Source organism: Enterococcus hirae ATCC 9790, from assembly GCF_000271405.2.
Lineage (GTDB): Bacteria > Bacillota > Bacilli > Lactobacillales > Enterococcaceae > Enterococcus_B > Enterococcus_B hirae.
Window position 1 is genome coordinate 1,415,857 of record NC_018081.1, and the last position, 57,671, is coordinate 1,473,527.

Consider the following 57,671-nt stretch of genomic DNA (forward strand, 5'->3'; position numbering starts at 1 on the left):
ATGTGATGTGTAATAAAGAAATCAAATTTAAAGCATTTTTAGATTATGCGATGGATCTAGGTGCTGAATACGTAGCGACTGGGCATTATGCGCAAGTAGTGCGTGACGAAAATGGCGTAGCACATATGCTTCGTGGTGTAGATAACAACAAAGATCAAACTTATTTCTTAAGCCAATTGTCACAAGAACAATTAGCGAAAACAATGTTCCCACTAGGTGGTATGGAAAAAACACAAGTACGTGAAATTGCGGAACGTGCAGGTTTAGCAACTGCTAAAAAGAAAGATTCCACTGGGATTTGTTTTATAGGCGAAAAGAATTTTAAACAATTTTTAAGTAATTATTTACCAGCTAAAAAAGGAAATATGGTGACACTTGATGGAGAAGTCAAAGGTCAACATGCTGGATTGATGTATTACACGATCGGTCAAAGACAAGGCCTAGGGATTGGTGGTGGCGGTGCATCACAAGAACCTTGGTTTGTAGTCGGAAAAGATCTTGCAACGAATACGTTATATGTAGGACAAGGATTTCATCATCCTGCCTTATATGCAACAAGCCTTGATGCGAGCGAAATCCATTTTACAACGAATGAACCAATGCCAAAGGAATTTAAATGTACAGCTAAATTCCGCTACCGCCAACAAGATGTGCCGGTAACGGTTCGGTTATTAGAAGGCGATCGTGCCGAAGTGATTTTTGATGAACCTGTACGGGCGATCACACCAGGTCAAGCTGTCGTCTTTTATGATGGAATGGAGTGCCTTGGTGGTGGCTTGATTGATCATGCCTACAATAAAGAAAAAGTCTTGCAATATGTGTAAATCTTGCTTGCGAACAGCTCTTTGAACAACTTTCTTTTGTTAGAAGAACAAGAAAAGAGTTAAGACAAGTTTAGTTCTGAGAAATAAGCCGAAGAATCCGAAAATAGTTTCGCCTATTTTTGGTATTCCTCGGTTTTTTTTGCTAGAGTGTCTTCTGAAATATCAGTAAGGGGTTTTTGAAGCAAAGAGTTTTCAGATTTTTGTCTAATAATTTTTTCTGAAGAAAACAGTGTCAGGCGACTTTTTCAACAGGCGGTTCTATCTATTTGAAAGCGTTATTTTTAAAAAGAGAGTATAATAAAATCGGAAACCGACCGTTTATCTCATTTACATGGCATCTAGGAGCGACGAGTGTTTCTTGGTTTGTTTGAGTATCGATGAATAGAAAGTAGTGAATCAAAAATATTGAAGAAAGCAAAAGGAGCGAAAAAGATGGAAATCACACATTTTGGACTGGAAGAATGGTTGAATAAGTGGGAAAAAGAAGCAGTATATGACCTTGCACAAAGTTCCATCGAAGCACTGACGTTAGAAGAACTGATTGGGTTAGACGGAACGACAGTTACTGATTTTTTTCAATCTTTGAGTAAAACGTCGTTGGATTATGGGTGGAGCGAGGGGACGGCAACTTTCAAAAAAGAAGTCGCTTCTTTGTATCAATCGCTTTCTTCAGAAAACATTATTCAAACCAATGGGGCGACTGGGGCGAACCTTTTGGCGCTGTATGGATTGATTGAACCAGGAGATCATGTGGTCTCCATGTTGCCAACCTATCAGCAATTGTATGACTTACCCAAATCTTTAGGTGCAACTGTTGATTTCGTACCACTCACAGAAGAAGAGGAATGGCGTTTTGATAGTGTGAAATTAGTTGATGTGATCCAACCAAATACTAAAATGATTTGTTTAAACAGTGCCAATAATCCAACAGGTACATTGTTGGATCGCCAAACATTGGAAGAAATTATCGAAATTGCCGAAAAAGTCGATGCGTATATTTTGATGGATGAGGTGTATGCCCCATTAGCAGGGGGAGATTTTGTCTCAATCGTGGATCTGTATGACAAGGGGATCACGACTAATTCATTGTCAAAGACTTATTCTGTTCCTGGTATACGCATCGGCTGGGTAGCAGCGAATCAAGAAATCATTGAGCGTTTAAGAAAATACCATACCTATTTAGTACTTAGCGGTGGTGTTTTGTCAGATGCATTAGCGGTTCACGCACTGAGGAATAAAGAAAAGATCCTTGCACGAAATAAAAAAATCGTTTCGGAGAATTTAGCCATCGTTGAAAAATGGCTGGCTGATGAACCAAATGTCCAATTAGTGTTACCGAATCACGTGTCAACGTCATTCATTCGCTTGAACATAACAGAAGATGATGAGCAATTTTGTATTGATCTTCTGAGAGAAACTGGTGTCTTACTGGTCCCAGGTAGTGCCTATGGGGTGCCTCAGCATGCGCGCTTAGGGTATTGTTGCAAGAAAGAAACATTAGAAAAAGGGTTAGCGTTACTTTCAGAATATCTAAAAGAATGTGGAAAAAACAAAGTATGAGAAATTTAAGAGACCCCCAAAAGCTAGACTGAAAAATCTAACTTTTGGGGGCCTCTTCAATCTTAAATATGACGATAGTTCTTGTTTATTCAGATTGACTATTATTAAGCGATCAATGTCCATGAGGTTGTGTGTGTTTGTCTGAAGAAAGGACAGGTGTATCGGATGTTTCTGATGAGTCAACAAGCTCATTGTCATGGATTTCTTGTGTGTTACGACGTACTAGTAAGAAGTTCACTAAAACAAGTAAAGAAGTGGAAAGAAAGACTCCTCGGTAACCAAACACGCTTGAAACGCTCGAACCAATCATTGGACCAACGACATTCCCAGTTGCTTGGAAGGATTGATTGTAGCTAAAAATCCGACCGGCGGCGTGATGTGGGGAATATTTGGTGATCAAAGCTTGGACAGCTGGAAGCAAACAAGCATCTGAAATACCGATCAAAAAACGCAACGCAGCCAGTTCCCAGACATTCGTGACAAAGGCCATTGGGATATAAACTAAAATTGCAAATCCTAAGCCAATAGCTAAAATACGTTCACTCCCGATTTTATCGCCTAAGCGACCAAAACGAGGAGCGGCGATCAATGTGGCAATTCCTGGGATCGAAGCAATGATCCCACTAATCAGTGTGACACTTCCATGTCCATTTAGTAACTGACGAATATATAAACTAATGATTGGGCTAATAGAATTATTCGAAGCTTGAATAATCATTGTTGTGACGAACATACCAATCACGACATGAGGATATTTCAATTCTTTGAATATTTGTTTGGCAGAAGCCATATTTTCCTTTTTAATAGGTACAAATGTTTCATGAACAAAGAAAAGACTTAATAAAAAGACGAAAAATAAAATGATTCCTGTGATGAAGAAAGTTGGACGATAACCAAATGCTGAGGCTGAAATCCCCCCAAGTAAAGGACCAAGCAATGTTCCTGTGACGGAACCAGTAGCCAATGTTCCTAAGACTTGACCACTTTTTTCTTTCGGCGTACCAGTAGCGACAAGGGCAGTGGCATTACTGATGTAACCAGAAAAGATCCCTTGTAACAACCGCAGTGCAACGAGTTGATACACACTGGTCACACAACCCATCAAGGCAATAACGACAGCCATCCCTAAGGAAGCACGCAAGAGCATCAATTTTCTGCCTTTCTGATCGGCTAATTTGCCCCACCAAGGAGAAATCAATGTGGTGACGAAAAACGTAGAAGAAAAGGTCAACCCACTCCAAAAATTCAATTGCGACGTACTATAGTTACCTAACGTATCTATGTATAGTGACATAAACGGCATGACTAAGCTAAACCCAATCCCTGCCATAAAAGTCCCAAACCATAAGACAAATAAGTTTTGTTCCCAAGTTTCTCTTTTCCTAAATAATTTTTCTTTGATGCGTGTGGTCACTGTTATGTCCTTCTTTCTGAAAATTTTCATTTACATTCATTTATTATAAACTACAATGTGTAGTTTATCAATGGAAGCCTCTTTTTTAAGTTCGTTTTTCATGGTAAACTAAAGTTGTTAAGTAGTTAACATACGAGAGGAACAACGAAATGAAAAAAAGAAATCTATCTCAAGAAAAAATCATCGCTTGCTTTCGTGGACTAGCGGAAGAGATGGATGTTCAACAAGTCACTTTTCAACACCTGGCTAAGGCGCTAGACGTCAAGTCTCCTTCCCTCTATAATCATTTTAAAAATATGCGTGATGTAAAGACCGCATTGACTGCAAAATTATTACAAGAGTTAAACGAAGCGTTGCGTCGTTCTTTGGTTGGAAAAAGTGGGGCAGAGGCGCTGCGTGTCTATGCACAAGTCTATCAGTCTTTTGCTTTTGCGAACCAGGCCGTTTACGAGTTGCTGATCAGTGTCCCTCACACCAATGAGGAGATTTTGTTAGAAGGAATCTATGAAACGAATCAGATCATTCTACAATTATTTGATGCCTTTGATTTGACCCGAAAAGAAAAAACGCATCGCAGCAGAGAATTGCGAAGTATCATCCATGGCTATTTGTCTTTACGATTTTTAGGCTATTTCACAAAGGAAGCAACTGTGTCTCCTGAAGAGAGTTATTCTTGGATGATCAATGACTTTATTGCCACTTTACCAAGTAAATAAGTAGTACGTTTCTTTAAAATAGACAAATTCATAAAATGTCCCTTTTATAAGAGAAATTTCTTGCAACTTTCTTGAAAAGTGTCTAAGATGAGTCTAGTAAAATCGTAGAGAAGGAGCACGAGTATGTATCAAGTAGTGACAATGTTCGGAGATAATGAGCCTTGGTGGTTCTTTGAGAATTGGGAAGAGGATATCGAAGTAGAAGAAACATTTGATTCTTTTGAAGAAGCACAGGTTAATTATGAACAAAAATGGCTTGCAATCAAAAATAAATACGAATATATCCATGCAAAAAGCAACTTTCTAAGTGCCTTCTGGAATGACGGAGACGAGCGCTGGTGTGAAGAATGTGATGATGATCTTCAACAATATAAAGGGTTAGCCTTATTGAAAAATCATCAGCCAATCACTTTAGAAAGCAGAAAGGAATTTTATGAAACAACTAATTCTAGCGGAAAAACCAAGCGTTGCGAAAGACCTAAGCAAGGTGCTTGGTGCTAATCAAAAACACAAAAATTATTACGAAGGACCCAAGGTGATCGTTACTTGGGCCCTTGGTCATTTGTTAGGGCTGAAAATGCCTGAAGACCTCAATAAAGAATGGCAAAGTTGGCAAATGGAAACGTTGCCGATGATTCCTAAAAATTTAGGAATCAAACCACTGCCTAAAACAGGTCACCAATTAAAAACAATCAAGCAATTGGCGCAACGTAAAGATGTGTCAGAGGCTGTGATCGCTACGGATGCCGGAAGAGAAGGGGAATTGGTTGCTCGGTGGATCTTGGAATATGTCCGCTTCAATAAACCAGTGAAACGTCTTTGGATTTCTTCCCAAACAGATAAAGCAATCAAGACAGGATTCAAACAATTGAAGCCCGCAAAAGACTATGATGCACTTTACTATTCGGCGCTAGCTAGAGCAAAGGCTGACTGGTTAGTAGGATTGAACGTGACACGGGCGCTGACTGTGAAGTATCAAGATAATCTATCCGCTGGTCGAGTTCAAACTCCAACACTCGCCTTGGTTAGAACACAAGAACGGAAAATTGAAACATTTAGACCACAAACCTATTTTTCAATTTTATTAGATGTACAAAAACAACAAGCAAAGATGGTTCAAAAAAATCAATTCGCATTGAAATCTCATGAAGAAGCTCAATCATTAGTGAAAGAGTTAGCTAAAAATAAAGGGACTGTGACAGCCATCCAAGAAAAAGTAAAAGTGGAGCCGGCACCATTGCCTTATGATCTAACGGAAATCCAGCGAGAAGCAAACCAACGTTATGGCTACTCTGCTAAAAAAACTTTGGGACTGGTCCAAAGTTTATATGAAACGCATAAAATCGTGACGTACCCTCGTACAGATAGCAAATATCTGACGAGTGATATGAAAAGTACGATGAAAGAGCGTTTACAGGCGGTCAGCGATTTTTCTCCAGAAGTGAAACAGTATTTAAAAAATGGGGCAGTTGTTCGACAAACAAAAGTCTTCCAAGACAGTAAAGTTACTGATCACCATGCGTTATTACCAACTGAAAATCGTCCACGCTATGAGAAACTTAGCAACGAAGAACAAAAAATCTATCAAATGATTGTTACTCGATTCTTAGGATTATTCGCTGAGCCACACAAAATCAGTCAAACAAAAGTGACTGTGACATTTGGCAAGGAACAATTTGTGTTCCATCAAAATCAAGTCCTTCAAGCTGGTTGGAAAGATGTCAGTCAAAAGGAGAGCAATGAAGTGGACTGGGTGGAGGGAATGCGTATCCAACCAGAATTTACGATCAAGAAAGAACTATCGGCACCGCCTAAGCCTTTGACAGAGGCGAGTTTACTAGGACTTATGGAAAAACATAGTTTAGGAACACCGGCAACTCGCGCCGAAATCATTGAAAAGTTGATCAAATCGGAATTGATGGAACGAACACCGCAAGGCTTGCAAGTCTCACCAAAAGGGAAGCAATTATTGGAATTAGTCAATCCTTCCTTAGTGACCCCTGATTTAACAGAAAGCTGGGAGAAAGACTTAGAAGCAATTGCAGCGGGGCAAAAACAAGCCAGCCAATTTTTAATGGGCATTGAAAAAGAAACAAAACGATTGGTACAAGAAATCAAAACAAGTAAACAATCTTACCAAGATTTCTCGATCACACAGAAAAAATGTCCAGACTGCGGTTCCAATCTTAGAGAAAAAAATACTCGAGATGGCAAAATCTATGTCTGCACGAATCAAGATTGTCATTACCGTAGAAGAAAAGATCCAAAAGTCTCGAACCACCGTTGTCCGCAATGTCATCGGAAAATGGAGATCATCGAAGGCAAAAATGGCGCTTATTTCCGTTGTAAATATGATGGGACGACCGAAAAAATGTTAGATAAAAAAGAACAAAAGAAAAAAATGACGAAGCATGAAGAACGTCGTTTATTGAAAAAGTACACGCAAGCAGAAGAACCGGAAGAAAGCCCACTTGCTGCAGCTTTAAAAGCAGCAATGAAGAAATAGCGTGTCGTTTGTTGAAAATCAGCAATGGTTTTTGAGACCACTATTGTATGTTAAAAAATGGTGATTGGTTTCAAGTGATTGCTGTTTATGTAACATGGTTTAGAATGTGAAAGAAGCTTAGTCTGAGACATAAGTCATGAGGTTCCTCTTAGAAATTGTTGTTTTTACGTACAATTTTAGGAGGAACCTCATTTTTTGTATGTTGGGCTTTTTATCACAAATAGCCGTGCTTATAAATCTTCGTAGATAGGTGGATGTTCAAGGTATTCTAAAATCTTGATGAAATCTAAAAATGATAAGATCAATGTTGTCGTGTTGACATTTGGATGAAATCCTACGGTAGAGGTTTGATCAATGGCTGAGTCAATGACTACTTGAATCGCTTTTTCTTGATCATGCATCAATGCAAAAGGTGTAACAGTACCGGGAGCTACCCCTAATAAATCAAGGAGCTGTTCTTCTGAAAGAAAAGACAAACGCTTCTCATTCAGCTGTTCTGCAAGTTGTTTCAAATTTGCCTGCTTTTCATCAGGTAAGATAACAAGATAAATTTGTTTCCCTTTTTTTGCTTTTAACACGAGATTCTTCACTTGAGGTCCTGGTAGTGTAAATGGCAGATTTTTGACAGAAGTAATCGGTGGATGATCCACCTTTTGATAGGGAATGCCTAGTAAATCAAGTAATTGATAGGCTTCTTTTTCAGTAGCAAAAACCATCGATTGATCGCTTCCTTTCTTTTTCTTTCATTCATTATAAAAAATAATTGACAAAAGAAAAATAATCGTGTAAATTACACGTAAGTTAAAATCAACGACATCGAAAAGAAGAGTAGCGATTAAATGTTTGAAGAGAGTCTCTGGCAGGTGGAAAGAGATAGCAGTTAATGGTGAAACACATCTTGGAGTCGATTTTCTGAAATACAGTAGGAAAATCCGGGAAGCCCGTTACAGCTGCGGTCATTGTTTGATGACCAGATAAGGTTAGTTTCCGTGAGGGACTAGCAAAAAAAGGTGGAACCACGTAATTTACGTCCTTTGGTCATTTGACCGAAGGACGTTTTTTTATTTTCGTGTGAAGTAAATGTCCAACAACAATTACTTTTGTTTTACCTCATTTTCTGGAATGACTGCGTGAGGTTTCTTTTGTGAAAAAGAAACAAACAGAGGTGGGAACACGTGTGATGCGTCCTCTTGACGAGAGTCAAGGGGATTTTTTTATTTAAAAGGAGGAAGAAAGAAATGAATTATTTGCTGGAAGTCATGCCACAACTATTAGTAGGGTCTCTTACAACGTTGAAATTATTTATTTTTACCTTGATTGGATCATTGCCATTAGGGATCATTTTAGCATTAGGGTTGTCTTTACATTTTAAACCAATTCGTTATATCTTGCAGACCTATGTCTGGGTCATGCGTGGTACACCGTTATTACTACAATTGATTTTTGTTTTTTATGGATTGCCAACGATCGGGATCGTCTTTGACCGTTTTGAGGCAGCATTATTGGCTTTTGTTTTAAATTATGCCGCTTATTTTGCTGAGATTTTTCGTGGGGGGATTCAATCGATTCCCCAAGGACAATATGAAGCTGCGCAAGTGTTACAGTTGAGTCCTTTTCAAACCGTCACAAAAATCATTATCCCACAAGTGACAAAAATCGTTTTACCATCGGTTGGGAACGAAGTGATTAACTTAGTGAAAGACTCTTCATTGATCTATATCTTAGGACTAGGAGACGTTATGCGAGCAGGGAAGATTGCGATGGAACGTGATGCAACATTGCTACCATTACTAGGTGTGGCTTTCATCTACCTAGCACTAACTGGTATCTTAACGATCATCATGAAACAAGTAGAAGGAAAATTAAACTATTATCGCTAGGAGGAATGGACATGATTGAATTAAAGAAAGTAAGTAAAGCATTTGGAGAAAAGAAAGTAATCAACGCGTTAGATCTAGTCATTCCAGATGGTCAAACCATGGCGATCGTCGGTCCTTCTGGTGGAGGGAAAACGACACTTTTGAGAATCTTAGCAGGATTGGAAAAAGCAGACAGTGGGGAATTTTATCTGGATGGTGTAGCCTTTGACCCATTTGAATTGAAAACGAAAGAGCAAGTCGTAGGTGTTGTTTTCCAAGATTTTCAACTGTTTCCACACTTAAGTATTTTTGACAATATCACTTTAGCGCCTAAAATGGTGTTGAAGCAATCGAAAGAAACGTATACGAAAAAAGCACAGGAATTAGCCGATTCACTTGGGATCAGTGATTTACTCAACAACTATCCTTATCAATTATCTGGCGGTCAAAAACAACGGGTAGCGATCGCACGTGCCTTGGCAATGAATCCTCGAGTTCTTGCTTATGATGAACCGACAAGTGCCTTAGACCCTGAGCTGCGACAACAAGTAGAAAACTTGATCGTCTCATTGAAGGCAGAAGGTGTGACACAAATCATCGTAACCCATGATTTAGTGTTTGCGGAAAATGTGGGAGATCAACTCGTGAAGGTCATCCCAAACAAGTAAGAAGGAGGGACACTTGATGAAAAAAATCAGTTTGCTACTTGCGATAGTTGCAGGGATCGTCTTTCTTTCTGGTTGTAGGAATGAAAAGACAGATAAAGATAATTGGTCAACGATTCAATCAGAAAAAAAATCATCATCGGGTTAGATGACACCTTTGTACCGATGGGGTTTCGTGATAAAGAAGGAAAACTAACAGGTTTTGATATTGACCTTGCTAGAGCAGTTTTTAGAGAATATGACATCAAAGTCGTTTTCCAACCCATTGACTGGTCCATGAAAGAGTTTGAATTGAATAATGGGACGATTGATCTCATTTGGAATGGGTATACTAAAACAGCTGAAAGAGCCAAAAAAGTCCAATTTTCAAAACCTTATATGCAAAACGAACAAGTCCTGATCACTACGAAAAAATCAGGGATCACCAGCTTTGCTCAAATGAAGGACAAAATCCTAGGAGCTCAAAATGGTTCTTCTGGTTATGATGCCTTTATCAAACAACCAAAAATATTAAAAGATATTGTAAAAAATCAGGATGCTGTTTTATATGATAGCTTTAATGAAGCATTGATCGATTTGAAGAGTGGACGGATCGATGGGTTATTGATGGATAAAGTATATGCTGGTTATTACTTGAAGCAAAAAAATGAGTTGGATCAGTTCAATATGATCAAAGGGGATTATCAAAGCGAAGATTTTGTCGTGGGTGCCCGAAAGAAAGACAAGGAATTAGTGAAGAAAATCAATGAAGGGATTGCGGAATTAGAAAAAACAGGAGAATTCCAACAAATCTCAGACAAATGGTTTGGTGAAGATGTGACACCCGTTCAGAAGTAAACAGGCAATCTAACATCATTGAGTGTCTTAAAAAGAAGCGTGGTAATTTGAGTGTCTCTCAGTTCACACGATAAAACCTATGAAATTAACCTGCGCCAAATGAATAAGCAAGAATTTTTGAAACACATATTTTAAAAAATTCTTGCTTATTTTTTGTCTGAAAAATTCCAATGATCATAAAATTGTTCAATGATTGATTTCTCCTTTTGTATTGAAAGGGGTTTCGTGTTATCCTTTTTTAGTAAGGATTGAAGCAAGAAAGGAAGAGATTGATGGAACACCAAAAATTAACTGAATTTCCCCAAGATTTTCTTTGGGGATCAGCCTCAGCGGCTTATCAAGTTGAAGGAGCCTGGCAAGAAGACGGCAAAGGAGAATCGGTCTGGGATCGTTTTGTCCGTATTCCAGGGAAAACTTTTAAAGGAACAAACGGCGATCTAGCGGTTGATCACTATCATCGCTTTAAAGAAGATATTGCTTTAATGAAAGAACAAGGATTGAAAGCGTATCGTTTTTCAGTTGCTTGGACTCGCATTTTTCCTAATGGTCGTGGGGAAATCAATCAAGCAGGGTTAGCTTTTTATGAAGAGCTGATCGACGAGTTGATTGAAAACGGGATTGAACCAATGTTGACATTGTATCATTGGGATCTTCCACAAGCCTTGCAAGATGAGTATGCAGGTTGGGAATCACGCCAAATCATTGAAGATTTCACTAATTATGCTGAAACATTATTTAATGCTTTTCGAGGAAAAGTCCATTATTGGATCAGCTTGAATGAACAAAATATTTTTACTTCACTAGGCTATTTATTAGCTGCTCATCCACCAGGTGTTACTGATCCGAAACGGATGTATCAAGTGAACCATATTGCTAACTTAGCAAATGCAACAGTGATCAATAAGTTTCATGAATTAGGAATGCCAGGTAAAATCGGTCCAAGTTTTGCTTACACACCTAATTATCCAATCAACAGCGATCCTAAAAATATTTTAGCTGCAGAAAATGCGGAAGATTTGATGGCTCATTACTGGATGGATGTCTACATGTGGGGCAAGTACCCGATCGCCGCTATGAAATTTTTAGAAGAACGTGGCTGGGCACCTGAAATGGTTGAAGGAGACGCAGAACTGCTTGAATCTGCTAAACCAGACTTCTTGGGGATCAACTATTATCAAACAGCTACTAATGCCTTTAATCCGTTGGATGGTGTAGGAGCTGGAAAAATGAATACCACTGGGAAAAAAGGATCTTCTGAAGAAACAGGCGTCCCAGGAATGTACAAAAAAGTCGACAATCCTTTCGTTGAACGTACGAATTGGGATTGGGAGATCGACCCAGAAGGATTGAGAATCGCATTAAGACGGATTACGAGTCGCTACCGAATGCCTGTATTGATTACTGAAAATGGTTTAGGGGAATACGATGAATTGACAGAGGACAAAAAGATCCACGATGAGTATCGTATCGCTTACCTTTCAAGTCATGTCAAAGCGATTAAAGAAGCGATCTCAGATGGTGCTGAAGTCCTTGGTTATTGTACTTGGTCTTACACTGATCTGTTAAGTTGGTTGAATGGCTACCAAAAACGTTATGGATTTGTTTATGTCGATCAAGATGAAACTCAAGCAGGATCATTGGATCGCTACAAGAAAGATAGTTACTATTGGTACCAACAAGTGATCAAAGAAAATGGCTCAACGATCTGACCTTTTTAATAGTAAACGTTCAGGGAAATAAAGCGTAATCGCTTTTTTCTAAAAATAGAAGCAGTGAGGATAAAACTTTCCAGCTTCATTGAGTTCACTGAATGAACCAAATGAATTGAATGAACCGAAATTCCCAAAAACTTTCTTGGTTTTTGTGGAATTTCGGTTTTTTTATCATAGTTTCTCGATAGGGGTGCAGGATCTAGCCATTGGTTATTTGAAAAAGTTTCTTAAAGTATTTGGCATAAATACAGTGTTCGAAAAGAAAAACTTTAAACTTAGAAACAAAACTTTTGTTCCCTCGCTTTTTTTTGTATAATGGAACTTGATGAAATGAGGGATAAAAATGGCAAAGAAAAAACGTCCTGCAAAGAAAAAGAAAAAGACGAAAAAGCAACAACAGCAGCAGGAACAACTTCTTGCGATCAGTATCGGATTTGCATTGATCTTATTTGCCGTATTTGGCTTTTTAAAACTAGGTTTTTTAGGTATTTTAGTGGCAAATGGTTTTCGGATCATTGCAGGGAACACTTATCAGCTTCTCTGTATATTATTAGCTATTTTAGGTTTTTGGGTCGTTGTAAAAAATACCGATTTTAAAATCGGTAAAAGCCGTCGGTGGTTTGGAGGCATTCTTTTTTACTTAGGAATTCTTCTCTTTTTACATGCCCATCTATTCGGAAAACTCCATAGTGGCGAACCAAACATTCTAGGAACCACTTGGGATCTGTTAGCAAGTGACATCCAGCATGCTCGAGTCAGCAGTAATGTTGGTGGTGGGATGGTTGGAGCAGCACTCTATAATTTTACGTATTTCTTGATTGCTCAACCTGGTAGTTACTTTGTTGCCATTTTATTATTAATAAGTGGTGCAATTTTATTTAGCAATATCGAAGGCTATCAATTAGTCAATAGCTTGCAAGTGATGGGAGAACGAATGCAAGAACTGCTGGAAGGAGATCCTGCAAAGCAAGCGAAGAAACAAGCGGCGAAAGAAGAACGGCAAAAGCAACGAGCGAAAGCACGAGAAGAGAAAAAATTAGCAGCAAAAGAAGCGGCAGAAGCTGAGATTGCTGAGCTGGAAAAACGTCGTTCCGCTGAACAACAAGCAAAGTCTGCGCCTTCTTATGAAAAAATAGCAGATGATGAACCCGAACAACTCAGTTTTGTACCGATCGATAGTTTTCAAAGAACTGTCCCATCTGCGACAATGGATATGCCAAAAACAGAGCCAACGGTCACAACGCCTACTGCATCTGAACCGTTAGAAGCAGAGAGCTTAGAAGATGATGGGACAGCATTAGAATTTGAAATCGAAGCAGAGCAGGAAAATCAAGATTATGAATTACCGTCAATCGATTTACTCGATTCAGTAAAAACGACGGATCAAAGTGACGAGTATAAAAAAATCGAGAAAAATATCGGAGTCTTGGAACAAACTTTTCAAAGTTTTGGCGTAGATGCGAAAGTCGTCAAAGCAAGTTTAGGACCCTCTGTGACAAAATTTGAAGTCCAACCAGCAGTGGGTGTCAAAGTAAGTAAAATCGTCAGTTTAACGGATGACATTGCATTAGCATTAGCGGCTAAAGATGTTCGGATGGAAGCACCGATCCCAGGTAAATCATTGATCGGAATCGAAGTACCGAATAGCAAGATCAGCATGGTGTCATTTAGAGAAATCATCGAAGCGCAACCCAATCATCCAGATAAGCTGTTAGAAGTGCCATTAGGAAGAGATGTTTCTGGGCGAGTCCAAACCGCAGACCTTTCTAAAATGCCTCACTTATTAGTAGCCGGATCGACAGGTAGTGGGAAATCGGTAGCAATCAATGGGATCATTACCAGCATTTTGATGCGAGCAAAACCCCATGAAGTCAAATTGATGATGATTGACCCCAAAATGGTGGAATTGAACATGTACAATGGGATTCCTCATCTTTTGACGCCAGTTGTGACTAACCCGAGAAAAGCTGCTCAAGCGTTGCAGAAAGTCGTTCAAGAAATGGAAGAACGTTATGAAAAATTCGCTGCTACTGGTGTTAGAAATATCACTGGTTATAATGAATTTGTCCAACAAAAAAACTTGGAAAATGGAACGAAACATCCTACCTTACCATTTATCGTGGTGATCGTGGATGAATTAGCTGACTTGATGATGGTTGCCAGCAATGAAGTCGAAGATGCTATTATTCGTTTGGCCCAAATGGCACGGGCAGCGGGAATCCATATGATTTTAGCGACCCAACGTCCAAGTGTGGATGTTATCACAGGGATCATCAAAGCAAATGTTCCTTCTCGTATGGCATTTGCAGTCTCTAGTGGAACGGACTCACGTACGATCATTGACTCCAATGGTGCGGAAAAGCTTCTCGGACGTGGGGATATGCTCTTCTTGCCAATGGGTGAAAACAAACCGATACGGGTTCAAGGTGCGTTTATTTCTGACCACGAAGTAGAACGAGTGGTCAACTTTGTAACAGATCAACAAGAAGCACATTATGAAGAAAAAATGATGCCTTCTGATGAAGTAGAATCAGGCGGTACCGCAGAACAACCACAAGATGAATTATTTGAAGAAGCTAAAGCACTTGTCATTGAAATGCAGACAGCAAGTATTTCATTATTGCAAAGAAGATTTAGAATTGGTTATAATCGGGCAGCACGCTTAGTCGATGAATTAGAAGCACATGGCGTAGTAGGACCTTCAGAAGGAAGTAAGCCAAGAAAAGTCTTCATTGAGCAAGTCGAAGAACCAATGGATATGATGCCAACGGATCACGAAACATAGAAAAAGTGCGTATGTGCTTGTCAGTTCTAACAATGAAACCGAAGAAACGCCAAAAGTAATTTTGGGTGTTCTTCGGTTTTTTTATGAGATTGATCACTTATTCATAAAAATCAAAAAAACGATAGCTAAAAAAGGAGGAGCATTCATAAACAGCCTAAGATTTGGTATCTTTGCTTTGTGAACTATTGCATTAGTTGTTAGAATCAGTTATAGTATGTAGCGATACTTTGAAAAAAAGAGGGAAACGATTTTGGAAAAACAATCCATTTATGGTTTAACAATCGAAGAATTAACCAATTGGTTTTTAGAAAACGGCGAAAAAAAATTCCGTGCCGCCCAAGTGTGGGAATGGCTTTATCAAAAGCGTGTCAAAGACTTCTCCGAAATGACCAACTTGTCAAAAAACTTGATAACAAAGTTAACGGATCAGTTTGTGATCAATCCGTTAAAACAAATAGTGGTTCAAGAAGCAACGGATGGCACAGTCAAATATCTATTTGAATTACCAGATAAAAATATGATCGAAACAGTCTTGATGAGACAAGAATATGGATTATCTGTATGTGTGACGACACAAGTCGGCTGTAATATTGGTTGTACTTTTTGTGCAAGTGGTCTGTTAAAAAAGAATCGAGATTTGACAGCTGGAGAAATCGTGGCACAGATCATGATGGTTCAACACTATTTTGATGAACGACAAGAAGGAGAAAGAGTGTCCCATGTGGTTGTGATGGGCATTGGCGAACCGTTCGACAATTATGATAATGTCATGAACTTCTTACACATCATCAATGATGCCAAAGGGTTGGCAATTGGCGCACGACACATTACTGTTTCAACAAGTGGTTTGGCAAATAAGATCAAAGAATTTGCTGATAATGGGTTGCAAGTCAATTTAGCGATCTCATTACATGCACCAAATAACGAGATTCGGACCTCCATCATGCGGATCAATCGGAGTTTCCCAATTGAGAAATTGATGGCTGCAGTAGATGAATATCTTGAAAAAACCAATCGACGAATCACGTTTGAATACATCATGTTGAATCAAGTCAATGATCGTCCGGAGCATGCACAACAATTAGCGGATCTACTAAAAGACAAAAAGAAATTAACGTATGTGAATTTGATCCCTTATAATCCAGTCAGTGAACATGACCAATACTCTCGAAGTCCTAAAGCAGATGTGCTGAAATTTTATGATGTATTGAAAAAGAATGGTATCAATTGCGTGATCCGTAAAGAACACGGTACAGATATCGACGCTGCGTGTGGTCAATTACGGAGTAAACAAATGAAAAAAGAAAAAGCAACGACTAAATAGCATTAGCTAATATCCAGCATCCATGGAGAAGAAACAACAAAGACGACAAAGCCTTGTGCTTTGTCGTCTTTTGCTGATTTTTCTTAGAACCTCAATTTACTGTTTGTTCTTGCGGTTCATCCCAATGCCATACAATATCCATGAGAGAACGAAACAAGATAATCCATACAGAATATCTTTTGTCACGTTCAAGACAGCAAGACTTGAGATGATTGATAATGATAAAAATAGTAATAGTTTCCGATCTTTCATAAGACTTCTCCATTATTTAGTAATTCTGCATACATTCTGATACGTTTAATCATTGAATCCTTTTTTATGCAAGTGAGGGGATTGAATGGAAACTAATGTTCCTAATCTGTCCCATTCGTTAGTGACTCATTGCATGATTGTTTGTAAAGGGTTGTTATTGATCCTAATCATAATACTATTTATTTAGCCATGGATGAAAAAGCTATTTGTTAACGATTGGAGTCTATTAGTAAATTAATAATTTTTATAAGAAATGATAGTTCATCAATTTATTCTTGAAATGTCAGTTAGCACAGCTGTTTCAAAAAATTCTTTCTTATTGTCATCGGAGCTACCCGATGTTTTCACAACCTCTGATTCACGGCGTTCAAGAAGCAACTCCTCAGCAATAAGCGATGATTTTCTAAAATATGAGAAGCTATTTTAAAAAATCCTCTCTTATTCGCTCGGAGCTGAACGCTTCTTTCACGACCTTATCCACGGCGTTCAAAGAGCTGCCCTTCGGTATTAAGTCAAAAAATCTCAAAACATGAAAAGCTGTTTCGAGATTTTCATCCTTAATACTCAGGGCAAACCGCTCTTTTCACGACCTCTTTCTCTAAACGGTGTTCAAACATCAGCTCCTTGAAATAAGCCTGAATTTTTCAAAATATGAGAAGCTATTTTAAAAAATTCTTTCTTATTGTCATCGGAGCTACCCGATGTTTTCACGACCTCTGATTCACGGCGTTCAAAAAGCAACTCCTCAGCAATAAGCGATGATTTTCTAAAATATGAGAAGCTATTTTAAAAAATCCTCTCTTATTCGCTCGGAGCTGAACGCTTCTTTCACGACCTTACCCACGGCGTTCAAAGAGCTGCCCTTCGGTATTAAGTCAAAAAATCTCAAAACATGAAAAGCTGTTTCGAGATTTTCATCCTTAATACTCAGGGCAGACCGCTCTTTTCACGACCTTAAGCATAAACTTTTCTTTTTCTTTCTAGTACTGCTAAAATAGGCAGAAAAGGGAGGGATAGCGATGATTATCAGTGAGTTTGATCGTGAGAATATTGTCTTGCGAGATCAGCTTGCAGATCTTTTAAGATTGACTTGGCCTGATGAGTATGGAACAGAGCCGATGAAAGAAGTCGAACAGTTGATGGCTCCAGAACGGATTGCTGTATCGGCGATTGAAGGGGAGGAATTGGTTGGTTTTGTTGAAGCGATCCCTCAATATGGCAAAACAGGGTGGGAGTTACATCCTTTGGTAGTAGCAAGCACACATCGCAAACAACAAATCGGGACACGATTGGTTTCCTACCTGGAAAAAGAAGTCGCTTCATATGGTGGCCTGGTCATCTATCTAGGGACAGATGATGTTGAAGGACAAACAAATTTAGTTGAAACGGATTTATTTGAAGATACCTTTGCAAAGTTACAAGAAATCAAAAATATCAATCATCATCCCTATACATTTTATGAGAAACTTGGCTATCAGATCATCGGTGTGATCCCAGATGCGAATGGGTGGAACCAGCCTGATATTTGGTTAGCAAAACGAGTGGCCAAACGAGAGCCAACGGAATAAATTAAGACACTAATATTAGAGAAATGAACGATCCATTTTGTTCTCTAGTATTAGTGTTTTTTTGTTAGAATAAAAAATTATAATCTTTTTATGAGCTAAATCCGAACATTATAGCTGTTTTTACGATTTATTTTTTTTGATGAAAATTATTTTATTTTTTTATCAAGTAGAAATAAAACCTTATAAAATAAGTGTATTTTCAGAAAAGAACAATAAATATTTCACTATAATGACATTATTTTAAAAAAAACCGAGAAAAAAGTATTGCTTTTTTAATAATTATTCATTAAACTCTTAAACAACTCAGAAAAAACTAATTATTCTGAAAATTTCGACAAAAGGGGTACGGGAAATGAAAAAGAAATGGGCATTTAGTGTTGTAGCCTTGAGTGGGCTGGTACTTGCAGGCTGTTATGGCGGAAGTGCAAATACAAAAAGTAGTAATTCAGCGAGTGGCAACTCTACAGATGGAGGCGGAGTATTCAATTTAGTCGTACCTCAAGAAATGCCAACAGCAGATTTATCGTTAGCAACGGATACAATTAGTTTCACTGCACTAAATAATGTGTATGAGGGAATCTATCGTTTAGATAAGGATAGTAAACCACAACCAGCTGGAGCGAGTGAACTGGCAGAAGTCAGTGAAGATGGGTTGACTTACAAGATCAAATTGCGTGAAGACGCTAAATGGTCCAATGGTGATCCAGTAGTTGCGGCTGATTATGTCTATGGTTGGCAACGTACAGTGGATGCTGCCACAGCTTCTGAATATGCGTATCTTTTTGCTCCAGTAGCGAATGCAGAAGAAATCACAGCAGGCAAAAAAGATAAATCAGAATTAGGAATCAAAGCAGTAGGCGATCATGAATTAGAAATCACATTAACGAAACAAACGCCATACTTCCAATATTTACTTGCTTTCCCATCATTCTTCCCGCAAAAACAATCAGTGGTGGAAGAAAACGGTGATGCTTACGCTTCAGCAAGCGATAAAGCAGTATACAATGGACCGTTTACCTTAACAGATTTTGACGGACCAGGGACAGATACTGAATGGTCATACAAGAAAAATGATAATTATTGGGATAAAGATGCAGTGAAGTTATCTGAAATCAAAGTTAGCGTGGTCAAAGAATCTTCTACAGCGTTGAATCTCTTTAAAGACGGACAAGCAGATGACGTCATCCTTTCAGGGGAACTCGCTCAACAAAATGCGAATGATCCAGCTTATACGTCAGTCAAAGAAGCACGTACGAGCTATATTGAGTTGAACCAACGTGAAGCTGATTCACCATTTAAAAATGTCAACTTAAGAAAAGCTATTTCATACTCAATCAATCGTGATGCGTTAGTGAAACAAGTTCTAGGAGATGGCTCGGTTGTGTCAACTGGCTTGATCCCAGCGGACATGTCTAAAAATCCAGAAACAAATGAAGATTTTGCGAAAGAAGCAGGCAAACTTGTTTCTTACGATAAAGACAAAGCAAAAGAATATTGGGAAAAAGCGAAAAAAGAACTTGGCATTGATTCCCTTGAATTCAATTTGATGGCTTCAGATGATGATGCATCGAAAAAAGTGATCGAGTATATCCAAAACTCAATCCAAGAAAATTTAGATGGCGTAAAAGTTAAACCAACACCAGTCCCATTCTCCGTTCGTTTAGACCGTTCGTCTTCAGGTGATTTTGATACTGTATTAGGCGGTTGGGCAGCGGACTATGCTGATCCAAGCAGCTTTACGGACCTATTTGTTGCAGGTAACTCTTATAACCGTGGGCAATGGAGTAATGCGGACTACGACAAAGTAGTAGATGACTCAGGGAATAAAGATGCGGGCGATGAGCAAGCACGTTGGGCGGATCTACAAGAAGCAACTAAAATCATGGCAGATGATATGGGTGTGATCCCAGTTTATCAAAAAGCTGAAGGACACTTAGTCAATGAAAAAATCAAAGGAATTGTCCATCACGCTGCAGGAGCTTCATGGGATTACAAATGGACTTATGTAGAAGAATAGGCAAACATTAAGACAAAAAAAGCGGACTAGAGATTAAGGCAGTTGTCTTAATCTCTCTCCACTTTTTAAAGGTTACGTATCATAGAAACGAAAAATCACCAGCACGATAGAAAGAGCAAGCAAGATTCCGGCAATGATCAGCCAAAAGGTATACATACCATAGCTGGCAGACGAGAGTGAAGAAAATTCTGGTTTTTTCTTGCGGTTTCTTGTTCGGGCTAAATAGATCGATCGTTGAAAATGATCAAAGAAACCCGAGGAAAAAACCCATAAAAATCCGCCGATAATCAAAAACGGCATCGCACATAAAAATAAATCATTTGATAATTGAGTGAGTGTTAGTTGATGATTCAAACTATTTTTTACAATAATCAGGAGAATCAAGACACCAGCAATCAGGTAGGGAAGAGACTTCTTTTTCATCAGTTTGCTCCTTTATCTTTGGTTCATTCATTAATAATGTAGCGAAACATTTGTCAGAAGTCAAAAGCTAGGGGGAAACATTAGTGAATAGTTATCTAAAATATGTATTGAAACGTGTCTTCTTTATGGCCATTACGCTTTGGTTGATTGCCACAATCACGTTCTTCTTAATGCAATTATTACCAGGAACACCTTATACCAACCAAGAGCGCTTGAGTCCTGAAACGATCGCTATGTTGAATCAACAAGTTGGACTGGATAAACCTGTGATCGTCCAATATGGTATTTACTTGTCAAATTTACTTCAAGGAGATTTCGGTATCTCTTTCCAATTTAAAAATCAGCCTGTTGCTCATTTATTAGCTGGTAGAGTAGGTCCTTCATTACAACTAGGACTACAAGCGATTATTTTTGGAACAGTGATCGGTACGATCTTAGGAACGATTTCAGCAATGAAGCAAAACACTTGGGCAGACACTTCTTCCACGTTGGTTGCTATTTTGGGTCGCTCGATCCCTAACTTTGTTTTTGCAGTCTTATTACAATATATTTTTGCGATCCGTTTGCATGTACTGCCGATTGCTAAATGGGACGGCTTCATTTATACGATCCTTCCAACCATTGCATTGGCTATGTCACCTTTAGCCGATTCAGCTCGTTTTATCCGAACAGAAATGGTCGAAGTATTACACAGCGATTATGTGGAATTAGCGAGAGCCAAAGGATTAAGCCGTTGGGAGATCGCCTTTAAACATGGTCTTCGTAATAGTTTGATCCCGTTAATGACATTGTTAGGACCGTTAGCAGTTGCTTTGATGACTGGTTCGTTAGTAGTCGAAAACATTTTTGCCATCCCCGGTATTGGTGAGCAATTCGTTAAATCGATCACGACGAATGATTATCCAACGATCATGGCAGTAACGATCCTTTACTCATTTATGTTGATCTTTGTGATTTTAGTCGTTGACCTGCTGTATGGTTTAGTTGATCCAAGAATCCGTGTTTCAGAAGGGAGTCGAAGCTAGATGGAACTGATACCAAAACGTTATGAAACAATAGCAGATATTCCTGCAGATAAATTTCTTCCGCTACAAAAAAACACTGAAGAAGAACGAGAACAAATTGCAGCTCCATCGCTAAATTTCATTCAAGATTCTTGGCGACGTTTAAAGAAAAACAAAGCTGCAGTCGTTTCGATGATTTTACTATCAGTGATCATTTTGATCTCGATCGTTACGATCTTTGTTTCGCCACACAACCCAACAGCACAAAATATTGATTACATCAATCTACCCCCACGTATTCCAGGGTTAAATATCGATGGATTGAATGGAAAAGCGATGGTTGGTGGTGAGTTAGTCGATAAATATGCCCAAGCAAATGTTCCAGCAAATGTGAATTTCTTTTTAGGAACGGATGGTCTAGGACGTGATGTATTAAGTCGTCTATTCATGGGAACACGAATTTCCTTACTGATCGCTTTTATTGCTGCATTATTAGATGTGACGATCGGTGTTGCTTATGGGCTGATTTCTGGTCTGCTAGGCGGACGAATCGACAACGGGATGCAACGTTTCTTAGAGATCTTATCTGGGATTCCTAATCTGGTAGTCATGATTTTAATGTTGGTTGTTTTTGAACCAGGTATTTTTTCCATCGTGGCAGCAATGGCGATCACGAACTGGATTCCGATGGCTCGTATCGTTCGAGCGCAAACCCTGAAACTGAAAGATCAAGAATATGTGTTAGCTGGTATGACATTAGGTGAATCGAAATTGAAAATTGCCTTCAAACACATTTTACCGAACATTTCCAGTGTAATCATTATTCAAATGATGTTTAGTATTCCATCGGCAATTTTCTTTGAAGCCTTTTTAAGTTTCATTGGTTTGGGGCTAACGCCACCATCTGCTTCATTGGGAACAATGCTGAGTGATGGCTATAAAACTTTCTTGTACCTGCCATATCTATTATGGATCCCTGCGGCAACGTTGTCTGTTATCATGATCGGCTTCAATTTACTAGCGGACGGATTACGTGATGCCTTTGACCCTAAAATGAAAGAGTGAGGAATATGACAAAAGTTCTTGAAGTTAAAAATTTGCAAATCTCATTTGATACGTACGCTGGGAAAGTCCGAGCGATCCGCGGTGTCAATTTTCATTTAAACAAAGGCGAGACTCTAGCAATTGTTGGAGAATCTGGTAGTGGGAAATCAGTCACTACCAGAAGTATCATGAGATTGTTATCAAGTAATGCTACGATCGATTCGGGCGAGATTTTATTCAAAGGAAAAAATATTGTCGATCAATCAGAAAAAGCCATGCAAAAAATTCGTGGGAAAGAAATCGCAATGATTTTCCAAGATCCAATGACTTCTCTCGATCCTACGATGACGATTGGGAAACAAGTGGCGGAATCCTTGCGAAAACACAATAAAGTTTCGAAAAAAGAAGGACAAAAAGCAGCATTGGAATTACTAAACTTAGTCGGGATTCCTGAGGCTGAAAAACGGATCAACAGTTATCCTCACCAATTTTCAGGAGGACAACGGCAACGGATCGTCATTGCGATTGCGTTGATCTGTTACCCGGAGATCTTGATCGCTGATGAACCAACAACTGCATTAGATGTTACGATTCAAGCCCAGATTTTAGAACTGCTAAAAGAAATCCAAACGAAAATCGATACCTCGATTATCTTCATCACACATGACTTAGGTGTAGTAGCAAATGTAGCGGATCGGGTAGCGGTGATGTATGGCGGAAAGATCGTTGAAGTGGGTACCTCGGAAGAAATTTTTTATCATCCGCAACATCCTTACACTTGGGGCTTGTTAGGTTCGATGCCAACCTTAGATAGTGCGAATGAACGACTTTATGCGATCCCAGGTTCACCACCTGATTTATTGAATCCACCTAAAGGCGATGCCTTTTATCCACGGAATGAATATGCCTTGCAGATTGATGCAGAAGAAGAACCACCATTTTTTGAATTATCAAAAACACATCAAGCAGCAACTTGGCTTTTAGCACCTCAAGCACCAAAAGTAGAGCCACCTGAAGAAATCAAACGTCGTTGGGCGATTTTTGAAGAAAAGCAAAAAGCGAATGGAGGGATGACGAATGCCAAAAAAACTGCTAGAGGTTAATGGTCTAAAACAATATTTCAATATTGGAAAGAAAAATGAAGTTCATGCAGTCAATGATATTAGCTTTCATATTTATGAAGGAGAAACCTTTGGCTTAGTTGGTGAATCAGGTAGTGGTAAATCAACCACTGGGCGGACAGTCATTCGCTTAAATGAACCGACCGATGGCGAGATTTTCTTTGATGGAAAAGATGTCACCAAGCTAAAAGGAAAACAAGAAATGGCTAAGTTTCGCCGTGAGGTTCAGATGATCTTCCAAGACCCTTATGCATCATTGAATCCCCGAATGAAAGTTCGTGACATCATTGCAGAAGGGATCGATGTCAATGGATTGGTCAAGTCTCCTGAAGAACGTTCAGAAAAAGTAGATGAGCTTCTTCGAACGGTAGGATTGAATCCGAGCCATGGTACACGTTACCCTCATGAATTTTCAGGAGGACAACGACAACGGATCGGTATTGCACGTGCCTTAGCAGTTAATCCTCGTTTTATTATTTGTGATGAGCCGATTTCGGCTTTAGACGTATCGATTCAAGCGCAAGTGGTCAATTTATTACAGGATCTGCAAAAACAACAACAACTAACGTACTTATTCATTGCTCATGATTTATCCATGGTCAAACATATCAGTGATCGGATCGGTGTCATGCACAACGGTCGTTTATTGGAAATGGGAACAAGTGATGAGATTTACCATCATGGCGTTCATCCTTATACGGAAAGTTTATTATCTGCAATTCCACTACCAGATCCCGATCATGAAAGACAGCGGAAAAGAATCAAGTATCAACCAGAACCAGAAGATGGGCAAAAACGGACATTAAGAGAAATTGCCCCAGAGCATTTTGTCTATGCGACAGAGCAAGAAGTGGCTTATTACGCAAAAAAATTGAAACGGCAAAAAGAAGCGAGCTTACTTGTGACGTCTTAGGAGGTAAGTGCTGATGCTAAAAGCCTTTAAATTCCGAATTTATCCCACGGCTTCACAAAAGCAATGGTTTGTTCAAAATTTTGGCTGTGTTCGTTTTACGTATAACCACTTACTAAAAGCCCGTCAGGAAAGCTATGCTAAAACAGGTGTCATCGATTATACACTGACTCCTGCTTCTTTAAAAAAGCAATATGATTTTTTTAAAAAAGCAGACAGCTTAGCGCTTGCGAATGCACAACTAAATCTAGATCGTGCGTTTCGTAATTATTTTAAAAAACGTGCCAGTTTTCCAAAATTGAAAAATAAAAAAAGTATGTGGCAGTCTTATACAACAAATAATCAAAAAGGCACAATTTATTTGAAAGATAAGTATCTAAAACTGCCAAAACAGAAAGAACTCATTCAGGTAAACCTCCATCGACCAATCGAAGGAGAGATTCGTTCAGCGACGATCTCCTCACGTTATAATGAAGCTTTTTATGTTTCTTTACTCTGTGAGGTTTCAGCGAAAGAAATAACAGAGTCTCGTCGTTGGATCGGTGTGGCTTATGATCCGCAAAAACTAATCGAGACATCCTCTCCAGTTGATGTACCATTACCATTGTTGAAAAAAACTGAAAAAGAAATGCAGCTGGCTAAGAGAAAATTAGGGATTAAGGGACGGGCAGCTCAGAAACGAAAAGCTCGTTTGGAACGATCGAAGAACTATCAAAAACAAAAGCGTAAAGTAATGGATCTTTATTTAAAACAAAAATTTCAAAAAGAAAATTATTTGGAACAGTTATCTGGCAAATTGATTCGTTATTATGATTATTTGTTTGTAGAAGCTGTCCCTAATGAAACTTTCTTGTCAGACTTCTCACTTCAAGATTGGTATAAATTAGTGACTAAGCTGAGGTATAAAGCAAACTGGTATAATAAAACGTTGATTTTGATCAATATGAATGAACAAACCGATCCTTTAGTGATTAAAAAAAGTCTAGAACTAGAAAAAATCGGGAAACAAGTGGTTTTTGAATAAATGAACTGGTAGGAGCGCTAGGGATCGCCTTGTTGATAAAAAACACTTGCTGTTTTTGTTTCTAGGAATTTTCTTCTCAAGAAAAGCTCACTAATTATGATAAACCAAACAAGGAGGTAATGACCTTTCTGGCTAACCTCTAAAATAAGCCGAAGAATACCAAAAGCATTGCTTTTGTGTAATTCTTCGGCTTATTTATGAGAAGTATTTATCCATCAGATGGTCATTAATGGGTGATTGCTCAGGTATTAATGATTGCAGAAAAATCCAATAAAAATCTTTGGTATTTCAGGTTTCTGAAATCTTCACCTTATTCATAGTTTCCAGGTTTCAACTGATAAATCTTGGATGGACGCCCGATTCCTACTGGTCGTTCACCAATTTCATCAAAGTATTGCAGCATCGCTTTTTTGAAATTTGAATGATCAATCATTTTAAAATCGATCCCTAAAAATTTGGCAAATACTTTTCGGGCTTCTGTGATCGTAAAATCTTTACCTAATACTTGTAAGACTTGTGGTTCATGTTCCATTTTATTTGTCACTCGATTAAATGCTTTCGTAATGATCTCACTATGGTCAAATGCTAAAGTATCTTTGCCAGAAGATTCACTTGTCAGTAAATCTAAAGAAATAGCAACTTCATCACTCGTTAGATGGATTTTGTTTCCTTGGCGTGTCAAGGTAAACCATCGGACTTCTTCTGCATCGTCACCAGCAATCAACGGTTCTTCACCAATAAAAGCCAAGTAACTGACAGTTACGACCCAGCCTCGAGGGTCTCGGTTCGGTGTGCTGAAGGTGTGTAGCTGCTCAATATTTTCCTGAGAAATCACGACACCCGTTTCCTCTTTGGTTTCACGTAAGACACTTTCACCAGTGGATTCATTCTTTTGGACAAAACCACCTGGTAAAGCCCATGAATTTCGGTAGGGATGCCCTTTTCTTTGGATCAGTAAAATTTTTAACTGGTCTTCTTCCTTGTTGTAACACATCAACACGATATCAACAGTCAAAGAAGGTTTGTCATATTCTGGGCGTTCTTGCTTTTGATACCAGTCAAGAAAATCAGCTTCACTTGCTTCATGTTCATAATATAACTTTTCCTCTTCTTTAGAAGCAAATTGTTTCATCTTTTAACCTCCTGATGACGTTCTTGTTTAAATATACTTTTATCTTATTTTAGCAGACTCCAAAAAAAACCAAAGTTTTCCTTGGAGAAAGACTTCTATACTTAGATAGGGAATAAAAACGGTAGGAGTAAATTGAACAAGAAGAAAAGTAAATAGATCAGTAACAGTTTTCTATTTTCTTCACGAAGCGTTACATATCCACAAAAAATGATATAAAAATTGAGAACAAAACGAAAAACTTGGGTAAATAAAAGAAACTGATTCAAGCTTCCTTGGAGGTTAAAATAACCATATAATCGTATATAAAAATAGCTGAACAGCCAGTGTAACACTGAAAGCAGTGCGATACTGATTGTAAAATAAAGATGTTTTTTTTGCATAAAATTTCAGCCTTTCTTGGACAATGAACTGTCTATTAGTCGTAAACATAAACAACCTATTTCAGATCCACTTGCTTTTGGGTTGTTATAAAAAGGTTTATTTAGAAGGGAGAACGATGTATTCTTCCTATAAGCAGCTATTAAGTCGAAGCTATGTTTCGTCAAAATAAAACAACGGAACTGCTACAAGATTCCGTGACATTGTGAGAGATAACCTACATGTAAACATGCTGCTTACTAAAAACGAAACTTACTGATTCCTAGGTTTCTTTTCACACACTATTAATTATTATAGCATGTTTTACTAGGAAAATAATAAAGAGGAAAGGCATTTGTTAGAGGGTAGCGAAAAAATCGTCGCAGTCTTTTTGATTTATGGTATACTAGCAAGGAAATGAATTCGCATCATGCGATAAAGGAGGAAGAGCCCCATGGCAGAAAAGGAAACTTTTTATATTACGACGCCAATCTATTATCCAAGTGGCAAACTGCATATTGGTAATTCGTATACAACGATTGCCTGTGATGCAGTTGCACGTTATAAGCGATTGATGGGCTTTGATGTGTTTTATCTAACTGGGGTGGATGAACACGGTCAAAAAATAGAAAAAAAAGCAGCAGAATTAGGTGTTGAACCACAAGCCTATGTCGATAAGATGGCTGCGGATGTGAAAAAACTTTGGAAAACGCTGGATATCAGTTATGACAAATTCATTCGAACAACGGATGATTATCATAAAGCGGCTGTTCAAAAAATCTTTGATCGTCTAGTTGAACAAGGCGATATTTATCTTGGCGAATATGAAGGCTGGTATTCTGTTTCGGATGAAGAATTTTTCACTGAAACACAATTAGCAGAAGTTTATAAAGACGAAGAAGGAAATGTAATCGGTGGGAAAGCTCCAAGTGGGCATGAAGTCGAATTAGTCAAAGAAGAATCTTATTTCTTCCGTATGAGCAAATATGCCGATCGTCTTTTAGAATATTACCAAGAACATCCTGAATTTATCCAACCAGAATCTCGTAAGAAAGAAATGATCAATAACTTTATCAAACCAGGGTTAGAAGATCTTGCTGTTTCCAGAACGACATTTAGTTGGGGAATCCCTGTGAAAGACGACCCTAAACATGTCGTTTATGTTTGGATCGATGCGTTATCCAACTATATTACTGCATTAGGTTACGGCTCTGATGATGATAGCTTATTCCAAAAATATTGGCCGGCAGATGTCCATATGGTTGGAAAAGAAATTGTCCGTTTCCATACGATCTATTGGCCAATCATGTTGATGGCATTAGATTTACCGTTACCGAAAAAAGTCTTTGGTCACGGTTGGTTGTTGATGAAAGACGGAAAAATGTCTAAGTCAAAAGGAAACGTGGTTTATCCAGAGATGCTAGTTGAACGTTATGGTCTCGATGCGCTGCGTTACTATTTACTTCGTGCTGTTCCATTTGGTTCAGATGGCGTATTTACACCAGAAGATTTTGTTTCTCGGGTCAACTATGACTTGGCGAACGATCTTGGAAACCTATTGAATCGTACCGTTGCAATGATCAATAAATATTGTGATGGAATCGTTCCTGACTATGCTTCTTTAGTGACGCCTTTTGATAGTGAATTATCAACAACAGCTGCAAATGTCGTCGGACGATATCATGATGCGATGGAAAAAATGGAGTTCAATACGGCATTAGCTGAAATTTGGGTCTTGATTTCTCGTGCAAATAAATATATCGATGAAACAGAGCCATGGGTTTTAGTCAAAGACGAGGACAAGAAAAAAGAATTAGCGAGTGTAATGATCCATCTAGCAGAATCATTACGGATCACTGCGATCTTATTGCAACCGATCATGACAGAAACGCCAATTAAAATCTTTAATCAATTAGGACTAGACCCAGAAACGATGAATCTTCAAGGCTTGCACTTTGGCGAATTTCCTTCTGGAACAAAAGTAGTTGCTAAAGGTACGCCAATTTTCCCACGGTTGGACATGGAAGAAGAAATCAGCTATATCCAAGCGAAAATGTCTGAAGGAACCCAAACGAATGAAGAATCAGTGAAATGGGACCCAGAAGAAACTGAGCTTGTTTCAACTAAAGACAAACAAATCAAATTTGATGTATTTGAAAAAGTGGAATTAAAAGTAGCTGAAGTCATCAACTGTCAAAAAGTTGAAGGAGCAGATAAGCTATTGCAATTCCGTTTAGATGCGGGAGATAACCAAGACCGCCAAATTTTATCAGGTATCGCTGAATTTTATCCTGATCCAAGTGAATTGATCGGCAAAAAACTAGTGATCGTAGCGAATTTGAAACCACGTAAGATGCGTGGACAAATCAGTCAAGGGATGATTCTTTCTGCAGAAGCACCAGATGGCACGTTACAAGTAGTCGAAGCGCCAAAATCAATGCCAAATGGTTCAGAAATTGGGTAAGATGAACATCCATATGATTTAGGTCAATAATCAGTAAGCGTGAATGGTGAGCCAATCATCATAAAAAGTAGTGTAGTCAAATGATGTTGGTAAAGAATAATCTTAGAATAATTTGGACAGAAAGAAGAAATACTTCTTTCTGTCTTTTTTATTTGGTTGGTTTTAATAGGACGAATCATAAATCGTCGCAATAATTGTCCTTCTAACAAATGATCCTAGAGGAGACGACAAATGACAATGTGGATATTCTTCGGGCGTGTATTGAAGAGTATCTTTGCCAATCAATTAAATTTGCCATTATATTTTTTTGGTTAAATCATTTTCCTCGGAATAGATAGTTAGGTTTAGAATATTTAAAGTCCTTCGATAAGCTGAGTATAAGCCATTTTGAGTCCTCCTATGAATTGATTCGTCAAATTAATTCTAAAGGATTCCAGGTGTCTTTTTTCCCCTTTTACATCATAAAAAAGATGTTGGCGAATTTCATCGACATCAAAGTTCATCTTGTTACAATTAAACTACCATGATATAATTTAAGTAGTGTATTTGTAACGAAAGAAGAGGTAAGTAAATGCAAGATAAATTGAAAGAATTGTTGGCTATTCGCGATGGAAATTTATCTATGAAGGAAGCCAGAAAATTTGGAATCGCAGCAACTACTGTACAAAGATTGGTGAATAAAGGAAAATTGATCAAAGTTGATCGTGGTTATTATGTAGAGGATGGTCATGGAATAGATGATTTATTTTGGCTTCAGCAACGATTTTCCAGGGGAATCTTTTCTCATGAAACGACTTTAGATATTTACCAGCTTTCTACGAATATGCCGAAATTCATTCATTTAACTTTTCCCCATGGATACAATGTTGATCGTTCAATTACAAAAGAGCAGCAGTTACAATTTCATTTCGTGAAGAAAGAAGTTTATGAGCTAGGAAAAGTAGAGGGAACTTCCTTCCAAGGGAATCCTATTACTATGTATGATAAAGAGCGTACACTTTGTGATATTTGGAATCCGAGATATGAAATTGAATACGAAATGAAATTAGCAGCATTAAAAGAGTACATGGAAGATCCATTGAGAGATCCGAGCAAATTAAGAGATTATATGACAAAACTACATGTAGAAAAAGAAATGAAATACCACATGCAAAGCTTATATTAATGGAGGGAAAAGATGACACCGACACAATTTGCATCAAAAACCAGAAATTTAGCAAAGAGTACAGGGCTAAATGCACAGTTAGTACAACGGCATTTTATGATGGATCGTTTAATTGAACAAATTTCTGAATCAAAGTACAAAAATGACTTCATTTTGAAAGGTGGCTTTTTATTAGGATCAAAATATAGAATCGATAGAAGGACAACAATTGATATCGACACGACATTTAGAAATAGCAAATTAACTGAAGAAAAATTGAAGAATATTTTTAATGATTTGATTAGGAAGCCCACGAAAGAAGGTATTGTTTTCTCTATTCAAGGAATGAAGGAAACAAGAGAAGCCGATTTTTATCCTGGATTTCAAATTAAATTGGTGGCTAATTTAGAGAAAGTGCGTGTGCCGTTTAAAATGGACGTGACAACAGGAGATTCTATTTATCCTGAAGTAGATACACACTATCACCAATTAATGTTTGAAGATAAAAAAGTGGAGATTCCAGCTTATCCAACAGAACAAATTATTGAAGAAAAGCTAAGTGCTACGTTCAGCTTTGGTACAGATAATTCGAGAGTAAAAGATTACTATGACTTATTTACCATACCAAAATTAGAAAATATTGATACGAAAGAGTTATATAAAAGTGTTCGAAATACATTCACAAAACGTGGAGATACCGAATCTTTGTCTTTTTATTATGAAAGAGAAATGGAAAAGATCAGAGGAAACGACTACTTGGAAGAACAGTGGGAAAAATATCGTTCAGTTAACACGTTTGCGAAATCCATTTCATTTACAGATACAGTCAACGAAATTGAGCACCTAATGAAAAGCATGATTAAAATTGAAAATTGAGAAACGAAGAGATTAAGCTGATAAATAATGTAACTTTAGAACGTATAGTACCATAACTAAGTTGAGCAATAGGAAATAAATCGCTAGTTAGTATTAGTACCAAATTGTGCTAAATTCTTATTTGGCAGCTATGTGAATCGCAAACTATTTTTACTATATATAATTCTAATGAACTGAAATATATTAAAAAAGATACACTTGGGAAATTTATTTCTTAGGAGGGGATTGTCATAAAGCAAATAGAGTTAGAAAGAATTGATACTACAGAAGCAGTAAAAATGTTTTCAAAATTAATTAAAGCAAAAAAGACATTTTTTTTAAATGGAACTTGGGGATCTGGAAAAACTGAATGTTTAAATATGGTAAGCAATCAAGCAGAAGAAAAAAATTTTATATTTTTAAAATTGTGGGAGTTGAAAGATGAGATTGTCGATAGTCATTATCAAAATTAGGACTTATTAACTTGATTTTAAACTGACGAAATTAATAATAAATTAATTAGGAGAATAAGCGATATAAATATTTTTTAAGCGAGGGTATTCGATTAAATCGATAGTAAACACTCCATCGTATGGGATAAGTTTATTTGATTTCAAAGATTTATTTTTTGTTTTATAGAGGCTAACTGTCATTTCGTCAGCACCACTTTCTACATAATACCCAGCTTCATTTCCTGTGATATGTAAAATAATTTTTAATTGATGGTCTTCAAGAAAAACTTCCTTTATTTCATGTTTCTTTAAGGTGGAAATTTCAGAATTTTTTGGAAGAACATCCTTAACAAAAATTATCGTAGGTTTTTTTGGATATAAAAGAAAAATGATAGTCCCAATAGCCACTAATAGTAATCCAGCCAAAATAACAGAGATCTTTTTTATCTTTTTTTCTTTGTTAAATCATTATCCACGGCTTCCATTATTTTTTGATCTTCATTCAAAAGATAATCAAGAGATACACCTAAAACATTAGATATATCAATAATTGTTTGAATATCGGGATAATTTCTACCAATTTCCCAATTTGAAATCGCTGAACGACTTACATTTAACTGTTCAGCCAAATCCGCTTGGGTCAAATTCATTTTCTTCCTTTCTTGTTTTAACAGTTTTCCAAATTCCATAAAAACCTCCTATATTTCTTTTTCCTTTTTAATTATATTTAAACATAAAAAGAGGTACAATTAGTCAGAAATTGTGGAATATGACTATTATCATGATGTCACAGATTGTGACTTCATACAATCGAGATAACTAAGTTTTTGTAAACGATTTCAAAAGACGAAAAATAACAAAGCTGATATTTAGGTAAAATGAATCAATTTTTAGGAGACTATTTTATAAATATGTAATACTTGTTCTAATCATATGATTAGCATTAAATAAACGAGGACGTCCATACGCCATTTTCTCTCTATTTTTTAGGTTGACACAATTAAGTTTTAAGAATATACTCTAAACGAATTGAATATTTCTTCGGGGCAGGGTGTAATTCCCGACCGACGGTGACGAGTTTACTCGAAGTCCGTGACCCACATTTTTGTGGTTGAGCCAGTGAGAATCTGGCACCGACAGTTAAAGTCTGGATGGGAGAAGAAAAATCGACTGAAGATCGGTTTTATTTGTATTAAAATCGATTATCTTTAGGTTTATTTAGTTATGCCCTGTGATTAATTTCGCAGGGCTTTTTTTGTTGAAAGGGGGAATTGATATGCACCAGTCTTTCATGATGGCTGCGATTGAAGAGGCAAAAAAAGGAAAGGGAAATACCTTTACCAATCCATTAGTTGGAGCAGCGATTGTAAAAGAAGGAAAGCTACTCTCACTAGGTGCCCATTTACAATATGGCGAGTCCCACGCTGAAGTAAATGCTATTCAAAATTGTGATTCCCCCGAAGAACTGTTTAATTCAACTCTATATGTTACCTTAGAACCTTGTAACCACCAAGGGAAACAGCCGCCTTGTACGCAAGCTATTATTCAGTCTGGTATCTCAACGGTAGTCATAGGTCAACTTGACCCAAATCCTTTAGTAGCAGGAAAAGGGAAAGAATTTTTACAAAATCATGGGATCAAAGTAATTGTAGGTGTGGAAGAAGAGAAATGTAGAGCACTGAACCCTTTTTATAACCATTTTTTTGAAAGGGATCGTCCCTATATCACATTAAAACAAGCTATTACACTAGATGGAAAGATTTCTTTAAAGGAAGGTTCGCGGTACTCAATAACAGGTACAGAGGCAATCTCAAGAGTACGGAAAGAACGAGGAGAACATCAAGGAATTGTAGTGGGAAGCGAAACCGTTCTAGTTGATAACCCTATTTTGTTGCCTGATATCGTAACTAACTTTCCACCAGTGCGCATTGTTTTGGATCGTAGAGGGCGGATTCTTAAAAATCCTAAACTCAATCTTTTTCAAACGACAACAAATCCAGTCTGGATATTTACGGAAAACCCTAAGCTAAAGGAGCTGTTTCCCCATGTAACTATTTTTTATACGCCTAAGTTTTCTTTTACCTTCTTTATTGAGACCATGAGAAAAAGAGGTGTTCAGTCGCTGTATATAGAAGGTGGAGCGAAAATTCATGATGCTTTTTTAGCAGAAAATCTCTGGGATGAAGTCATCAGTTATATTGCGCCCAAACTTTTTGGTGGAAACAGTCCGATGTCCTTTCATAGTGAACGTTTAGTTTCTAAAGAACAACAATTAGTATTTTTGGAAGTTGAACAGCTTGGAAAAGACATTCGAGTTAGGGGGAAACGAAAGCAATGTTCACAGGATTAATCGCCGAGCAAGGAAAAGTCAAAGAAATTAGACGAAACCAACAAATGATCCAACTCACTTTCCAAGCTTCAAACAGTATACTAAGTGATTACAAAATTGGAGATAGCATGGCAGTCAATGGCGTGTGTTTAACTGCTATTGAGGTTTCAAGCACATTTTTTAAAGCTGAAATAATGCCTGAAACTTTTAAACGGACTACTTTCTCCACCGTAAAAGTTGGAGAGAGGGTAAATCTAGAACGAGCAGTTTTGATGACACAACGCTTTGAAGGACATTTTATTTCGGGACATATTGATACTATTACAAGATTGATCAAGAAAATAGAGAATCAAAACGCATTAATTTTGACGTTTGCTTATCCAACCAAATATGCAGGTGAAATCATTCCGCAAGGATCAATTGCAATTAATGGAGTAAGTTTAACGGTTACGGAAACAACAACAGCAAGCTTTTCTGTTAGCCTGATTCCACATTCTAAATCCTTAACAAATCTGGGGAATTTAGGTGTAGGACATCTTGTGAATATAGAAACGGATATCGTTGGGAAATATGTAAAGGCACAGAGAAATAAATTTGAGATGTACAAGGAGAAGGTCTTATTATGAGGAATATTACTGAAGCAATAAAGACCTTGAAAAAGGGCGGATTAATCATTGTAGCTGATGATGAAGATAGAGAATCAGAAGGAGATTTGGTTGGTTTAGCCGAATATGTGACACCTGAGGCAGTAAATTTCATGACCAAATTTGGTCGAGGATTAATCTGTGTGCCGATTTCTAATGACATTGCGCAACGCTTATCTTTAGGAGAAATGACAACTCATAATACTGATGCGTTTGGTACAGCTTTTACGATTAGTGTGGATCATAAACATACGAAGACTGGTATTTCAGTATTTGATCGAGCTACTTCCATTAAAGCATTGGCTGATCCTCATTCGAAAACAAGTGATTTTCTTAGACCAGGACATATTTTTCCTTTGATTAGTGTAGATGGCGGAACGCTTATACGTCGAGGACACACCGAAGCTGCAATTGATTTAGCCAAATTAGCTAATAGTGTAGAGGCTGCTTATATTTGTGAGATTCTGAAAGAAGATGGAACGATGGCAAGAATGAAAGATCTGACCCGTTTATCTGAAGAATGGCAATTACCCTTAATTACGATTGATGAGTTGGTAAATTATTTAGAAGAAAATAGTCATATAACCGTAAATTTACCAACAGATTATGGTGATTTCAAATTGACTATTTATGAAGACGGAGAAAAACGGGAGCATCTATTGTTAACAAAGGGAGATATTCAAAATAGTCAGTTTCCTACATTAGTCCGAGTTCATTCGGAATGTCTAACTGGTGATGTCTTCGGGTCTCAGCGTTGCGATTGTGGGGAACAGTTACATGAAGCGATGAGAATGATCGAGGAAGAGGGGACTGGAGCTATTCTTTATCTTCGTCAAGAAGGTCGCGGAATCGGATTGAGGAATAAGTTAAAAGCGTATCAATTGCAGGAAAAAGGATTGGATACTTATGAAGCAAATACTGAATTGGGCTTTGCTCCGGATGAACGGGATTATCACTTTGCAGCAGAAATTTTAAAATCAATTGGTGTAACGTCCATTCGTTTACTTACAAACAATCCCGATAAAGTAATAGAGTTACAACAAGATGGAATTACGATTGTCGATAGGGTACCAATTGAAACTGTTCCGAAAAAGGAAAACCAAGCCTATTTAAAAACAAAAAAGATAAGTTTCACCATTACTTATCAGTATAAAAATAAAGGAGCAAGAAAATGACAATTTTTGAAGGAAATTATTCTCCAAAGGATCTTCGAATCGGAATTGTAGTCGCGCGTTTTAATGAATTTATCAATCAAAAATTATTACAAGGAGCATTGGATAATTTAAAAAGGCACGGCGTGAAAGAAGAACAAATTGATATTTATTGGGTACCAGGAGCTTTTGAAATTCCTTTTATTACCAAAAAGCTCAGCAAAAAGGACAGTTACGATGGGTTGATTACGTTGGGGACAGTTATCAGAGGTGCAACTACTCATTATGAATTGGTTTCCAATGAGGTAGCCAAAGGAGTCGCACATATTAACCTGGAGTCCAATATTCCAGTGATGTTCGGGGTATTAACCACGGAATCCATTGAACAAGCAATTGAACGAGCAGGGACGAAAGCAGGGAATAAAGGCAGTGAAGCTGCGCAAGGGTTAATTGAGATGATTTCTCTTTCACAACAAATTTAAGAATTCCTATTTTTTAGAGTATGATGAGTTTACTGTGTAAATAGCATCCTTCAGATTACTAAATGTAACAAACGTAAATATTAATCTTAGTATGTTTTGCCTGGAATAGATACATTAAAGCGACCACCTAAAGTTAGAGCAAAAAATCTAACTTTAGGTGGTCGCTATACAAATTGACACTATTTTTTTGAGGGTATTTTTTTGAATCGCTCTTTTAAACGAGTTGGTAACAAGAAACTTAAAAGAGTAAAAGGTATCGATACAATGTACCAAAAAATCGTTCGGCCAATCCCATAGCGTTGGTAAAGTTTTTTCAACATCAAATGGAGTAGCACTAACCCAGCGAATAAACTGCTATAAAGGAACCAAGGATTATCGAGATGTGAGAGCGTTCTTAACGACATGATCGTTGCAGGGTAAAAATAAAAGAAACCAGCAACTAAAGTGACTCGCCAATTTTTGGTGAAAGTACTGAGATTCAATAGAAAGAAAAGCGCAGATAAAATGATACCTAGAGGAGGAAAAAGGCTGATTAAAAAAGCATAAATGGCTCCCCATAGAATCATTCCGGGACCTTTGATCAGTGCAACTAGCAGAATCAAGCTAAACAACAAAAGCAACTGTTGAGTGAAAGTAGCAAGAATAAATGTCCCGAACAAAATCAGCGTGAACCAATGCCAAAGTGATTGTTGTTGTGATTTTCTGGAAATGGCAAAATGATCCTTTAGGAAAGATGCCAGTTTTGGGTAAGAACGATTAAATTCCATAATTGGTCCTCCTTTATCTAACCTACATTAATTATAATTGAGGTGAATGGAGGATTCATAGGTCTAAGGTGGTATCTTTCAATAAATTTACTGAAAAAAATGATGGTAAAACAAAATATTCTCCGTTATACTGAAAATTATATTAAAAACTGCGGGGAAAAGGGGAATGTGAATGAAAGGCAAGTTAAAACGAGAGATCAACTTATTTGGCGCATTAGCAACTGTTATGGGAACTGTAATTGGGGCAGGAGTTTTCTTTAAAACAGCGGCTGTTACGGCAAGTACACAATCGACTAGTTTGACCTTATTGGCATGGCTATTAGGAGGATTTTTAACGATCTGTGCTGGTCTAACGGTAGCTGAGTTGGCAACTGCGATCCCAGAAACGGGTGGTGCAGTCAAATATATTGAAGCCGCTTATGGAAAATTACCGAGCTTTTTACTGGGTTGGTCCCAAAGCTTGATTTATTTTCCAGCGAATATTGCGGCGCTTTCGATTATTTTTGCGACACAAATGACGAACTTATTACAAATATCTACGGATTATCTTCTATTAATTGCGATTATTACTGCTATTTCTGTTACTGGTTTGAATTTACTAGGAACAAAAGTGGGTACGACTGTCCAGTCTGCGACACTGATTATCAAATTGATTCCATTAGCTGTCATCGTTATTTGGGGACTGTTGACACCAGGTAGTGGAACGATCCAACTATTCCCATTCGAAGCAGGGAAAGATGTCTCTTTTGCAGAAGGCTTGAGTAGTGCTTTGTTAGCGACTTTATTCGCTTATGATGGCTGGCTTGGTGTCGGTGCAATGGCGGGGGAAATGAAACGTCCCGAAAAAGATTTACCTAAAGCAATTATTTTAGGGTTAAGTTTTGTAACAGTGGTTTACTTATTGATCAACTTTGTTTTCTTAAAAACTCTGCCAATTGATCAGATTGCAGGTAACCTTAATGCAGCATCTGATGCATCAGCGGTTATTTTTGGAAATATCGGTGGAAAGATCGTGACGATCGGTATCTTGATTTCTGTTTATGGGGCACTGAATGGGTACACGTTGACCGGAATCCGTATTCCTTATGCGATGGCTTTGGAAGGTGAGTTACCTTTTAGTAAACAGTTAACGAAATTATCAAAAAAATTCACAGTGCCATATGTTCCAGCACTTTTTCAATTAGTGATTGCGTGCATTATGATGAGTTTAGGTTCATTCGACTTTTTAACTGATATGCTAATTTTTGTTATGTGGCTGTTTAGCTTATTGATATTTATCGGTGTATTTGTTTTAAGAAAAAAACAACCAGACTTACCAAGACCATACAAAGTACCTTTGTATCCCGTGATTCCATTGATTGCAATCTTTGGCGCTGTCTTTATTTTAGGGATGACTTTATTTACTCAAACAGCTTTGGCAATGATCGGGATCGTTGTCACATTACTAGGTATCCCAGTGTATTATTACAAGAAAAAACAAGACGAGCGTTAATTTAATAGTCATGTAAAAGGACTTAAGAGAGGAAACTTGCTTAAGTCCTTTTATTTACAACTAGAAATTTGCATTTCAATAAATTTGACCTGATTTTCGTCTTTCCTACTTCTGCCATAGCCACTTATATGCTAAAGTAATGAAGAAAAGGAGCGATAAAAAATGATATTTGATTCTCATACCCATTTGAATGCGGAACAATTTAATGATGATATTCCTGAAACTATTGAACGGGCCAAAGAGTTGGGCGTGACAAAAATGGCGGTAGTAGGTTTCGATACCCCAACGATCGAAAAATCATTACAGCTTAGTCACGATTATTCAAACATATATAGTATTATTGGTTGGCATCCTACTGAAGCAGGAAGTTATACTAAAGACATTGAGAAAAAATTACAAGAGCAATTAACGATGCCGAAAGTGGTAGCGTTAGGTGAAATCGGCTTAGATTATTACTGGATGGAAGATCCGAAAGAAGTGCAAGCTGAAGTTTTTCGTAGACAAATTGCGATTGCGAAAGAAATGAATCTGCCGATCAGTATCCATACCAGAGAAGCGTTAGCAGATACTTATCAAATTTTAAAAGAAGAAGATATTCGTGATATTGGTGGAATCATGCACAGTTTTAGTGGCGATTTTGAATGGGCCAAACGATTTCTTGATTTAGGGATGCACATTTCATTTAGTGGGGTCGTGACTTTCAAAAAAGCGCAAGATGTTCAAGAAGCAGCCACTCATGTTCCACTCGATCGATTGCTAGTAGAAACGGATGCGCCTTACTTAGCTCCAGTACCTTATCGTGGGAAACGAAACGAGCCAGGTTATACCCGTTATACAGTTGAAAAAATTGCCGAATTACGTAATCTTCCGATAGAAGAAGTGGCGCTCCAAACTTGGAAAAATGCTCATCGTCTATTTAGGATCGCTGAAAATGACTAAATTAAAAATCCAAGAAATTGTAGTCGTTGAGGGAAAAGACGATACTAGAAGACTCCAAGAAGTAGTCGACGTCGACACGATCGAAACGATTGGTTCAGCGATCAATGATGAAATACTCATGCAGATTGAACATGCGCAGGAAACACGTGGTGTAATCATCTTTACTGATCCTGATTTTTCGGGTGAGAAAATCCGCAAGACGATCATGGAAGTCGTTCCTCAGGCAAAACATGCTTTCTTACCTCGTCAACAAGCACGTCCCAAAAAACAAGGAAGTCTTGGCGTTGAACATGCTAGTGATGAGGCCATCTTAGAAGCATTGAAAAAAGTAATCACCCCATCTTTTGAGGAAGACGAAACGGAAATTACTAGACAAGTGCTGATTTCTCATGGTTTAATAGCGGGAGCGCAAGCAAAAGAAAAACGTGAAAAACTAGGGGACGAATTAAGAATTGGTTATACCAATGGGAAACAACTGGAGAAGCGTTTGAAAATGTTTCGAATCACACCAGAGGAATTTGCCCAAGCAATGAAAAAAGTGGAGGAACAACATGAGTGAACAGCGTGATATTGCGACACCTTCTAGAACAAAAGAAATCTTATTGAAACATGGATTTTCATTTAAAAAAAGTTTAGGTCAAAATTTTTTGACTGAGCCAAATATCTTAAGAAAAATCGTGGAAACTGGCGAAATCGATCAACAAACAAATGTCATCGAAGTTGGTCCAGGTATTGGAGCGTTGACGGAACAACTAGCACGTAATGCCAATCAAGTCGTTGCCTTTGAAATCGATGATCGCTTGATTCCTGTGTTAAAAGATACGTTAGCTCCTTATCCTAATGTGACTGTTGTTCATCAAGATATTTTAAAAACCAATTTAGATCAGGCAGCAACAACCTATTTTGAACAAGCTTTACCGATCAAAGTTGTTGCAAATTTACCTTATTATATTACGACACCGATCATGATGCATTTCTTAGAATCAGATCTGCAAGTAGAAGAAATGGTTGTGATGATGCAAAAAGAAGTCGCTGACCGTATTTCTGCTAAGCCTGGTACAAAAGCATATGGCTCATTATCAATCGCTGTACAGTATTTTATGGAAGCATCTGTTGCTTTCATCGTACCTAAGACTGTTTTTGTTCCACAACCGAATGTCGATTCAGCTATCTTGAAACTAACCAGAAGAAAGCAACCAGCTGTAGCGGTTACTGATGAAAAGGCATTTTTCCGATTGACAAAAGCAGCGTTTCAGCAACGAAGAAAAACATTATGGAATAACTTACAATCTTCATATGGCAAAGATGAAGCAACGAAAGCTTGGTTAACGACTAGTTTAGAAAAAGCTAACATCGATCCTAAACGTCGTGGAGAAACTCTCTCATTAGCCGAATTTGCTGCATTAAGTAATGCAATGGAAGAGCTGAGCGAGAAAAACTAAGTTCTAATCTAATTCAATAAAGAAAGCAAAACGCCTAAAAGTCTAGCATGCTAGCTTTTAGGCGTTTTGTTTATCTAAGTCCAATAAAATGAGTTGGATGGTCATCACTAATTGAAAAATAAGTAAATGACTACTGTAACCCGATTCCTGTAATCTCAGTTTAAGATCATAATCGTTCATGTATTTAAGAATGGCTAACGGTTTAGACCGAAAAATAGTTTCTTATGAAAATAAATTTTTTTAGAATAAAACGATACTATAATCATAAATGAACACGATGAATTTTTAGAACTTATTTTGATTACTAAGGAGAAAGAAGGGTGAGTTAATGAACAAAATGAACCAATCGATTGTTTTGGGGTTAACATTGATTACCGTTGGCGGATCAATTGTCCCTGTTACCAATGTATTTGCTTCAGAAAAAGCTACGAACTTTACCGCCACAAACGAATTTGATAAATACTACAACGATTTATCAAATGAAAAGAAAGCAGAATTTGAACGATTAGTATCCGGTGCTCACTTATCCCAAGTGGAGCAATTACAAATATTAAAAGAAAAATACGAGTCCGATAGACAACCAACTCCTCGCTGGAAAATTGCCGTCATTAAAAAGATAGCCAAATGGTTAGTAGCTAAAACAGGTGAAAAAACGGTAAGTGATGTTACTAATTACTTATTCGAATGGCAAGATAATTTAGAACAAGGTGCAGAAAATTGGTTAGTGAATCATGGGTGGAATAGAACCGCAGCTCATTGGATTGTTAAGACTGCTAGCTTCATTTTCTTATAGGATGAGTGTAAGAAAATGAAAGGAACAAAGAGACTGATTTTTTGGGGACTGACACTATTTTTTTGTGTATCTAATTTCATTAGATTATTCATTCATGATGATTTTGGAAAAACAATAAGAGTTTATTTCAGGGATGTTCCTGTCTATTTAAAAGTAATTTTTTTTATCGTGTTCATACTGTTGTTTTGGTGGAGCTATCCTTATAAAAAAGAAAAAAATTTTTTTGATTGAAGTAAAACAACCAAAAATAAACCTGTCATAAACTTCAGTGAGGGTGGACGGGTTTATTTTTGTATTAAAATCAGCAACCATTAAAATGGACTATACTTCAAGAGGGTGAGCCCAGTGTATCTCGTTGTTTTAGTGTGTATACCTTAGGGTAGGGAATTAGAATGATACTGGGGCTAAATAGGGTTCCAGGAAATATTGTTGTTGATATGTACATAGGGCGTACTTCTTTTTTGTATTTATCTTTCATCTATATAGACAAAAATTGAAGGAGAGGATGTAGCTAGCAGAGACTGTAGTTTAAAACATATTTCTTGTATAAGCTTCATTCAAAATTTACTTTATCTGGTGTCGGATAATTGAATACATGAAAAAGGCTCATTCAACATTTTTCTGATTGATGTGTCTTGACACATCTTGTTGTTAAAGTTAAAATAAGACATCATAAAGGTGTCAAGACACATTAGGAGAGAAAAAAATGAAAAAAAAATCAGTACGATCCCTGACTATTTCTGCCTTGTTGATAGCTATGGGGGTTATTATTCCAATGGTTATGCCAAAAATCATGATTCCACCTGCTTCTTTTACTTTGGCTTCTCATGTACCAATATTTATTGCGATGTTTTTTTCACCAGGAATTGCGATTACCGTTGCTTTGGGTACAACATTTGGCTTCTTTTTGACCACACCAGTAATTATTGCGCTGCGTGCATTATCTCATTTGATTTTTGCTGTGATTGGTTCTTGGTATTTGCAAAAGAAACCAGAAATCGTTTTAAAAAATGGCCAATTTACTTTAGCCAACTGGCGCTTCCAAAGTTTCAATTTTGTGATAGGTATCATTCATTCGATTGCGGAAATGTTAGTGGTTAGTGTCTTTTTCTTTGTAGGGAACATGCCAGAAACTTATTATTCTGAAGGCTATTTTTATACAGTCTTTATCCTAATGGGAATTGGTGGATTGATCCATAGTTTAGTCGATTACAATATTGCTTATTTTGTAGCCGGAACATTGAGCAAATACTTTGATATTCCAGTTTTCACTAAAGCTAAGCAAGTAAGTCAGAAGACACCTTCAACGAAATCAATCAAGAAAATGGCTTGAAAAAAGTACCATTATCAATCAGTTTTTCCTCTTTAACTAGAGATAACTCCTTTAAAATGAATAAGCCGAAAGTGCTGTGTATGAACACAGCATTTTCGGCTTATTTGTTATAGTTCTAGCTTTTGGCATAGTTTCTGCCAAAATTTACATCAAAAGCTGATTTTTTAATTTTTATGGCAATCCGATCACTTCTTCAGTTGATTTGTCAAAGAAATGTCCTTTGCTGATATTGAATGCTAAGTCGACCATTTCCCCTGGTTTATGGAAGTCACGTGCATCGACTTTTGAAATAAATTCAGTTGTACCTGTTCGGGTATAAAGCATGGTTTCTGCACCTAACAATTCTGATACAACAACTTCTGAATGAACAACTGCTTCGGGTTGTGCTTCTAACACCACTTGTTCACTGTGGATATCTTCTGGGCGAATACCAAAAACAACTTCTTTTCCTTCATAGCCTTTTTCAACTAAGACTTTGTTTTTTCCTTCAGGGATTTTTAATTTTAAGCCATGACCGTCACTGATTACCCCATTGTTTAAAGTGACATTGAAGAAGTTCATTGCGGGTGAACCGATAAAGCCTGCGACGAACATATTGACTGGTGTGTCATACACTTCTTTTGGCGTACCGATCTGTTGGATAAAGCCATCTTTCATGATAACGATACGATCTGCCATCGTCATTGCTTCTGTTTGGTCATGGGTTACATAGATGGTTGTCGTTTCTAAACGTTGATGGAGTTTGGCAATCTCAGCACGCATCGCTACCCGTAATTTTGCATCTAAGTTTGATAATGGTTCATCCATCAAGAAAACTTTTGCATCACGAACGATGGCACGTCCTAAAGCAACCCGTTGACGTTGGCCACCTGAGAGAGCAGCAGGTTTACGTTTCAAATATTCAGTAAGCCCTAAAATTTCAGCAGCATTTTCTACCCGTTTTTTGATATCTGCTTTGTCATACTTTCTCAACTTCAACCCAAAAGCCATATTGTCAAATACAGTCATGTGTGGGTATAACGCATAGTTCTGGAATACCATAGCGATATCACGATCTTTTGGTGCTACATCGTTCATTACTTTACCGCCGATGCTTAATTCTCCTTCCGAGATATCTTCTAGCCCAGCAATCATTCTTAATGTAGTTGATTTTCCACAACCAGAAGGTCCAACAAAGACAATAAATTCACGATCATCGATTGCTAAGTTAAAATCCGTTACGGAATAATTTTCTGCGTTGTCATATTGTTTGTATACATGTTTCAGTGCCATTTCTACCATGATTCATTCCACGCTTTCTGTTTAGTTTTAATGTTGAATTAAGTATAAATGAAAGCGTTATCTATGATCAATGGCAACTTGAACAAGAATTGATTGTCTTTTTGGGCAATATGCTACACCTTGAGGTAGAATAGAGTAGGAACAAGATGTTGAGAGAGGAAAGGATGATCAATATGAAAATTGCTTTAATTGCTCATGACCGCAAAAAGCCCTTGATGATCAAGTTGACAACCGCCTATAAGGCAATCCTGGAAAAACATGAATTATTCGCAACTGGGACAACAGGTGGTAAAATCACCGAAGCAACTGGCTTAAAAGTCCATCGCTTTAAATCCGGTCCTTTAGGTGGTGACCAACAAATTGGTGCAATGATCTCAGAAGATCAATTAGACCTCGTGATTTTTCTGCGAGATCCGTTGGCTGCACAGCCTCATGAACCGGATGTGACTGCACTGATCCGCTTATCGGATGTTTACGAAATTCCTTTAGCGACCAATATTGGAACAGCAGAAGTACTGTTGCGAGGACTAGAAGCTGGCTTTCTGGATTTCCGTACTGTAGTTCATGAGTTAGAAAATCGACCGTTGTCTCTGGAATAAAATTCGTTATTTGCTATTGATCGTCCATTTATGTTCGTTGAATGTGTGATTTTTCACGAACATGAATTACTTTTTATTCGGGAATGTATGTTTTTTTATTTACAGTCGTGTGTGATCTATGCTATAGTTTTGCTGGGAATGACTTCCCAAAAATAAACAGAGTAGAAAATAAAGCGTTAAGTGCTGAGAGGATGGGATGTTGCCTCTTTGACGAAGGACAAGTTGTTCGCGGTTTTATTTTCGCATTCGCTGCATGTAGGATGTAGCAGCTCTTAAAGGAGATGCTAAGAAATGAAGAAAAATCGGTTAGACGCACGCATGATCGCTATCATGGGATTGTTGATTGCTTTGATGGTCACTTTATCCCGTTTGGTATCGATCGAAACCCCTTTTGTGAAGATCAGTGTCACATTTATTCCACAAATGATCATGGGGATTTTATTTGGCCCGTTTTGGTCTGGAATTGGGGGTGTATTAGCTGACTTAGTAGGAATGGCGTTATTTTCAAAAACAGCTTTCTTCATTGGTTTTACTTTGAATGCCTTTATTGAAGGAGCAATTTATGGTTTCTTTTTTTATCGAAAAGAGATTACTTGGAAAAATTCGCTATTAGCTACACTTTCGGTCACGCTGATCATTAATTTGCTATTGACTCCTTTGTGGCTAGCGATGATGTATCACGTTCCATTATTTAGTTGGATCGTCTGGGCACCAAGGTTATTAAAAACAGTCGTTTGGATTCCTATTCAAACCATTGCGATGTATTACGTCGGACGTAGTATTCCATACAAAAAGATTTTAAGAAGTATGACTCTTTACGCAAAATAGTCAACTCAGAAACCAAAGAAGCAACCTTCCCATCCCAGAAGGTTGCTTCTTTTGCTTATTTATTGTAAAAAAGGAGACGTTTATTTCTATAAAATAGTGAACAACGATTGAAAGAGATGATATATGGCCATACCACCTAGAATACTACTGATGATGGTCAAAAGGATTGTGACACTTTTAGAGGGCTTTGTTAATGAAAGATAGTAATAGGCAAGCCCAATTTGAAGATTGAAGTAGAAAATAGCACTTCCAGATCTAAAATTAGGGAAAAGTGTCATAATAATATTTATACACAGTGATATCTTTAACAATTCTTTGTACCAATTCTTTTTAGCCATTTAGGATAAACTCCTCGATTGCTTTTTCATTTTTTAGGCCAATTATTCGATCAATAACTTTTCCATCCACAATTTTTATTATGGCCGGGATAGAATTAATTCCTAAGCTGTCAGCCATTATTTCCAACTTATCCTCATTCTCTTTACGAGCGTGATCTGTATTATAATATCCCATAGATTGGTGCTGGTTGTTTAGTACTTTTCGCAAAATAGGCTCAAATTCTTTACATTGGGGGCATGTAGGTCTCCCTACATAAACAAATAAAGTATCCTTTCCATTCATTATTTTTTCTAAAGAAATACTATCCACTTCATATAAACCCTCTTTAGATGTTGCCATTTGAGTATAGACATATAAAATAGTAGGTAAACTACAAATAATTAAAATGAAACACATCAATTTTTTTGGATTAATATTTATCATAAACACAACCAGTTTATAATTTAAAACATGCGACTACTCCACCGATGGCACCACCAGCAAGAGCGACAAAACCTGTTATACAAGCAGCACATACTAATGGAACTGCAAGACAAGCAGCAGCACATGTAGGGGCAATGATGTTAGCAACTGCACGGCTTATTCCTAAAACAATTGCTAGACAGGCTGCTTTTTCAGCCATTCCACGGGCTTGCTTCAAATGAAGAAACTCCCTTTGAACTTCTTGTAACTGTTTTTTCAATTCATTATTTGGTATAAATTTATCTTCAAGAATTTGGTGAGTCATTTCTTCGCCATTGGAAAATGTTCTAATCTCGAAAGTATCTTTTTCTGATTGAGTGATCAAAGATTCTTGGACTCCCTTAATGTTGTACATCATATCAAAGATTACCGTAACACTGCTGAATAGATTATAGTGTTCATTTGTGATTGGTACAGTCAATGAATAATAATCTTTATTTTCTCCATTTTCACTTATAATTTGTAACGCTGTAGCATTGTCCAATGTTAAATATTTTTCTGAAACATGTAATTGAATAGTAGAGTCAAGTTTAGATGAAAATACGTCCATTAGTTTGTTTTTTTCTTTCGAGCTAATTTCTTTTGCTGTTTCAGACAAAATGACCATATTTTTAACGATTGATGTAGCTTCTTTCGAATTTATACCAGGAACCGTCACTGGATTACTTTCAAAATAGGTACTAATCGTTTGTGTCATTGGCACATAGTCAGTCTCTTGAATCATCTCTGCATTGACAATCATAGAAAAGTTAGGAATGATAAAGGAAGCTAGAGTTATAACAGCAATAAGACTTATAATGAATTTGTTTTTTAACATATTTTTTTAATTCCTTTCGATGATCCAGTTTAAGTAAAAAATAGTTACTCTTAGTCGTGTGAATTCTTACATAACATTTCTTTTTTGTACTTTGCAGTAAAAATAAGCACTTTATAACAATTTAGTGAATAAAACATAATCACCAAATAACTATATTCACAAATCTCCTGATATTTTCTCCTTTACTATTATTTAAAGCGCTTTTATTACTTGTATCCATAGTATAGAATGAAAACGAGTAAATTATTTTATATGGTATCAATAGTCACATTGAATTTAAAAAAGGAAGTGAACGACGAATGGAAATTCATGAATTACTACGTAAATTTCGAAAGGAAAGGGGGTTATCTCAAAAAGAGTTAGCACATAAAATAACTTCTAGAGAATCTTTAGTAAAATACGAAAGTGGTAAAAATCAGATTCCATTGATTCCTTTATTAGCTTTTTTAAAAAAGATGAACATTGAGTTAGACGAATGTTTATTTTATTTAAATAAAATAAACGGAAATCATCCAAGACAAAAGTTAAATCAGCTACTTAGTCAATTGGAAGATGTCCAGTTACCAATTGACGACCGATTAAGAAATTTAGAATTAGATATCAAAAAAACAAAAAGCATTGTTGATAAGCGGAATTATCTAATAGCTAAAGGCTATCAATGGCATTTACTACCGAATGATGAAAGAAAGTTTACCCTACATGATAAGGTTTATATCAAAGCGATCATGAACCATCTAGAAAAAGTAGCAGAATATGGTCGTTTTGAAATAGTCACATTTACTTCACTGGCTTTTCTTTTTACAACAGAATTTATTCAAATGCAAGCTTCGAAAGTAGAAAGAATGGGTGATAACGAAAATTTTCTCTCTTCACTTTGCACGTTGTATCATGTTCTCTTTCTTTTAATGCTAGAAAGAAAAGAAAGCGGCTATTCAAAAGAATATCTAGAAAAATTAAAGATGGTTCGAGGTAGACTAGTGACACCACAAAAAACAGAGGTACACGAAAGGTTTGACGATTTGCTACTGAATAGCTTGGTCGAGCGTACAGCTAATCCTAAGCAATTAACAGATTTTTTTATGGGGATTAGGTTAATTGGTGCAACTCAACTTGAAGAGGAGTTTCTTTTAGCTTTAAAAAAATATGAGAGACTTTATGGTCTTTCTCTTTTACCTTCAATTATAGAATAAAAACCGTTGGTAGTAAGGAAGTTTTGGGCAGCTAAGCTATTTAAAGATGAGCTAGGGATGAAATGTTTTGCTTTTGTTTTTTTATGAAGAAGTATAGTTTTGATAACCATTTACATATAAAGTGAGTCATGTCGCAAAGACGTTGTTCATGTTTTAGGAGTGAATGAATAGGTTCTTTTAATGCTTTTCTCTAATAAAATAATAACTGTCCCACAAAAGTTAGTGAAAAACTAGCTCTTGAGGGACAGTTACACTGATTTATTACAACTACTTTTTGATTGAGTTAACTATTTTTAGTAAACTGCGCTTGATATAGTTGATGATAGTACCCGTCTTTTTGTAGTAATTCATCGTGGGTACCCATCTCAACGATGGCGCCTTGCTCCATGACTAAGATTTGATCGGCATTTTTGATTGTCGATAAACGGTGGGCAATCACAAAGCTCGTTTTGCCTTCCATCATTGTTAAAAAGGCATCTTGAATTTTCTTTTCCGTCAAAGTATCGACTGAACTAGTTGCTTCATCTAGGATCAACATGGGAGGGTTGCTGATCATTGTACGGGCGATCGTTAACAATTGTCTTTGTCCGTCAGAGATTTTCAGACCTTGTCCGCCGATTTTTGTTGCTAACTTTTCAGGCAAGCGTTCCACAAATTCATACATATACGAAGCTTTGAGTGCTTGATTGATTTCTTCATCACTAGCATCTGGATTGCCATACTGTAGATTTTCTTTTAACGTACTGTCAAAGAGCCAAGTATCTTGTAAAACCATACCAAAGCTTTTTCGCAAGCTATCTCTTTGGATATCTCGAATATCATACCCGTCGATCGTAATGGTTCCACCTGTCGCATCATAAAAACGCATCAACAGGTTAACTAACGTGGATTTACCAGCACCAGTCTTACCTACAATCGCAATCGTTTGCCCTGGTTTAGCAACAAAACTGAAATTTTCGATCAATCGTTGACTTGGTTCATAAGAAAAGGATACATGATTGAACGCTACTTCACCTTTGATTGTTGCTGGATTCAACGCATAAGCATTAGGTTCATCTGGCGTTTCTTCGGGTTGATCGATGAGTTCAAAGGCACGTTCTAATCCAGAAAAAGCGGTTTGGATCTGTGTCGTGATTCCAGAAAGTTCAATAAACGGTTTAGAAAACTGACTAGAATAGATCGTGAAACTAGAGATCACACCGACTGTAATGGCTGAGCCACTTCTTAATGCTAGTAAACCACCAACTAATCCAATCGAAAGATAAGCTAAGTGATCCACAAAACGAGAAGACGGATTCGTCAAAGAAGAAGAAAATTGGGCACGTTGTCCTTTTTGATAAAGATCAGTGTTCAATGCTTGGAATTGTCGTTGATTCATTTCTTCTTGTTGAAAGGCTTTGACGATTTTTTGATTCCCAATCCGTTCGGTAACAAAGCCAGAGATATTCCCGATAATCTTTTGTTGATTGTCAAAGTCGTTTTGTGATGCACGGGCAACGATCCAACTCACAAGAAAAATGATCGGTGTGGAGCAAATCACGACGAGTGTCAATAACGGGCTAAGGCGTAACATAAATATAAAAGACAAGACGATGATAGCCACGCCGGCAAACATTTGGTTAAACGCCGCAGAGATCGCAATGGAAATATTATCCATATCGTTGGTAAAACGACTAACGATATTCCCGTGTGAATTTTGATCATAGTAACGAAGCGGTAATTTATTCAAACGTGCAAAGGCATCTTTTCTTAATTTTGCTACGGAAAGATAAGCCAAGCGATTACTTAAGACTTGGATTAGCCATTGACTGATCACGTTGATCAATACGATCCCGCCAAATAATAATAAGAGGTGGAACAATTGAGCAAATCGAACTTGACCTGCGCCGATCATTTGGTCAATACTTTGACCAATCTGTAAAGTCATTACCACAGTAGCGATCCCGTTGATGATCCCTAAAAGGATCGCAAACCAGATATCTTTTGAATAGGCTGTAAGGTAAGGAACGAATCGTTTGAGGGTTTTCCAGGATAATTTTTTTGTTTTCATCTTATTCTTCCTCCTGTGATGCGACGATTTCGCGATACTCAACGGAATCCTTCAATAAATCTTCATGTTTCCCTTGCGCAACGATCTTTCCTTGATCCATCACGAGGATCTTATGTGCTTCTTGAATCGAGCGGATTCGTTGAGAAATAATAATGACTGTCGTATCTAATGAGGTTTGTAATGCTTTTCTTAAGTTAAGATCGGTTTGATAATCTAACGCGCTTAAAGAATCATCTAAAATCAATAATTCAGGTTTGGCAATTAACGCACGTGCAATCGTTAGCCGTTGTTTTTGACCGCCAGAAAAGTTTTTTCCGTTTTCCATTACCTTTGTTTCTAATCCTTTAGGAAGTTGTCGAACAAAATCTTCTGCTTGAGCAATTCTAAGAGCTTCCCAACATTCTTCATCTGTGGCATCTTCTTTTCCCCATTGAAGGTTTTCACGGATGGTTCCAGTGAATAGAACAGCGGTTTGAGGAACTTGTGAGATTTGGCTTCTTAAAGGATCAAGTTTCCATGAGCGAACATCCACGTCATCAAAAGCGACGGAACCTGCGCTGACGTCATAGAAACGTGGAATCAATTGAGTTAAAGTTGTTTTTCCGCTACCGGTTGGTCCAATGATCCCCAAAACCGTGTTTCGTTTCAAAGCAAAAGTAATGTCTTGTAAAGATAATCCTGATTTTTCAGTATAACGAAAGTCGACATGTTCAAATTGAACGATATTTTCGGATTGGAAATTCGGTGTCAAGGCATCTTCTGCATCTGTCAGTGTAATGTCAGTTTCTAGGACTTCTTTGACCCGATTACCTGAAGCTTCGGCCCGGGTAAAGATAACGACCAGGTTAGATACGACGATCAATGCCAGTAACATTTGATTCATGTAATTGATCAACGCAAGGACTTGACCTTGTTGCAAATGTCCGATATTGACTTTGATCCCACCAACAGTCAATAAACAAATAATACCGATATTCATGATCAATGTGGTAGCCGGTGATAAGAGAGCTGAGATGTTTGAAACACGTAAATAGTTTTTAGCTAATTCATCGGTGTCCTCATCAAAAGTATCAATTTCTGTTTTTGTGCGGGAGAATGCCCGAATTACACGAACACCGCTTAGATTTTGACTAACCGTTTCATTTAAACGATCCAGTTTTTCTTGGACTTTTTGGTACAGTGGAATTGTTTTTTTGATGATAAAGTATAAAATGATTGAAAAAATCGGTAGGATAGCTAAGAAAAACAAGCCGATTTCCCAGTCAATCACAAAGGCCATGACGACTGAACCGATACTTAGAAATGGCGCACGGATCAATAAACGGATTACCATGGCTAATGCTAATTGGAGTTGGTTGATGTCGTTCGTCATTCGAGTGATCAATGTATCTGTACCAAAATGATTTAATTCACTATGTGAAAAGGAATTGATTTTCTTGATTAGTTGATTTCTAAGCTCAGTACCAAATCCTTGTGAAGCTATTGAAGCATAATATTGACAAATGATCGCACAAATCAATCCAACAACTGACATCACGACCATCCAGATCCCCATTTGGATGATCACACCACGATCATTCATCTTTAGACCGTTATCAATCAATGAGGCCATCAATAATGGCAAAATCAATTCAAAGACAGCTTCTAAGAATTTAAAAACGGGACCCAGAATGATTTGTTTACGGTAATCTTTTGCATAACGCAATAACTGAATCATATGATTCCTCCTAAAATATATTTACCATTAGCTAAGAGAATTTTTAAGAAAAAGCCAAATAAATTTTCTCGAATTTCTTTCTTAGCTACTTAAACGGTAGGCACGGATTTAAGAGAAAGGGGAGTCAGTTGAAAGAAATTTCTGTCTATTTTACATTGATGACCCTTTTTCTTAAACGAGTACTTTCCTATGTATAAGTAGGTACTCTCACATTGTATCTTATGAAATTTAGAATGAAAAGTGAATAAGCCTTTTCATAAATGAAACTTTGAAGTGAATTAGCAAAAAAAGTCATTGACGAATCTCGTTTGTTTCTCCTTCTTTTTAGATAAAAATAGCTATTGACAAAATGAATGCGTTTCCTATGATGGAGAAGAGGTGAGAGAATGTTAAAAGAAGAAATCCAAGATTATTTAGAAAATCAAACGGCATTTATCGATTTAGCACAATTAAGTGATGTTTTTACAGCGAAATATTTAGCAGCATACTTTAAAGTGAAACGTAATACGGTCAGTCATTATCTTAATCAATTAAATGAAGCTGGCATTTTGGTTAAGATCAATTCTCGTCCGGTCTATTACTTTCATAAAATGGCTTTTGAACAGCAATTTTTTGCTTTAAGTAAAACGTATTATGCCTCAACTGAAGAAATTAGGGCTGAACAGCCTATTTTTTCAAGAAGTAAAGATCTTTTTTCTTTAGTGATCGGTCACGAAGCAAGCCTGAAAGAAAGCATTGAACAAATCAAAACAGCTCTTTTTTATCCAGATGGTGGGCTACCTGTGTTATTAACTGGAGAAAGTGGTACAGGGAAAAGCTTCTTAGTCAATATCGTTTATCAATACTGTTTAGAACATGATCTCTTACCAGAAAATGCGCCTTTCGTGACGTTGAATTGTGCTCAATATGCCGACAATCCAGAATTGTTGACGAGTAATTTATTTGGATATGTCAGTGGAGCATACACCGGTGCGACACAAGATAAGGTTGGCGCTTTTGAGGCAGCCGATGGGGGATTATTATTTTTAGATGAAGTTCATCGACTTAGCCCTGAAGGACAAGAAAAATTGTTTACGTATCTGGATCAAGGGATTATTTATCGAATGGGAGAAACGAATCAGGGGAAAAAAGTCGATGTTCGGCTCTTCTTTGCTACGACTGAAGAAGTCACCAAACATTTTCTGCCCACTTTTATGCGTCGGATTCCTTTTAAGATTGATCTGCCTTCTTTACGTGCTCGTGGAAAAGAAGAACGATTGGAGCTGATTTATTCTTTTTTCTTAAATGAACAAAGAAAAATCGAGCGTCCAATGAAAGTGAGTGGTCAAGTGCTGTCATTATTGACGAACCAAAGTTTTTCAGGCAACATCGGTGAATTGAAAAATAGCGTAAAAGTAGCTGTAGCCAAAGCATTCGCTGAACAAAAAGAGGAAGAGAGCCTATCGATCAAACTCCAACATTTACAAAGATATCTTTTGAAGGTTCCCCATCAAGACAGCCCAGCCCAATCAGCTGTGTGGATCACTGAGAAAAAAGAATTAGCTCATTTGGTTGAAAAAAGACAACCAGAACAGGAGCGAATGATCCGCTGCTTTGAACAACTATTATTGACCTTTAAGAAAAATGGCGCAACAGTAAGTAACTGTGAGGAAAAATTAAAAGAAGAAGTCGTTTATTTATTTGATTTTTTACTCTTTGAAACGAGTCGCCAAGAAAAACATGAACTACTAGTCTACTGGTTGCACTCCATTCGAGAAACGCTAAAACAAATGGAAAGTGCCTATCAGATCAAGTTTGATGGTAACAGCGTATATGCGCTAAGTTATTATCTCTATCAAAGAAGCACAGTAAAGTGGTTACCAGAAGATGGAGAAATCGAACAATTGATCAAGGAACTAGACCGCCAGTTAGAACTAATGTATCCAGCAAACTATCACTACGCCCATCGGATCTTGGAATTGACACAAGCTAAGTTAGATTTAGAAGTTACTTTATTAGATCATATTTTATTAACGATCTATTTGAGACGGACGAAATGGACAAAAGAACAAAGTGTGCCTAAAGCAATCATTGCTGCTCATGGTTATGCTACCGCTAGTAGTATGGCAAACGTCGCTAATCGACTGTTGGGAAATGATCTGTTTGAATCCTTTGATATGCCCTTAGATGTGACACCCCAACAAATTGCGGATGAAATGATCGATTACAGTAATCGTCATGATATCTCTAATGGACTGATCATTTTAGTTGATATGGGCTCGCTAAAAGAAATCCATCAACTATTCAAAGATCAGGTCTTTGCCCCAATCGTTATTTTGAATAATGTGACAACACCATTAGTTATCAGTATTGGAGAAAAAATGCAAAAAATGACTGATCTGGAAGAAATCGTCAAGGAAGCGGTGGCCTCCTTGGAAGCAGAGTGGACGATCATTTACCCTCAAAAAAATAAACAAAAAGCATTACTGATCACTTGCATGACGGGGATCGGAACGGCTGTCCATATGAGTGAACTACTTGAAAAAAGTTTACCAGCAAACAGCGCACTTAAAATCATCCCTTATGAATACCAAGTATTAACACAAAGAAAATTAACGGAATCGGTTTTTTCGATGTACGATGTGATTGGCATCATTGGGACAACGAATCCTCAAATCGACACGATGCCATATCTTTCGTTAGAGTCATTGATTTCAGGAGAGAAAATGGATGAACTTGTTCAATGGCTGGCTCCTATTTTTTCATTGAAAGAACAAGCTAACTTTGATCAGCAATTTGTCCGAAATTTTTCATTAGAAAAAGTACTGGAGTCGGTGACGATCCTTGATACAGAAAAAGTGATGACAGAAATCGAGTTGTTTATGCGTGAATTGGAGATGCGTTTTGATAAGAACATCACGACGCCACAAAAGATCGCCCTTTTTGTCCATGTCAGTTGTTTGATCGAGCGATTGATCAGGCAGATCCCGATTGAAAGTTACCATGGTCAAGAACAGTTGTTACAGTGTCAAAAAGAAACCTTGGATCGAATCAAAGAAGCATTTAGTGTCATCGAAGAACATTATAGTGTCACGATCCCACCATCAGAAGTCGCTTATATTTATGATATTCTCGAAAATGTAGAGGATAAAATAGGCTCAGAAGAAGAATTTTAATCGTAAGCAAGATACCGCCACTATGTTGGCACGTATCTTGCTTTATTTGTAGTGAGAGTAAGAAAGAGGTGGAAACATGGAAAGAACAATTATTCTAGCCTCCCATGGACGTTTTGCTTCAGGGATTTTAGATTCTTTGGAACTTATTTTTGGTAAAACGCATTCGATCCTAGCGTTAGATTGCTATGGAACTGAAACGTTTGATTTAGCAAAATCAGTGCAGCAATTGATCAACGATCATCAAGGGCAAGAGTTGATCATCATCACTGACTTATTTGGTGGCAGTGTAAACAATGAATTTTTGCAGTACATTAACCGACCGAATATCTACTTGATTGCTGGTTTGAATCTGCCATTGTTGATCGAGATTGCCACAAAAATTGAGACAGCTGATTCAATCGTTGAATTGATCCATCAGGTATTGAATGATTCAAAAGAAATGATCCAATTTTGTAATGAAAGTATCGAAAAAAAATGGAAGAAGAAGAATTTTAGGAGGGATTGGAAATGATTATTTTAACAAGAGTCGATCATCGTTTATTGCATGGTCAAGTCGCTTTTTCTTGGACACAATCAATTGGGGCAGATTGTATTTTGATCGCAAATGATGATGTGCCAAACAATGAAATACGCAAAACAACCATTAAGTTGGCAAAGCCACAAGGAGTGAAACTAGTGATCAAATCGATTGAAGATTCGATCGCTGCATTACAAAGTGGCGTAACGGATAAATATAAACTATTTATCGTAGTAGAGTCTGTGAGAGATGCGTATCAATTAGCAAAAGCTTGTCCACAGATCAAGCAAATCAATTTAGGTGGGATTAAAGCAAAGGAAGGAACGCGGAGTCTAGGTAAAGCGGTCAACGTATTACCTGAAGAAGAAAAATTGTTGGAACAAATGATCGCTGATGGGATAGAAGTAGAAATTCGTCAAGTACCAGCAGATAAAAAAATAGCAGCAAAGGAAGTCTTATGAGAAAGGAAGAATAAAAGATGATCCTACAAGCAATTCTTTTAGGTCTGGTTGCCTTTATTGCGCAATCAGAGTATGCGTTAGGAACTTCCCTGCTTTCTCGTCCGATCGTAACGGGATTATTTACAGGGATTGTTTTGGGAGATGTAAAAACAGGTATTATTATGGGAGCAACTTTGGAATTAGCTTTTATTGGTTCATTTTCAGTTGGAGCATCGATTCCACCAGACGTTGTGACCGGTGGAATCTTAGGAACTGCATTTGCCATTACTGCAGGAGCAGGAACAGAAACAGCATTACTATTAGGTTTACCAATTGCGACACTTACCCTTATTTTAAAAAATGTTTATTTAGGACTATTGATTCCGATCATGAACCACAGAGCAGATCGTTATGCGGAGGATGGGAATTATAAAGGGGTCGAACACATGCACTTATTAGCTGGTTTCGGCTTGTCATTGATGCTTGGTCTGGTAGTCATGATTTCTTATTTAGTCGGAAGTCAAACGATCGGGAATCTCTTAGCGAAAATACCAGATTTTGTGCAAAACGGCTTGACCGTTGCAACTGGGTTGATTCCAGCACTTGGATTTGCCATGCTGGCACGTTTATTGATCAATAAAAAAGTAGCACCTTATTTCTTTTTAGGCTTTGCTGTAGCAGCTTACTTAGAGATTCCAGTAACAGGTATTGCCATCTTTGGGGCGATCTTAGCCGTCATTGTCGTCAATATCATGAACGTACGTCAAGTATCCGTTCAAACTTCAGCAGGGGAGGTAGAAGAGGATGAAGACTTCTAATCAAGAAGAACACAAAGTGACCAAAAAAGAATTGAATCAGGTCTTTTGGCGCTCATTTCAAATGGAATTTTCATGGAACTATGAAAGACAGATGAATATGGCCTATGTCTTTGCCAT

Annotated in this window: 51 protein-coding genes, 4 pseudogenes, 2 riboswitches and 1 other annotated feature (2 of these 58 only partly in view); of the genes and pseudogenes, 41 read left to right on the plus strand and 14 right to left on the minus strand. The window is 37.4% G+C overall.

All coding sequences use genetic code 11. The features are described from left to right. Window positions 1-824 carry the 3' portion of a tRNA 2-thiouridine(34) synthase MnmA gene (gene mnmA, locus EHR_RS06755; protein WP_010720804.1) on the plus strand. Its footprint begins 298 nt before the window's first position, so 824 of the gene's 1,122 nt are visible here — the last part of the coding sequence; its start codon lies beyond the left edge, outside the window; the stop codon is at window positions 822-824. Between the two features lie 432 nt (window positions 825-1,256). Beyond that, window positions 1,257-2,384, plus strand: coding sequence for an aminotransferase (locus tag EHR_RS06760; protein ID WP_010737144.1), 1,128 nt, complete (start codon window positions 1,257-1,259; stop codon window positions 2,382-2,384). Window positions 2,385-2,496: 112 nt separating this feature from the next. Here the strand turns inward: EHR_RS06760 and EHR_RS06765 are convergent, their stop codons facing one another. After that, window positions 2,497-3,798, minus strand: coding sequence for a multidrug efflux MFS transporter (locus EHR_RS06765; RefSeq protein ID WP_010737145.1), 1,302 nt, complete (start codon window positions 3,796-3,798; stop codon window positions 2,497-2,499). A gap of 149 nt (window positions 3,799-3,947) precedes the next feature. Here EHR_RS06765 and EHR_RS06770 point away from each other — a divergent pair, with 149 nt between their 5' ends. From EHR_RS06770 to EHR_RS06780, 3 genes are all read left to right on the plus strand, one after another. Further along, complete coding sequence (locus tag EHR_RS06770; protein WP_010720801.1) at window positions 3,948-4,514, plus strand: TetR/AcrR family transcriptional regulator; 567 nt, start codon at window positions 3,948-3,950, stop codon at window positions 4,512-4,514. Between the two features lie 123 nt (window positions 4,515-4,637). Next, window positions 4,638-5,015 carry a DUF1033 family protein gene (locus EHR_RS06775; protein WP_010720800.1) on the plus strand — a complete coding sequence of 126 codons (378 nt, stop codon included), beginning with the start codon at window positions 4,638-4,640 and terminating at the stop codon, window positions 5,013-5,015. Beyond that, on the plus strand, window positions 4,948-7,020 hold the full coding sequence (locus tag EHR_RS06780) for a DNA topoisomerase III (RefSeq protein ID WP_071859342.1): 2,073 nt from the start codon (window positions 4,948-4,950) through the stop codon (window positions 7,018-7,020). Before EHR_RS06775 ends, EHR_RS06780 begins: the two co-directional genes overlap by 68 nt. 230 nt (window positions 7,021-7,250) lie before the next feature. Here the strand turns inward: EHR_RS06780 and EHR_RS06785 are convergent, their stop codons facing one another. Further along, window positions 7,251-7,736, minus strand: coding sequence for a prolyl-tRNA synthetase associated domain-containing protein (locus EHR_RS06785; RefSeq protein WP_010737147.1), 486 nt, complete (start codon window positions 7,734-7,736; stop codon window positions 7,251-7,253). Window positions 7,737-7,827: 91 nt separating this feature from the next. Next, window positions 7,828-8,058: a binding site (T-box leader), on the plus strand. 200 nt (window positions 8,059-8,258) lie between these two features. On the opposite strand from EHR_RS06785, the gene EHR_RS06790 reads away from it, so the two are divergent. The 7 genes and pseudogenes from EHR_RS06790 to rlmN all read left to right on the plus strand — a co-directional run bounded on the left by EHR_RS06790 (window position 8,259) and on the right by rlmN (window position 16,202). Continuing rightward, on the plus strand, window positions 8,259-8,900 hold the full coding sequence (locus tag EHR_RS06790; RefSeq protein ID WP_010737148.1) for an amino acid ABC transporter permease: 642 nt from the start codon (window positions 8,259-8,261) through the stop codon (window positions 8,898-8,900). Between the two features lie 11 nt (window positions 8,901-8,911). Further along, a complete protein-coding gene (locus EHR_RS06795) occupies window positions 8,912-9,547 on the plus strand; it encodes an amino acid ABC transporter ATP-binding protein (protein ID WP_010720796.1) in 636 nt (211 codons plus the stop codon). Between the two features lie 16 nt (window positions 9,548-9,563). Further along, window positions 9,564-10,381: pseudogene (locus EHR_RS06800) on the plus strand (amino acid ABC transporter substrate-binding protein). Window positions 10,382-10,653: 272 nt separating this feature from the next. Beyond that, a complete protein-coding gene (locus tag EHR_RS06805) occupies window positions 10,654-12,090 on the plus strand; it encodes a glycoside hydrolase family 1 protein (RefSeq protein WP_010737149.1) in 1,437 nt (478 codons plus the stop codon). A gap of 346 nt (window positions 12,091-12,436) precedes the next feature. Beyond that, window positions 12,437-13,283: pseudogene (locus EHR_RS14755) on the plus strand (cell division protein FtsK); the annotation flags it as partial. Between the two features lie 80 nt (window positions 13,284-13,363). Further along, window positions 13,364-14,878, plus strand: a pseudogene (locus tag EHR_RS14760) (DNA translocase FtsK); the annotation flags it as partial. 250 nt (window positions 14,879-15,128) lie between these two features. Further along, window positions 15,129-16,202, plus strand: a complete 1,074-nt coding sequence (gene rlmN, locus EHR_RS06815) for a dual-specificity RNA methyltransferase RlmN (RefSeq protein WP_010737151.1) — start codon at window positions 15,129-15,131, stop codon at window positions 16,200-16,202. A 96-nt stretch (window positions 16,203-16,298) separates the two neighbouring features. Here the strand turns inward: rlmN and EHR_RS14235 are convergent, their stop codons facing one another. Then, window positions 16,299-16,454: a hypothetical protein gene (locus tag EHR_RS14235; RefSeq protein ID WP_010737152.1), complete on the minus strand. Its 156-nt coding sequence runs from the start codon at window positions 16,452-16,454 to the stop codon at window positions 16,299-16,301. A 1,019-nt stretch (window positions 16,455-17,473) separates the two neighbouring features. Between EHR_RS14235 and EHR_RS06820 the strand changes: the two genes are divergently transcribed. Together EHR_RS06820 and EHR_RS06825 are read left to right on the plus strand one after the other, a co-directional pair. Beyond that, window positions 17,474-18,022 (plus strand): aminoglycoside 6'-N-acetyltransferase, encoded by a 549-nt coding sequence (locus EHR_RS06820; RefSeq protein ID WP_010737153.1) that lies wholly within the window; start codon window positions 17,474-17,476, stop codon window positions 18,020-18,022. Window positions 18,023-18,374: 352 nt separating this feature from the next. Continuing rightward, entirely contained in the window at window positions 18,375-20,039 is a 1,665-nt protein-coding gene (locus EHR_RS06825) for a peptide ABC transporter substrate-binding protein (RefSeq protein ID WP_010737154.1), read from the plus strand. A 72-nt stretch (window positions 20,040-20,111) separates the two neighbouring features. On the opposite strand, the gene EHR_RS06830 is transcribed toward EHR_RS06825, so the two are convergent. Continuing rightward, window positions 20,112-20,462: a DUF3899 domain-containing protein gene (locus EHR_RS06830; RefSeq protein ID WP_014834463.1), complete on the minus strand. Its 351-nt coding sequence runs from the start codon at window positions 20,460-20,462 to the stop codon at window positions 20,112-20,114. Between the two features lie 83 nt (window positions 20,463-20,545). Here EHR_RS06830 and opp3b point away from each other — a divergent pair, with 83 nt between their 5' ends. From opp3b to EHR_RS06855, 5 genes are read left to right on the plus strand one after another with little or no spacing between them, the layout of a single operon-like run. Beyond that, the gene (opp3b, locus tag EHR_RS06835) at window positions 20,546-21,487 is read left to right on the plus strand and encodes an oligopeptide ABC transporter permease (RefSeq protein ID WP_010720787.1); all 942 of its coding nucleotides are present in this window, start codon (window positions 20,546-20,548) and stop codon (window positions 21,485-21,487) included. Next, on the plus strand, window positions 21,488-22,531 hold the full coding sequence (locus tag EHR_RS06840; RefSeq protein ID WP_010737155.1) for an ABC transporter permease: 1,044 nt from the start codon (window positions 21,488-21,490) through the stop codon (window positions 22,529-22,531). A 5-nt stretch (window positions 22,532-22,536) separates the two neighbouring features. After that, the gene (locus EHR_RS06845) at window positions 22,537-23,613 is read left to right on the plus strand and encodes an ABC transporter ATP-binding protein (RefSeq protein ID WP_010737156.1); all 1,077 of its coding nucleotides are present in this window, start codon (window positions 22,537-22,539) and stop codon (window positions 23,611-23,613) included. Continuing rightward, window positions 23,588-24,544, plus strand: coding sequence for an ABC transporter ATP-binding protein (locus EHR_RS06850; protein WP_010720784.1), 957 nt, complete (start codon window positions 23,588-23,590; stop codon window positions 24,542-24,544). Before EHR_RS06845 ends, EHR_RS06850 begins: the two co-directional genes overlap by 26 nt. Window positions 24,545-24,557: 13 nt before the next feature. After that, window positions 24,558-25,565, plus strand: a complete 1,008-nt coding sequence (locus tag EHR_RS06855) for an RNA-guided endonuclease TnpB family protein (protein ID WP_010737157.1) — start codon at window positions 24,558-24,560, stop codon at window positions 25,563-25,565. 310 nt (window positions 25,566-25,875) lie between these two features. Here EHR_RS06855 and EHR_RS06860 read toward each other — a convergent pair whose 3' ends face one another. Both EHR_RS06860 and EHR_RS14690 read right to left on the minus strand, forming a co-directional pair. Then, the gene (locus tag EHR_RS06860) at window positions 25,876-26,697 is read right to left on the minus strand and encodes an NUDIX domain-containing protein (protein WP_010737158.1); all 822 of its coding nucleotides are present in this window, start codon (window positions 26,695-26,697) and stop codon (window positions 25,876-25,878) included. A 101-nt stretch (window positions 26,698-26,798) separates the two neighbouring features. Continuing rightward, a complete protein-coding gene (locus EHR_RS14690) occupies window positions 26,799-27,077 on the minus strand; it encodes a hypothetical protein (RefSeq protein ID WP_010720781.1) in 279 nt (92 codons plus the stop codon). A gap of 431 nt (window positions 27,078-27,508) precedes the next feature. Between EHR_RS14690 and metG the strand changes: the two genes are divergently transcribed. The 4 genes from metG to EHR_RS14100 all read left to right on the plus strand — a co-directional run bounded on the left by metG (window position 27,509) and on the right by EHR_RS14100 (window position 31,990). Beyond that, window positions 27,509-29,518, plus strand: coding sequence for a methionine--tRNA ligase (gene metG / locus EHR_RS06865; protein WP_010720780.1), 2,010 nt, complete (start codon window positions 27,509-27,511; stop codon window positions 29,516-29,518). A gap of 571 nt (window positions 29,519-30,089) precedes the next feature. Further along, window positions 30,090-30,683: a type IV toxin-antitoxin system AbiEi family antitoxin domain-containing protein gene (locus EHR_RS06870; RefSeq protein WP_010737159.1), complete on the plus strand. Its 594-nt coding sequence runs from the start codon at window positions 30,090-30,092 to the stop codon at window positions 30,681-30,683. A 12-nt stretch (window positions 30,684-30,695) separates the two neighbouring features. After that, a complete protein-coding gene (locus EHR_RS06875) occupies window positions 30,696-31,538 on the plus strand; it encodes a nucleotidyl transferase AbiEii/AbiGii toxin family protein (RefSeq protein ID WP_010737160.1) in 843 nt (280 codons plus the stop codon). A 278-nt stretch (window positions 31,539-31,816) separates the two neighbouring features. Continuing rightward, the gene (locus tag EHR_RS14100) at window positions 31,817-31,990 is read left to right on the plus strand and encodes a P-loop NTPase fold protein (RefSeq protein ID WP_010737161.1); all 174 of its coding nucleotides are present in this window, start codon (window positions 31,817-31,819) and stop codon (window positions 31,988-31,990) included. Window positions 31,991-32,032: 42 nt separating this feature from the next. Here the strand turns inward: EHR_RS14100 and EHR_RS06880 are convergent, their stop codons facing one another. Then, a complete protein-coding gene (locus EHR_RS06880) occupies window positions 32,033-32,377 on the minus strand; it encodes a hypothetical protein (protein ID WP_014834464.1) in 345 nt (114 codons plus the stop codon). Window positions 32,378-32,412: 35 nt separating this feature from the next. Next, entirely contained in the window at window positions 32,413-32,658 is a 246-nt protein-coding gene (locus tag EHR_RS06885) for a helix-turn-helix domain-containing protein (RefSeq protein ID WP_014834465.1), read from the minus strand. 344 nt (window positions 32,659-33,002) lie between these two features. Continuing rightward, window positions 33,003-33,136, plus strand: a riboswitch (FMN riboswitch). Window positions 33,137-33,245: 109 nt separating this feature from the next. Here EHR_RS06885 and ribD point away from each other — a divergent pair. The 4 genes and pseudogenes from ribD (at window position 33,246) to ribH (ending at window position 36,575) form a co-directional block, all read left to right on the plus strand. Then, window positions 33,246-34,319 carry a bifunctional diaminohydroxyphosphoribosylaminopyrimidine deaminase/5-amino-6-(5-phosphoribosylamino)uracil reductase RibD gene (gene ribD, locus EHR_RS06890; protein WP_010737162.1) on the plus strand — a complete coding sequence of 358 codons (1,074 nt, stop codon included), beginning with the start codon at window positions 33,246-33,248 and terminating at the stop codon, window positions 34,317-34,319. Further along, window positions 34,304-34,924 (plus strand): riboflavin synthase, encoded by a 621-nt coding sequence (ribE, locus tag EHR_RS06895; RefSeq protein ID WP_010737163.1) that lies wholly within the window; start codon window positions 34,304-34,306, stop codon window positions 34,922-34,924. The genes ribD and ribE overlap by 16 nt, the downstream gene beginning before the upstream one ends. Continuing rightward, window positions 34,921-36,095, plus strand: a pseudogene (ribA, locus tag EHR_RS06900) (GTP cyclohydrolase II). Before ribE ends, ribA begins: the two are co-directional and overlap by 4 nt. Window positions 36,096-36,113: 18 nt before the next feature. Continuing rightward, complete coding sequence (ribH, locus tag EHR_RS06905; RefSeq protein WP_010720773.1) at window positions 36,114-36,575, plus strand: 6,7-dimethyl-8-ribityllumazine synthase; 462 nt, start codon at window positions 36,114-36,116, stop codon at window positions 36,573-36,575. A gap of 179 nt (window positions 36,576-36,754) precedes the next feature. Here ribH and EHR_RS06910 read toward each other — a convergent pair whose 3' ends face one another. Continuing rightward, window positions 36,755-37,342, minus strand: coding sequence for a hypothetical protein (locus EHR_RS06910; RefSeq protein WP_010737165.1), 588 nt, complete (start codon window positions 37,340-37,342; stop codon window positions 36,755-36,757). A gap of 172 nt (window positions 37,343-37,514) precedes the next feature. Between EHR_RS06910 and EHR_RS06915 the strand changes: the two genes are divergently transcribed. The 6 genes from EHR_RS06915 to EHR_RS06945 all read left to right on the plus strand — a co-directional run bounded on the left by EHR_RS06915 (window position 37,515) and on the right by EHR_RS06945 (window position 43,341). Then, window positions 37,515-38,834, plus strand: coding sequence for an APC family permease (locus EHR_RS06915; RefSeq protein WP_010720771.1), 1,320 nt, complete (start codon window positions 37,515-37,517; stop codon window positions 38,832-38,834). Window positions 38,835-38,996: 162 nt separating this feature from the next. After that, complete coding sequence (locus EHR_RS06920; protein WP_010737166.1) at window positions 38,997-39,773, plus strand: TatD family hydrolase; 777 nt, start codon at window positions 38,997-38,999, stop codon at window positions 39,771-39,773. Further along, window positions 39,766-40,332 carry a ribonuclease M5 gene (gene rnmV / locus EHR_RS06925; RefSeq protein WP_010720769.1) on the plus strand — a complete coding sequence of 189 codons (567 nt, stop codon included), beginning with the start codon at window positions 39,766-39,768 and terminating at the stop codon, window positions 40,330-40,332. The genes EHR_RS06920 and rnmV overlap by 8 nt, the downstream gene beginning before the upstream one ends. Beyond that, window positions 40,325-41,215 (plus strand): 16S rRNA (adenine(1518)-N(6)/adenine(1519)-N(6))-dimethyltransferase RsmA, encoded by an 891-nt coding sequence (gene rsmA, locus EHR_RS06930; protein WP_010737167.1) that lies wholly within the window; start codon window positions 40,325-40,327, stop codon window positions 41,213-41,215. Before rnmV ends, rsmA begins: the two co-directional genes overlap by 8 nt. Window positions 41,216-41,543: 328 nt before the next feature. Further along, the gene (locus tag EHR_RS06935; RefSeq protein ID WP_010737168.1) at window positions 41,544-42,008 is read left to right on the plus strand and encodes a hypothetical protein; all 465 of its coding nucleotides are present in this window, start codon (window positions 41,544-41,546) and stop codon (window positions 42,006-42,008) included. A gap of 706 nt (window positions 42,009-42,714) precedes the next feature. Beyond that, window positions 42,715-43,341 carry a hypothetical protein gene (locus EHR_RS06945; protein WP_010720766.1) on the plus strand — a complete coding sequence of 209 codons (627 nt, stop codon included), beginning with the start codon at window positions 42,715-42,717 and terminating at the stop codon, window positions 43,339-43,341. Between the two features lie 171 nt (window positions 43,342-43,512). Here the strand turns inward: EHR_RS06945 and EHR_RS06950 are convergent, their stop codons facing one another. After that, the gene (locus EHR_RS06950) at window positions 43,513-44,622 is read right to left on the minus strand and encodes an ABC transporter ATP-binding protein (protein WP_010720765.1); all 1,110 of its coding nucleotides are present in this window, start codon (window positions 44,620-44,622) and stop codon (window positions 43,513-43,515) included. 173 nt (window positions 44,623-44,795) lie between these two features. Here EHR_RS06950 and mgsA point away from each other — a divergent pair, with 173 nt between their 5' ends. Both mgsA and EHR_RS06960 read left to right on the plus strand, forming a co-directional pair. After that, window positions 44,796-45,221 (plus strand): methylglyoxal synthase, encoded by a 426-nt coding sequence (mgsA, locus tag EHR_RS06955; RefSeq protein ID WP_014834468.1) that lies wholly within the window; start codon window positions 44,796-44,798, stop codon window positions 45,219-45,221. 155 nt (window positions 45,222-45,376) lie between these two features. Beyond that, a riboswitch (THF riboswitch) is annotated at window positions 45,377-45,475 on the plus strand. Window positions 45,476-45,512: 37 nt separating this feature from the next. Next, window positions 45,513-46,049, plus strand: a complete 537-nt coding sequence (locus EHR_RS06960; protein WP_010737169.1) for a folate family ECF transporter S component — start codon at window positions 45,513-45,515, stop codon at window positions 46,047-46,049. Window positions 46,050-46,379: 330 nt separating this feature from the next. Here the strand turns inward: EHR_RS06960 and EHR_RS06970 are convergent, their stop codons facing one another. After that, window positions 46,380-46,811, minus strand: coding sequence for a thioredoxin family protein (locus EHR_RS06970; protein WP_010737171.1), 432 nt, complete (start codon window positions 46,809-46,811; stop codon window positions 46,380-46,382). A gap of 13 nt (window positions 46,812-46,824) precedes the next feature. Further along, on the minus strand, window positions 46,825-47,667 hold the full coding sequence (locus tag EHR_RS14435) for a hypothetical protein (protein WP_010737172.1): 843 nt from the start codon (window positions 47,665-47,667) through the stop codon (window positions 46,825-46,827). Window positions 47,668-47,966: 299 nt separating this feature from the next. Here EHR_RS14435 and EHR_RS06980 point away from each other — a divergent pair, with 299 nt between their 5' ends. Then, complete coding sequence (locus tag EHR_RS06980) at window positions 47,967-48,857, plus strand: helix-turn-helix domain-containing protein (RefSeq protein WP_010737173.1); 891 nt, start codon at window positions 47,967-47,969, stop codon at window positions 48,855-48,857. 283 nt (window positions 48,858-49,140) lie between these two features. On the opposite strand, the gene EHR_RS06985 is transcribed toward EHR_RS06980, so the two are convergent. Both EHR_RS06985 and EHR_RS06990 read right to left on the minus strand, forming a co-directional pair. After that, window positions 49,141-50,907 (minus strand): ABC transporter ATP-binding protein, encoded by a 1,767-nt coding sequence (locus EHR_RS06985; RefSeq protein ID WP_010737174.1) that lies wholly within the window; start codon window positions 50,905-50,907, stop codon window positions 49,141-49,143. Between the two features lies 1 nt (window position 50,908). After that, window positions 50,909-52,624, minus strand: a complete 1,716-nt coding sequence (locus EHR_RS06990) for an ABC transporter ATP-binding protein (RefSeq protein ID WP_010737175.1) — start codon at window positions 52,622-52,624, stop codon at window positions 50,909-50,911. A 386-nt stretch (window positions 52,625-53,010) separates the two neighbouring features. Here EHR_RS06990 and EHR_RS06995 point away from each other — a divergent pair, with 386 nt between their 5' ends. The 5 genes from EHR_RS06995 to EHR_RS07015 all read left to right on the plus strand — a co-directional run. Then, window positions 53,011-55,779: a sigma-54-dependent transcriptional regulator gene (locus EHR_RS06995; RefSeq protein ID WP_010737176.1), complete on the plus strand. Its 2,769-nt coding sequence runs from the start codon at window positions 53,011-53,013 to the stop codon at window positions 55,777-55,779. 76 nt (window positions 55,780-55,855) lie between these two features. Then, the gene (locus EHR_RS07000; RefSeq protein ID WP_014834470.1) at window positions 55,856-56,290 is read left to right on the plus strand and encodes a PTS sugar transporter subunit IIA; all 435 of its coding nucleotides are present in this window, start codon (window positions 55,856-55,858) and stop codon (window positions 56,288-56,290) included. Beyond that, window positions 56,287-56,757 carry a PTS sugar transporter subunit IIB gene (locus EHR_RS07005; protein WP_010737177.1) on the plus strand — a complete coding sequence of 157 codons (471 nt, stop codon included), beginning with the start codon at window positions 56,287-56,289 and terminating at the stop codon, window positions 56,755-56,757. The genes EHR_RS07000 and EHR_RS07005 overlap by 4 nt, the downstream gene beginning before the upstream one ends. Before the next feature lie 17 nt (window positions 56,758-56,774). Next, entirely contained in the window at window positions 56,775-57,554 is a 780-nt protein-coding gene (locus EHR_RS07010) for a PTS mannose/fructose/sorbose/N-acetylgalactosamine transporter subunit IIC (RefSeq protein WP_010720757.1), read from the plus strand. Then, window positions 57,541-57,671, plus strand: partial view of a PTS system mannose/fructose/sorbose family transporter subunit IID gene (locus EHR_RS07015; RefSeq protein ID WP_010737178.1) — the 5' portion only. The gene runs 691 nt beyond the window's last position; the window shows 131 of its 822 coding nt (coding positions 1-131); it begins with the start codon at window positions 57,541-57,543; its stop codon lies off the right edge, out of view. Before EHR_RS07010 ends, EHR_RS07015 begins: the two co-directional genes overlap by 14 nt.

Coding starts and splice junctions, on each gene's coding strand:
- EHR_RS06760 (WP_010737144.1), top strand. CDS start 1,257: ATGGAAATCACACATTTTGGACTGGAAGAATGGTTGAATAAGTGGGAA.
- EHR_RS06770 (WP_010720801.1), top strand. CDS start 3,948: ATGAAAAAAAGAAATCTATCTCAAGAAAAAATCATCGCTTGCTTTCGT.
- EHR_RS06775 (WP_010720800.1), top strand. CDS start 4,638: ATGTATCAAGTAGTGACAATGTTCGGAGATAATGAGCCTTGGTGGTTC.
- EHR_RS06780 (WP_071859342.1), top strand. CDS start 4,948: ATGAAACAACTAATTCTAGCGGAAAAACCAAGCGTTGCGAAAGACCTA.
- EHR_RS06785 (WP_010737147.1), bottom strand. CDS start 7,736: ATGGTTTTTGCTACTGAAAAAGAAGCCTATCAATTACTTGATTTACTA.
- EHR_RS06790 (WP_010737148.1), top strand. CDS start 8,259: ATGAATTATTTGCTGGAAGTCATGCCACAACTATTAGTAGGGTCTCTT.
- EHR_RS06795 (WP_010720796.1), top strand. CDS start 8,912: ATGATTGAATTAAAGAAAGTAAGTAAAGCATTTGGAGAAAAGAAAGTA.
- EHR_RS06805 (WP_010737149.1), top strand. CDS start 10,654: ATGGAACACCAAAAATTAACTGAATTTCCCCAAGATTTTCTTTGGGGA.
- EHR_RS14235 (WP_010737152.1), bottom strand. CDS start 16,454: ATGAAAGATCGGAAACTATTACTATTTTTATCATTATCAATCATCTCA.
- EHR_RS06820 (WP_010737153.1), top strand. CDS start 17,474: ATGATTATCAGTGAGTTTGATCGTGAGAATATTGTCTTGCGAGATCAG.
- EHR_RS06825 (WP_010737154.1), top strand. CDS start 18,375: ATGAAAAAGAAATGGGCATTTAGTGTTGTAGCCTTGAGTGGGCTGGTA.
- EHR_RS06830 (WP_014834463.1), bottom strand. CDS start 20,462: ATGAAAAAGAAGTCTCTTCCCTACCTGATTGCTGGTGTCTTGATTCTC.
- EHR_RS06840 (WP_010737155.1), top strand. CDS start 21,488: ATGGAACTGATACCAAAACGTTATGAAACAATAGCAGATATTCCTGCA.
- EHR_RS06845 (WP_010737156.1), top strand. CDS start 22,537: ATGACAAAAGTTCTTGAAGTTAAAAATTTGCAAATCTCATTTGATACG.
- EHR_RS06850 (WP_010720784.1), top strand. CDS start 23,588: ATGCCAAAAAAACTGCTAGAGGTTAATGGTCTAAAACAATATTTCAAT.
- EHR_RS06855 (WP_010737157.1), top strand. CDS start 24,558: ATGCTAAAAGCCTTTAAATTCCGAATTTATCCCACGGCTTCACAAAAG.
- EHR_RS06860 (WP_010737158.1), bottom strand. CDS start 26,697: ATGAAACAATTTGCTTCTAAAGAAGAGGAAAAGTTATATTATGAACAT.
- EHR_RS14690 (WP_010720781.1), bottom strand. CDS start 27,077: ATGCAAAAAAAACATCTTTATTTTACAATCAGTATCGCACTGCTTTCA.
- metG (WP_010720780.1), top strand. CDS start 27,509: ATGGCAGAAAAGGAAACTTTTTATATTACGACGCCAATCTATTATCCA.
- EHR_RS06870 (WP_010737159.1), top strand. CDS start 30,090: ATGCAAGATAAATTGAAAGAATTGTTGGCTATTCGCGATGGAAATTTA.
- EHR_RS06875 (WP_010737160.1), top strand. CDS start 30,696: ATGACACCGACACAATTTGCATCAAAAACCAGAAATTTAGCAAAGAGT.
- EHR_RS14100 (WP_010737161.1), top strand. CDS start 31,817: ATGTTTTCAAAATTAATTAAAGCAAAAAAGACATTTTTTTTAAATGGA.
- EHR_RS06885 (WP_014834465.1), bottom strand. CDS start 32,658: ATGGAATTTGGAAAACTGTTAAAACAAGAAAGGAAGAAAATGAATTTG.
- ribD (WP_010737162.1), top strand. CDS start 33,246: ATGCACCAGTCTTTCATGATGGCTGCGATTGAAGAGGCAAAAAAAGGA.
- ribE (WP_010737163.1), top strand. CDS start 34,304: ATGTTCACAGGATTAATCGCCGAGCAAGGAAAAGTCAAAGAAATTAGA.
- ribH (WP_010720773.1), top strand. CDS start 36,114: ATGACAATTTTTGAAGGAAATTATTCTCCAAAGGATCTTCGAATCGGA.
- EHR_RS06910 (WP_010737165.1), bottom strand. CDS start 37,342: ATGGAATTTAATCGTTCTTACCCAAAACTGGCATCTTTCCTAAAGGAT.
- EHR_RS06915 (WP_010720771.1), top strand. CDS start 37,515: ATGAAAGGCAAGTTAAAACGAGAGATCAACTTATTTGGCGCATTAGCA.
- EHR_RS06920 (WP_010737166.1), top strand. CDS start 38,997: ATGATATTTGATTCTCATACCCATTTGAATGCGGAACAATTTAATGAT.
- rnmV (WP_010720769.1), top strand. CDS start 39,766: ATGACTAAATTAAAAATCCAAGAAATTGTAGTCGTTGAGGGAAAAGAC.
- rsmA (WP_010737167.1), top strand. CDS start 40,325: ATGAGTGAACAGCGTGATATTGCGACACCTTCTAGAACAAAAGAAATC.
- EHR_RS06935 (WP_010737168.1), top strand. CDS start 41,544: ATGAACAAAATGAACCAATCGATTGTTTTGGGGTTAACATTGATTACC.
- EHR_RS06945 (WP_010720766.1), top strand. CDS start 42,715: ATGAAAAAAAAATCAGTACGATCCCTGACTATTTCTGCCTTGTTGATA.
- EHR_RS06950 (WP_010720765.1), bottom strand. CDS start 44,622: ATGGTAGAAATGGCACTGAAACATGTATACAAACAATATGACAACGCA.
- mgsA (WP_014834468.1), top strand. CDS start 44,796: ATGAAAATTGCTTTAATTGCTCATGACCGCAAAAAGCCCTTGATGATC.
- EHR_RS06960 (WP_010737169.1), top strand. CDS start 45,513: ATGAAGAAAAATCGGTTAGACGCACGCATGATCGCTATCATGGGATTG.
- EHR_RS06970 (WP_010737171.1), bottom strand. CDS start 46,811: ATGATAAATATTAATCCAAAAAAATTGATGTGTTTCATTTTAATTATT.
- EHR_RS14435 (WP_010737172.1), bottom strand. CDS start 47,667: ATGTTAAAAAACAAATTCATTATAAGTCTTATTGCTGTTATAACTCTA.
- EHR_RS06980 (WP_010737173.1), top strand. CDS start 47,967: ATGGAAATTCATGAATTACTACGTAAATTTCGAAAGGAAAGGGGGTTA.
- EHR_RS06985 (WP_010737174.1), bottom strand. CDS start 50,907: ATGAAAACAAAAAAATTATCCTGGAAAACCCTCAAACGATTCGTTCCT.
- EHR_RS06990 (WP_010737175.1), bottom strand. CDS start 52,624: ATGATTCAGTTATTGCGTTATGCAAAAGATTACCGTAAACAAATCATT.
- EHR_RS06995 (WP_010737176.1), top strand. CDS start 53,011: ATGTTAAAAGAAGAAATCCAAGATTATTTAGAAAATCAAACGGCATTT.
- EHR_RS07000 (WP_014834470.1), top strand. CDS start 55,856: ATGGAAAGAACAATTATTCTAGCCTCCCATGGACGTTTTGCTTCAGGG.
- EHR_RS07005 (WP_010737177.1), top strand. CDS start 56,287: ATGATTATTTTAACAAGAGTCGATCATCGTTTATTGCATGGTCAAGTC.
- EHR_RS07010 (WP_010720757.1), top strand. CDS start 56,775: ATGATCCTACAAGCAATTCTTTTAGGTCTGGTTGCCTTTATTGCGCAA.